The following is a 55530-nucleotide window of genomic DNA, read 5'->3' on the forward strand; positions in this document are numbered from 1 at the left end:
AGCCGCGGGTGGCGAGGTCGCCGAAGTCGCGGTTCTCGCCGAGCCGGGTGAGGATCGGGGCGATGGTGACCCCGTTCTCGTACAGCTCGATGATCCTGGGGTCGATGTAGGAGGCACGGGCGACGGCGGGAGTGTTGCCGAGATAGTCGGCGACCTCGCGGACGACACGGGCGACGGCGCGCTTCCGGGTGCCGTCCGCCGCGGCCGCCGGCTCGGACACCGCGAGGCCGACGGCGGCCAGGACGGTGGCGTGCCACGTGCGGAAGTCCTTGGCGGAGAACTCCCCGCCGGACAGCTCCCGCAGGTGGTCGTTGATGTCGGTGGACGTGACGTCGTGCCAGCGCGGCCCGCTGCGGTAGGCGAGGAGCTCCTCCCCTCCGCTCCGGCGTCGTTTCAGGCTGCGGACGACGGCGCAGACGTCGTCGTCGGCGACGGCCTGCTCGCGCTGCTTCGACCCCTTGGCGATGTAGTCGAAGATGATCTGGCCGCCGGTCAGGGTCACGTGCTCCTTGCGGATCGTCGCGAGGCCGTACGTGCCGTTCTCCGCCGCGTACTCCTCGCCGCCCGGCCGGAAGAACCCCAGGTCGATGAGGCGGACGGCGGCCGCGAGCACGCGGTCCCGGGTCAGCCCCTTCTCCCTGAGGCCGCGCTCGACCCGTTCGCGAACGCGGGGCAGCGCCCGGCCGAACTCCAGCATCCGGTCGTGTTTCTCCCGGTCCCGCTGCTCGCGCCACAGGTCGTGGTAGCGGTACTGGCGCCGCCCCGCCGTGTCGGTGCCCACCGCCTGGATGTGGCCGTCGGCGTAGGGGCAGATCCAGACGTTCTCCCAGGCGGGAGGGATCACCAGGGCCTTGACGCGGGCGAGGGTCTCCGGGTCGCGTACGGGCTTGCCGCCGGGGTCGACGTAGCGGAAGCCCCGCCCGCAGCGGATCCGCCGGATGCCCGCGCACCCCAGATCGCTGCGCGAGAGTTCCACGTCGGTCGTTGTCACGCCCCCCGTCTACCCCCGCATGGAGCAAGCATTCGGGCAGACGGGATTATCTCCCCCGTCCAGGGAAAGGGCCTTCTTCGCGACGGCAGCGGAGGAGAGTCAGGGGGACGCATCGTGAACGGTCTGCTCTCCGGGGCGTTGGCGGGCGCGGCGGGTACGGCGGCGCTCAACGCGGTCACGTACGCCGACATGGCCCTGCGCGGGCGTTCCGGCAGCCAGATCCCGGAACAGATGGTCGAGAAGACCACCGAGCGCGCCGGAGTGTCGCTCGGCGAGGACGAGACCGCGGAGAACCGCCGCCAGGCCCTCGGCGCCCTGCTCGGATTCGGCGTGGGCATCGGGGTCGGCGTCGCGTACGGCCTGATCCGCTCGCGGGCGCGGACCCTGCCCGACGCGCTGGCGCTCGGGGCGGCGGCGTCCGTGGCGAGCGAGGGACCGGCCGTCGCGATGGGGCTCACCGACCCGCGTACGTGGGGAGCCGCCGGATGGATCTCGGACGTCGTGCCGCACCTGGCGTACGGGATGGTCACGGCCGCCACCTACCGGCGTCTCAGCGCGAACGGTTGACCGGCCCCGAAGGGAGCAGACGATGAGCGGGAAGAAGCCGGAACGGGACGTGCCGCTCGACGAGGGCGTGGCGAACAGCCGCGACGTGGGCGGCGAACCCGACCCGGACCAGCCGGACCAGGGCACGACGACGGGGACCACGCCGAACGAGACGTTCGTCGGCCGCGTGCAGGGCCAGGACGTCGGCTACGCCGGCGAGACCGGCGCGGAGCGCCGCGCCGCCGAGGAGGACTGAGCGTCCCGTGGCGGCACGTTCCCTCTCGCCGGAGTGCCCGGTCGTGCTGGACGCTGTCCCGTCAGGAGGAACGAATTCCTCCTGAGAGGACACACGCTGAAGGCGGACCCGCCTGGACGCCCGATTCGGTGCGATTTCCCACACCGGCGGCGGGAGCGACCGTTCCCGGCCGCCGTGCGGGACCGTACGGCGGCCGGTGACGTGTGGTCGGGCGGTCAGGTCTTGGAGACGGCCTTGCTGACGCGGTTGGGGCCGTCGTACTCCTCCTCCGGGATCTTCTTCAGGTCGTCCAACACCTCCTTCGGCGCGCCCTTCTCCTTGGCGTGTTCCAGGAGCTGCTCCTTGGACGCCGGGTAGTCCACGCCGGACAGATACTTCTGCACTTCGATGAAGTCCTGAGCCATCGTCAAGGCCCCCCTCCTCGATGAGGTACGCCCTACCCACGCGGGTCCGGGAACTCACTGGAGCGAGTCGCGGCCCACCTCGAAGCGCTCGTGGTAGCGCTCCTCGGCCTCCTTCAACAGGTCATCGCTCAGGGCGGCGACGGGCTCGAAGTCGGCGATGAGAGGCTCGTGATCCGGGCCGAAGTCGCAGGGCTCGCCGGACAGGACCCACGCATGCCGGTCGTCCCCCTTCTCGGCCAGGTGCGCGTATTTCCGGATTTGGCGGGCGATCCAGTCCTCCAGCGGCCGGCTCCACCACCGGGGCGCCTGCAACGGGACGACCGACAGACCCGGCAGTTCCAGTCCGCTCTCGTAGTCACGGCTGGCCCCGTCGGCGTCCGACTCGGGGCCGCCCGAGTGCCGCAGGTACAGGTCCTGCCGGCCGTTCACCAGCTCCGTCAGTTCACTCAACTTCTCGATGCTGCGCATGGTGCCTTCCCTCCGTGCCGCAGACCACTACCCGGTGAAAGGGGGACCTCACGGCCGGTTCGCGGCTTTTACCTGCGGTCGGGCTCCACCACGGGTCAAGCCGCCTGATCCGGGTAGGCGGAGCAGACGTCCGTAGGAGGAGTGGATGAGGATGAAGCGACTTGTCGGGGCGGCGGCGGTGGCCGCCGGCGCGGGTCTGGTCGTGGCCCGCCGGATGACCGGGAAGGAGCGCGGCGCCGCCGATCTTCCGCTGGCGGTGACCGTGAACCGGTCGCCGGAGGACGTCGCGCCCGGCGGGCGGCTCCCGGAGCCGCTCCGGCGGGTCGGGGACCTCGCCGAGTTCGACGTACGGCCGGCGCCGGGCGACCGGGGCACGGAGATCGAGGCCCGGATGACGGCCCCCGTCCCCACCGGAGTGCGGGGCGCGGCGGCACGGGTCACCGGGGACGACCCCCGGCAGCCCGTACGGGAGGCGCTGCGGGAGGCCAAGTCGCTGCTCGAGACGGGGGAGGTGCTGCGGGCGGACACGCCGCCCTCGACGCATCCGACACCCGCGGGGAAGGTCCTGGACCTGGTCACCCGCCGGTCCGGAGGGGAGGGGCGGCTGTGAAGGCGGTCTGCTGGGAGGGCGTGAACCGGCTCTCCGTCGAGGACGTCCCCGACCCGAGGATCGAGAACGACCAGGACATCATCGTCAAGGTGCGGCTGACCACCACCTGCGGCTCCGACCTGCACCTGCTCGGCGGCTACATCCCCGCGATGCGCGCCGGCGACGTCCTCGGCCACGAGTTCCTCGGCGAGGTCGTCGAGGTCGGGCCGGGAGTACGCCGCCACAGGACCGGCGACCGGGTCGTCGTCTGCTCCTTCATCAGCTGCGGCCGTTGCTGGTACTGCGAGCACGAGATGTTCTCCCTGTGCGACAACAGCAACACCAACCCCGGCATCGGCCAGGCGCTGTTCGGCTATGAGACCGGCGCGGTCTTCGGGTACTCGCACGCGATGGGCGGGTTTAAGGGCAGTCACGCCGAGTACGTCTGGGTGCCGTTCGCCGACCAGGGCGCGTTCACCGTGCCCGACGCCGTGGACGACCTGACGGCGCTGTTCGCCTCGGACGCCGTGCCGACCGGGTGGATGGGTGCGGACCTCGGCGGCGTCGGTCCCGGTGACGTGGTGGCCGTCTGGGGGAGCGGCGGCGTGGGCCAGATGGCGGCGCGGGCGGCGACACTGCTGGGCGCCGAACGCGTGATCGTCATCGACCGCCTGCCCGAGCGCCTCGCCCAGGCCGAGGAGCATCTCGGGGTCGAGACGATCGACTACACGGCCACCGACGTGGGCGCCGAGCTGCGCGCCCGCACCGGCGGGCGCGGCCCCGACGTGTGCATCGAGGCCGTCGGCATGGAGGCGCACGACACGGGCGTACAGCACCTCTACGACCAGGCCAAGCAGCAGCTCCGGCTGCAGACCGACCGGCCGGCCGCGGTCCGCGAGGCGATCTACGCCTGCCGCAAGGGCGGATCGGTCTTCGTCCTCGGCGTCTTCGGCGGCGCGGTCGACAAGTTCCCGCTGGGAGCGATGATGAACAAGGGGCTGACGGTTCGCGGCGCCCAGCAGCACGGCCAGCGCTACATCCCCATGCTGCTGGACCGGATGGCGAAGGGCGAGATCAGCACCGCTCACCTGGCCACGCACGTCATGCCGCTCGATCAAGGTCCGGAGGGGTACGACCTGTTCAAGCACAAGAAGGACGGCTGCGTACGGGCGGTGTTCCGGCCGGGAGACTGACCCCGGAGAGCCCCGCCCCCGACCGGGGGACCGCGATGACCGAAGAGGACCTGATTCCGAAGTCCGGGGGGCTGTTCTTCGTCGGGAACGCCACCACCGTGATCCGGTACGGCGGGTTCACCCTGCTGACCGACCCCAATTTCATCCGCCGGGGACAGAAGGTCCACCTCGGCTGGGGCATCATGACCACACGGCTCCTGGATCCGGCGATCTCCGTGGACCGCCTGCCGCCGCTGGACGGCATCGTCCTGTCCCACCTGCACGGCGACCACTGGGACCGGGTGGCGCGGCGGAGCCTCGACAAGGAGCTGCCGATCGTCACCACGACCCACGCGGCACGGCGGCTGAAGCCCCAGGGCTTCGGGAACTCCTACGGCCTGCGCACCTGGGACGAGCACGAGTTCGTCAAGGGCGACCGGGTCGTGCGGATCACCTCGGCCCCCGGGCGGCACGCGCCGGGGCCGTTCCAGCTGATGCTCCCGCCGGTGATGGGCAGCATCCTGGAGTTCGGGTCGCGGGGCGGGCAGGTCGACCTCCGGATGTACATCAGCGGCGACACCCTGATGTACGACGATCTGGCCGAGATCCCGCGCCGCTACCCGGCCATCGACGTCGGCGTGGTGCACCTCGGCGGCACGAAGATCCTCGACACGCTGCTGGTCACCATGGACGGCAAGCAGGGCGCGGACTGGGTGGAACTGGTGAACGCCGCCCGCGTCGTCCCGATCCATCACAACGACTACACGGTGATGAAGTCCCCGCTGTCGGACTTCGACGGGGAGGTCCGCCGGCGCGGCCTCCAGGACAGGATCCAGGTCGTGCAGCGCGGAACGGTCATCGAGCTCTGACGAGGAAGCCCCGCCGGTGAGCGGCGCGGCCGCCGTTCACCGGCGCGGCCGCCGTTCACCGGCGTGATCGCCGTTCCCGGCGGGATCGGCCCGTTCACCGGCGGCGCCGGCCCGCTCAGCCCTCGCGCCAGTCCGCGGACTGCAGGGCCCCCGCTGCCTGCGGTCCCATCAGCCCCAGCGCGCCATCGACGAACAACGACGCCCCGGTGACGTACGAGGCCGAGGGGTCGGCGAGGAACGCGATCGCGGCGGCGACCTCCCGGGCGTGGCCCGGCCGGCCGAGCGGGTAGCCGGGCCGGCTGCCGGGCTCGGGCGGCTGGTCCGCCTGGCCGGTCATCGGCGTGGCGATCTCGCCCGGCGCGATCGTGTTGGCGGTGATCCCGTACGCCGACAGCTCCAGCGCCAGGACGCGGGTCAGCATCTTCAGCCCGCCCTTGGCGGCGCAGTACGGGCCGGAGCCCACGCGCGGGTACTCCTCGTGGACGCTCGTGACGTTGACGATCCGTCCGCCGCCGCCCTGGTCGATCATCCGGCGGGCGGCGCGCTGGGAGCACAGGAACGCCCCGTCGAGGTCCACCGAGACGACGGAGCGCCACTCGTCGTAGTCCATCTCCAGGACGGGGCGGCTGCTGCCGGTTCCGGCGTTGTTCACCAGCACCCCGACGCCGCCGAGCTCGTCGGCCAGTTCGTCCACCACCCGCGCGGCGGCGACCGGGTCGGTGAGGTCGTGGCGGCGTACGGCGCAGTTCCGGCCGAGGCCCCGTACCTCCTCGGCCGTGCCCTTCGCGCCGTCCTCGTCGGAGTGGAAGGTGATCCCGACGTCGTAGCCGCGCTCGGCCAGCGTGACCGCGGTCGCCTTGCCGATGCCGGAGTCGGCGCCGGTGATGAGGGCGATGCGCGGGTATTCGGTCATGGACACGGGTGCTTCTGGTCGGCTCATGCGCCGCCCCTACCCAGCGCCCCGGACGCCATTCCGGTCAGCCGCTCAGCGGAGCGAGCAGGCCCTCCTCCAGTACCGTCCCGGCCAGCAGCTCCTTGTAGCCGACCTCGTCGAACACCACGGTGAGACGGCCCTCCTTGGCGCCGAGGACGGTGCCGCGTCCCCAGTCCTGGTGCTCGACCCGGGCGCCGGGCGCGAACGCCGGGCGTTCGGAGTCGGCGGGAGTGGAGCTCCCCGACGCGCAGTTGTCGCAGTTCCCGCACGGGTCCTCGACCACCTCGCCGAAGTAGCGCAGCAGGAAGCGGCGGCGGCAGTCGGTCAGCTCGGCGTACCGGCGCATCATCTCGACGCGGGAGCGCTCCACCGTACGGTGCTTCTCGGCGATCTCGCGGGCGAGGGCGGCGGCCTCCGCCGGCGGCGGCGCGTCGGGGAGCGGCTCGACGCGGCGCCGCAGCCGCAGCGCGCCGGCCGTCTCCAGCAGGTTGAGCAGCGCGGTGACGCGCCGGTCCGACAGATCCACGCGGCGGGCCAGGTCGCGCCGGGAGACCGGGCCGTCGATCGCCGCGGCGACGCGGGCCAGCAGCTCCTCGTCGGGCAGGCCCCCGGCGAAGAAGCGGCGCAGTCCGAGGTCCTCGGCGCGGTAGAGGCAGATCGCCTCCGCGGGGTCGCCGTCCCGGCTGGCCCGGCCGATCTCCTGGTAGTACTCGTCCAGCGACCCCGGCACCGAGGCGTGGACGACGAAGCGCACGTCGGGCCGGTCGATGCCCATCCCGAAGGCGCTGGTCGCGACGATCGTCTCGCCGTCCATGAACGCCTGCTGGGTCTCGGCCCGCTCGGTCTTGCGCAGTCCGGCGTGGTACGCGCGGACCCCGAGCCGCTCGGCGTACTCCTCGGTCTCCCGGCGGGTCGCGGCGTACACGATGCCCGAGCCGGGCAGCCGACGGGCCAGGTCGACGACGGCGTCCTCCTTCTCGGCCGCGTCGTGGAACATCGTCACCGACAGGCGGATCTCGGGCCGGTCGAAGCCGCGGATGATCCGTGCCGGGTCGCGCAGCCGCAGCCGCTCGACGATCTCCTCCCGTACGGGCGGCGCCGCCGTCGCGGTGAGCGCGGCGACGACGGGCCGGTGCGGCAGTCCCTCGATGATGCCGCCGATGCGGAGGTAGTCCGGGCGGAAGTCGTGGCCCCAGGCGGAGACGCAGTGCGCCTCGTCGATCGCGATGAGGGCGGGCGGCGCCTCGGCCAGTACCGCGCGCACGTCGGGCCGGGCGAGCTGCTCCGGCGCGAGGAAGACGAAGCCCGTCGCCCTCTCGCGGAGCAGGGCGTACGCCTGGTCGCGGCGTTTCTCGCCGACGGCCGCGTTGACGCTGATCGCGGTGAGTCCCTGCTCCCGCAGCCCCTGCGCCTGGTCCCGCTGCAGGGACAGCAGGGGCGACACGACGACCGCCGGTCCGCCGAGGGCGACGGCCGCCAGCTGGTAGATCGCCGACTTCCCCGCGCCGCTCGGCATGACCACGAGGCAGTCGCGGCCCCCGACCAGCTCCTTGACCGCCTCCTCCTGCGCGGGCCGCAGCTCGTCGATGCCGAACCGCGTTCCGGCGATCTTCCGTAGATTCCGAATCCCCGTCATGCGGGCAGGGCTACCCCGGAACGACCTGGGAGAACGCGGCAGGGCCACCCGGTTCAGCCACCGATGGCCAGCAGGCCGGCGACGCCCAGGGCGTACAGCGCGAGCACCGTGCGGCTGTCCACGCCCATGCGGAGCCGGTCGCGCCGGGGCCGGAAGATCAGCCCCGCCATGTAGACCAGCGTGAGCAGGGAGCCGAGCGCGGTTAGGTAGATGTCCGACCGGTGCGCGTCGGGCAGCACCGGCCGGCCGGAGATCAGCGACGCGGCGAGGAACAGCACCGGCAGGAAGGCGTTCCCGCCGAAGATGTCGCTGATCGCCAGCTGGTGGTCGCCCATCCGGACGGAGGTCAGCCCGGTGCTGATCTCCGGGAGCGAGGTGGCGGCCGCGAGCACGGTGGCGCCGAAGGCGACGCCGCTCATGCCGAGCCGGCCGAAGAACTCCTCGCCGCTGCGCTCGATGACCACGCCCGCGACCAGGGTGGCGATCGCGGCGAGGCCGAAGATCACCGCGGCGCGCCGCGTTCCGATCCCCGAGGAGGTGGCCTGCGCCTCCTTCTTCGTCTTCGAGTGGCCCTTCCGTTCGGGCTGGGTGTCGGGGGCGTCACCGCCCTCGTGCCACGGCAGGCCCCGGCCGGCCCGCCTGAGCAGGAGCAGACCGGCCACCCAGACGACGGCGATCAGGACGGAGGCGGGGTCGAGCCGGGCGAAGTGGAGGCCGCCGGGCAGCTGGGTGCCCATGACGACCACCGCCAGCACCGCGACCACGAGCGCGCCCTCCAGGACGAGGCTGAGGCTGGCCGCGACGTACGTCAGCGGCGCGCCGGCGTCGGCGACGTCCAGGACGACCAGGACGACGGTCTGCGCCGCGATGCCGCCGAGGATGTTGCCGACCGCGACGTCGAGGTGGTGGGACAGCGCTGCGCTCACGGTGATCGCCGCCTCCGGGAGGTTGGTCGCGACCGCCAGGAGGATCAGGCCGCCGAGCGCGCTGCCCAGGTGCAGGCGTTCGGACAGGACGTCGGTCGTGTCGGACAGCCGTATCCCGGCGTACCAGATGACTCCGGCACTGAGCAGGAACAGGACGAGCAACACCAACGATGGCAGATCACCCATGAAGAGCGCTTTGCCCGAAGATTGCTGCTCCATGCAATGATCGCCGCGTCACGTGCCGATCGGGATGCCGCGAATTTCGGTGGCGAGGGTGGGAACAACGGCCCACCGGGTCGTGTTACATCTCTCGTGGCCGGTGTGCCTGGTGTCCCCGGGCCTCATCTATCGCCTTCGCGGACTACCGTTCGGCTGGAGCCGCGTTGTGCCTTTCGCCGAGAGGCGACCCGCACACCGGTACACACATCGAGGGCCCCGCCGGGCGACGTTCCGGCGGGGCCCTCGTCCTTTCCCGGTTCGGTGTCCGCGGTGATCCCGTCCGCGCGCAGCGGCCGCACGAGGTGCTCGATCTCGTTCGCCCGGCCGGCCTCCGCCTCCAGCCGCCACAGCCTGCGCAGCGCGATGCCCTCCCGCAGCGCCCAGGGACAGATCTCCAGGCGGCGCACCCCCAGGGCGGCCATGATCTCGTCGGCGACGACGGCGCCGGCCAGGATGTGGCGGGCGCGGGCGCGCGAGACCCCCTTGAGCCGTGCGCGCTCCTCGGTGGTCCGCACCGCCAGGCCGGCGATCCGCCGCCGCAGGGCCCGGCGCTCCAGCGTCCGGCGGCCGTCCGGCCTTCGCTCCCCGCAGAGCTTGGCGAGCTGGGTGAAGATCTTCGACGTCGCGACCGCGTGGTGGCCGGAGGACCCGTCGGTCAGCCGGTCGACGCCGTACGCGGCCAGCCGCTCCGCGACGTGGGCGCGGAGCCGTTCGAGCTGCCGCCCGTCCGGCGGGTCGCCGGACAGCAGCTCCCGGGTGAGCCGGCCCGCGCCGAGCGGCATCGACAGCGCCGCGTCGGCCTCGGCCCCGTCCCCGGTGGCGATCTCCATCGAGCCGCCGCCGATGTCGGCCAGCAGGATCGGCCCGACGGACCAGCCGTACCAGGCGCGCACGGCCAGGAAGGTCAGGCACGCCTCGTCGGGGCCGGTCAGGAACCCCAGCTCCACGCCCGTCTCCTCGGCGACCCGGTCGAGGACCTCATCCCGGTTGGGCGCGTCGCGGATCGCGGACGTCACGAAGGGGAGGAGCTCGGCGGCGCCGATCCTCGCCGCCGCGTCGGCGGCCGCGGCCACCGACGCCACCACCCGGTCGGCCTCCGCCCGGCCGAGCCGGCCGTCGGCCGGGATCGCCCCGCCCAGCCGTGTCGGCTTCTTGAGGGAGACGACGGTCCGTATGGGGCAGCCCGGGACGAGGTCGACGACCTTGAGATGGGCGGCATTGGACCCGACGTCCAAGATGGCGGTGCGCATGATCGCTTGAGTACCCGGCTGCCGCGGAGCGAAGCGCACTACCCGATTCATGCGCCGCCGAAACGGCGGTTACGGCACCGGCTGGACTAAGGTTCCTTCCATGGCGGCGGATCAGGAGACCGTACGGGTCGATGTGTGGATCTGGTCGGTGCGGCTCGTCAAGACCCGCTCGCTGGCCACGGCCGCCTGCCGGGCCGGCCACGTCCGGGTCAACGACGAGCGCGTCAAGCCCGCCGCCGCGGTGAAACCCGGAGACCAGGTGCGGGTGCGCCTGGCCGGGCGCGAACGCGTCGTCGTCGTGCGCCGCGTCGTACGCAAGCGCGTCGGCGCGCCCGTCGCCGTCGAGTGCTACACCGACCACAGCCCGCCGCCGCCCCCGCGCGCGGCGCTGCTCCCGATCGCGCGCCGCGAACGCGGCGCCGGCCGGCCCACCAAGCGGGACCGCCGGGAGATCGAGCGGCTGCTCGGCCGCAAGCCCGGCCGCGGCTGACCACGCCGCCGGCGCCCGAGGCCCGCGCTGCCGCCCCGAGCGGGCCCGCCCGGGGCCACGGCGCGTCCTCGTCACGGTGTGGGGCCGTGACGCGGACCCGACCAGGCTTCGTCAGCGCACGCTGACCGCGGTGACGCCGCGCATCGTGGGGACGAGGACGAGCGACCCGGCGAGGGTCGGCGAGGCGAACCGGCTGACCTCTCCGATCCGGCGCGAGGCCAGCGAATGCCCGTCGGACTCCGCCAGGGCGTGCAGGACGCCGGCGTCGGTGTCGAGGGTCCACACCGCGCCGCCGCCGACCACGGGTGAGCCTTTGACGTTCCCCGGCGCCCGCCAGACCCGGCGCAGAGCGTCGCCGCCGGTGACGTCCACGCGCTGCAGCCCCTGCTCGCAGGGCAGGAAGACCGAGGAGCCGTCCCGCGCCATGCCGCCGAAGGAGACGCAGCCGTGCAGGGAGGCACGCCCGCCGCCGACGCCGCCGAGGTCGTGGCCGTCGAGGAGGTAGATGTCGCCGGTCTTCCCGGCGATCATCACCCGGTCACCGGGCAGCAGGAGGGGGCCGGTCGAGCCGAGGTCCTGGTCCGCGCTGTTCTCCGAGCCCCAGTTCTTCGGCGCGAAGTACGACAGACGGCGGGACAGGTCGGCCGACAGCCGCAGCACGGAGTCGCTGCCGTCGTACGCGCCGCCCAGGCTCGCGCCGTTCCCGACGGCCACGTAGACGTCGCCGGACGCGCCGACGGCCGGGCCGGACGGCGCCCACATGCCGCCCATCCGGCGCGTCGGGACCGCGTAGGACGCGACGCGGCCGCCGCCGTCGGCGCGCGCGGCGGCGACGTAGCCGACGTAGTTCCCGCAGTCGCCGTCGAGCCCGCCGAACGGGACGTACACCCGGCCGCCGGCGACCGCCAGGGCACCGCGCTGCTGCTCGGACGTACGGTCCCGGCCGGGCACGACGTCGAGGTCGCGCCGCAGGCGCACCCGTCCGTCCGCGGCGTTCAGGCCGACGAGGGTGTGCCGCCCGCCGGTCGTCTCGGCGGCGACGAACACCGTGCGGGTGCCCGGGTCGTACGCCGAGGTCCCGGTGATGCCGAGCGGGTCGATGTTGCCGCACGGGAGCGCCGACCGGGGCACGGGCGTGCCGATGTGCCGCCGCCAGACCTGCCGCCCCGTCGCCAGGTCCAGCGCGTAGACGGTGTCGTTCTCCGTCCCGACGTACGCGGTGCCGCCCACGACGATCGGCTGTCCGTACACCGCCCCGTCGAGGCCCGCCGTCCACACGTCGCCGAGCGTGCGCGGCGCGGGGAACACGGCGGCGAACCCCGCCCGGTCGTTCGCGCCGTGGTACGTCGGCCAGGAGATCGCCGGGCGCACGGGCGCCGGGGCGGTCCCGGCGGGCGCCGGTGCGGTGCTGTCCGCACGGGACCCTCCACCGGAGCCGCACGCCGTCGCGGCGGTGAGGACGATCAGTGCGGCGCCGTACGCGAGCCTGCCCATGCGTCCCATTCTCACCGCGCGGGGCGGCGAGCACACGGCGATCGGCCGTACAAGAGCCTCCGACCGCCCGCGACCTGGTCGGACGCCGGCTCAGCGGGGTCCGGGCAGCGCGGCGCCGGGCCGCAGGTGGACCATGGTCGTCGTCCCGTCCTCGGCGACGATCCGGATGTCGGACTGGCCAGGCGCCGGCACGGCCGCGTCGACCTCGACCGGACGGTGGATCATGCGGCGGAGCAGGACCGGGGACCGCGCCGAGTTACCGCCGACCCCGATGACGATCACATCGTCCTTCCGGTCGTACGAGGCGTAGGTGAACGGCAGGCGCTCGGTCTCGTACTGGTCGCCGAAGTCCGTGTCGAACAGTTCGATGGCGGTGATGTCCCCCTGGTGGTCCGCGCTCAGCTGGTCGAAGAAACCGGCCCAGCCGTTCCGGTCGATCATCTTTGGCTCTGTCATCTCGATCACCTTCGTTCCTCCGCGGGAAAGAGGCCGTGGACGGCCAGGGCCACCGCGACGCCCGTGGCGGCGCCGGCCGCCACGTCCCCGGGGTAGTGCGCGCCGGTGTAGACGCGGGAGTAGGCGACCAGCGAGGCCAGCGCCGCGACCGGAACGCTCACCCGCCGCGGCGCCTCGCACACCAGCGTCGTGGCGAAGGCCGCCGCGCCCGCGCTGTGCCCCGACGGGAATCCCGGCGAGTCCGGGACCCGGCCCGGCCGCCGCCGGCTCAGCACCTCGGGCGGCCGCTCCCGGTGGAACACGTAGATCCGTACGCCGTTGGCGAGCGTTCCCGCGACGGACATCGCCAGTGCCGCACGCGCGGCGGCGCGCCGTGACCGCCGGCCGCCGCCGGCCCGCAGGGTGCCCGCGATCAGCCACCACACGAGGAGCTGGTCGGCGACGCGCGAGGCCCGCGGCATGACCTCGTCCAGCGCCGCACAGCCGGCGGAGGTCACCGCCCTCATCACGCGCTCGTCGACCCGGCGTACCCACCGCACCCGTCTCTCCTCCGTCCTGACGACCCGTACCTCCGCTGAGGGCCTACCCCGAGCGGCCGTCCGGATGCGGAGATCGCCCAGGTGAGGGGCGCGACACCCGGTTCCGGCCGATACATCGATGCACAGGTCAAAAATCCGTAAAGGGATCAGCGCGGTGTGTAAGGAGAGTCTCCTCGGGAAGCGAGGCGTGGGTAGACCGGCGACCGAAAGGGAGGCCAAGAGGCGGATGGGCGTGCGCACCTGGATCAAGGAGTGGCCGGTCTACCGGCAGTTCACCGACGGCGACCGGCTCAGCCGCGGCGCCGCCGCGATGTCCGCCACCACCCGGGGGCTGCGCCCGCGAACCGAGACCGCGGACAAGGTCGTCAAGTCGGTCTGCCCGTACTGCGCGGTCGGCTGCGCCCAGAACGTGTACGTCAAGGACGACAAGGTCGTGCAGATCGAGGGCGACCCGGACTCACCGGTCAGCCGGGGCCGGCTGTGCCCGAAGGGCTCGGCGTCACTGCAGCTGACCACCGGCGACGCCCGGCGCTACGAGGTCCTGTACCGGCGGCCGCACGGCACCGACTGGGAACGGCTCGACCTGGACACCGCCATGGACATGGTCGTCGACCGGATCCTCGAGACCCGGCGCCGTACGTGGGAGTGGGAGGCCGACGGCAAGCGCGTCAACCGGACCCTCGGGATCGCCAGCCTCGGCGGCGCCACGCTCGACAATGAGGAGAACTACCTCATCAAGAAGCTGTTCACGGCGCTGGGCATCATCCAGGTCGAGAACCAGGCGCGGGTCTGTCACAGCTCCACGGTGGCCGGGCTCGGCACGACGTTCGGGCGGGGCGGGGCGACGACCTTCCTGCAGGACCTGCAGAACGCCGACTGCATCATCATCGAGGGCTCCAACTTCGCCGAGTGCCATCCCGTCGGCTTCCAGTGGGTGATGGAGGCCAAGGCGCGCGGCGCGACGGTGATCCACGTCGACCCGCGGTTCACGCGCACGAGCGCGCTGGCCGACCTGCACGTGCCGATCCGCGCCGGCAGCGACATCGCGTTCCTCGGTGGGCTGATCAACTACGTCCTGAGCAACGAGGCCGACTTCCGGGAGTTCGTCCTGGAGTACACCAACGCCGCGGCCATCGTGAGCGAGGAGTTCGAGGACACCGAGGACCTCGACGGCGTGTTCTCCGGCCTGCAGGAGGACACCCGCCACTACGACGTCGAGACGTGGCAGTACGAGGGCACCGAGGTGCAGGCCGCCTCCGGGGAGCGCGACTCGCTGTACGAGGAGCGCACCGGCAACGGCCGGAGCGTCGCCGCCTCCGGCCGCTCGGAGTCGCACGGTTCCGGTGGCCCGGCGATCTCCGGCGAGGCGCGGCGGGACCCGACGCTGACACACCCGCGCTGCGTCTACCAGATCCTCAAGCGGCACTTCGCCCGCTACACCCCGGAGATGGTGGAGGAGACCTGCGGCATCCCGCGCGAGACGTTCCTGCGCGTGTGCCGGACCCTGGTGGAGAACTCCGGCCGCGACCGTACGAGCGAGTTCGTCTACGCGGTCGGCTGGACCCAGCACACCATGGGCGCGCAGTTCATCCGCGCCGCGAGCATCCTGCAGCTCCTGCTCGGCAACATGGGCCGGCCGGGCGGCGGCATCCAGGCGCTGCGCGGGCACGCGTCCATCCAGGGCTCCAGCGACATCCCGACCCTGTTCAACCTGCTGCCCGGCTACATCCCCATGCCGCACGCCCACGAGCACGAGGACCTGGACACCTTCGTCGAGGCGGTCCGCACCGACAAGGGCTACTGGTCGAACATGCGCGCCTACGTCGTCAGCCTGCTCAAGGCGTACTTCGGCGAGGCGGCGACGGCCGACAACGACTACTGCTTCGGCCACCTGCCGCGGCTGACCGGCTCGCACAGCACGTACGAGACGGTGCAGGCCCAGCTCGACGGCACCTGCAAGGGCTACTTCCTCCTCGGGGAGAACCCGGCGGTCGGCTCGGCCAACGGCCGGATGCAGCGCCTGGGCATGGCGAACCTCGACTGGCTCGTCGTCCGCGACTTCTCCCTGATCGAGTCGGCCACCTGGTGGAAGGACGGTCCGGAGATCGAGACCGGCGAGTTGCGGACCGAGGACATCGCCACCGAGGTGTTCTTCTTCCCCGCCGCCGCGCACACCGAGAAGGCCGGGTCGTTCACGAACACGAACCGGATGCTGCAGTGGCACTTCGCGGCCAAGGAGCCCGACGGCGACGCCCGCAGCGACCTGTGGTTCATGTACCACCTGGGCCGGCGCATCAAGGAGCGGCTGGCGGGCTCCGCCGACCCCATGGACCGGCCGCTCCTCGACCTGACCTGGGACTACCCGACCGAGGGCACCATCGCCGAACCCAACGCCGAGGCGATCCTCGCCGAGATCAGCGGCAGCCACGTCGGCGGCCGCCCGCTCGACGGGTACGACCAGCTCCGCGACGACGGGTCCACGTCCTGCGGCTGCTGGATCTACTGCGGCGTCCACGCCGACGGCGTCAACCAGGCGGCCCGGCGCAAACCGTACACCGAGCAGAACTGGATGGCCCTGGAGTGGGGCTGGGCCTGGCCCGCCAACCGGCGCATCCTCTACAACCGCTGCTCCGCCGACCCCGAGGGCAAGCCGTGGAGCGAGCGCAAGGCGCTCGTGTGGTGGGACGCCGAACAGGGCCGCTGGACCGGCCACGACATCCCCGACTACGTCGCGGACCGGCCGCCGTCCTACCGCCCGCCCGAAGGGGCGACCGGCGTCGAGGCGATCAGCGGCGTCGACCCGTTCATCATGCAGGCCGACGGCAAGGCCTGGCTGTACGCGCCCGCCGGCCTGACCGACGGCCCGCTGCCCACGCACTACGAGCCGCAGGACTCGCCGGTGCGCAACCCGCTGTACGAGGGGCAGCAGCGCAACCCGGTCCGGCAGGTCTTCTCCCGCCCGGAGAACCGCTTCCACCCCGGCCCCGGCGAGAAGGGCGCGGAGGTCTTCCCGTACGTCGTCACGACCTACCGGCTCACCGAGCACTTCACCGCGGGCGGCATGACCCGGTGGTCGCCGTACCTGGCGGAGCTGCAGCCCGCGTTCTTCTGCGAGGTGTCGCCGGAGCTCGCCGCCGAACGCGGCCTGGAGCACGGTGGCTGGGCGCACCTGGTCACCGCGCGCGGCGTCGTCGAGGCGCGCGTCCTGGTGACCGAGCGGATGACGCCGCTCACCGTCGGCGGCCGCACGGTGCACCAGATCGGGCTGCCGTACCACTGGGGGTCGAACGGCTACACGACCGGCGACTCCGCCAACGACCTGTCGGCCGTCGCCCTCGACCCGAACGCCCACATCCAGGAGGTGAAGGCGCTCAGCGGCGACATCCGGCCGGGCCGCCGCCCGCGCGGCCCCGCCGTGCCGCGCCTGCTCGCCGAGTACCACCGCCGCGCCGGCATCACGGAGGAGACCGGAATGGAGGTCCGCGGATGACCGAGTCCCTCATCGGACGCAACCTGCTGGCCGGGAACGAGCCCGACCCGGCCGGGGACGCCGGCCACCGCGACCACCCGCCGCGCGTCGGGTTCTTCACCGACACCTCGGTGTGCATCGGCTGCAAGGCGTGCGAGGTCGCCTGCAAGGAGTGGAACGCCATCCCCGAGGACGGCCTCGAGCTCACCGGCATGTCCTACGACAACACCCAGGGCCTGGGCGCCTCCACGTGGCGGCACGTCGCCTTCATCGAACAGCGCAAGCCCCTCGGGAACGCCGAGGCCGGCGTCGCGCGTGAAGACGGCGTCGCGCACGAGGAAGGCGACGGCACGGATCTGCGCTGGCTCATGGCCTCGGACGTGTGCAAGCACTGCACGCACGCCGCCTGCCTCGACGTCTGCCCGACCGGCGCGCTGTTCCGCACCGAGTTCGGCACCGTGGTCGTCCAGGAGGACGTCTGCAACGGCTGCGGGTACTGCGTGCCCGCCTGCCCGTACGGCGTGATCGACCAGCGGAAGGAGGACGGCCGGGTCTGGAAGTGCACGATGTGCTACGACCGGCTCGGCGCGGGCCAGGAGCCGGCCTGCGCCAAGGCCTGCCCGACCCAGTCGATCCAGTTCGGCCCGCTCGACGAGCTGCGGGCCCGCGCCGATGAGCGCGTGGCGCAGCTGCACGAGACCGGGGTCACCGACGCGCGGCTGTACGGCCGCGACCCGGAGGACGGGGTCGGCGGTGACGGCGCGTTCTTCCTGCTCCTCGACGAGCCCGAGGTGTACGGGCTGCCGCCGGACCCGGTCGTCACCACCCGCGACCTTCCCTCGATGTGGCGGCACGCCGGCGTCGCCGCACTGACCCTGCTCGGCGGGCTGGCCGCCGTGTTCGCCGCCCACGGCCGGCCGGAAGGGAAGCGATGAGCGAGTCGGACGTCACGAAGGACGGGATCCGCGGCGAGCGCCCGGACCGGGAGGCCCTGGTCGGCAAGGGCATGCCCCGCCGCCGCAAGGGCCGGCGGGGCGAGCGGGCCATGGTGCCGGAGGCGAAGTTCACCTCCTACTACGGCAAGCCCATCCTCAACCCCCCGACCTGGGCGCCGCTCGACATCGCCGGGTACTTCTTCCTCGGCGGCCTCGCGGGCGCCGGGTCGGTCCTCGCCGCGGGCGCTCAGCTCACCGGCCGCCGCAGCACGGCGCGGGCGCTGAAGATCTCCTCTCTCGTGGCGATCACCGGCTCGGCCGCCGCCCTGGTCCACGACCTCGGCAGGCCGGAGCGGTTCGCCAACATGCTGCGCGTCCTCAAGCCGACCTCGCCGATGAGCGTCGGCTCGTGGCTGCTGACCGCGTACGGCCCGGCGGCCGGCGCGGCGGCGGTCCTGGACGTCACCGGGCTGTTCCCGCGCCTGGGCCGCGCGGCGACCGCCGGAGCGGCGGCCCTCGGCCCGGCGGTGGCCGCCTACACCGCCGTGCTGGCCGCCGACACGGCCGTGCCCGCCTGGCACGGCGGCTACCGGGAGCTGCCCTTCGTCTTCGTCGGCTCCGCGGCCGCCGCCGCGTCGGGCATGGCGCTGATCACCTCTCCGGTGCGGGAGAACGCCCCCGCGCGCAGCGCCGCCGTCCTCGGCGTCGCGCTGGAGACCGCCGCCGCCAAGGTGATGGAACGCCGGCTCGGGCTGGTCGGCGAGACGTACCGGCAGGGCAGGGCCGGACGGCTGATGCGGGCCGCCGAGGCGCTGTCCGTGCTCGGCGCGGCCGGCGCGGCGCTCGGCGGACGCCGCCGTACGACGGCGGTCCTCAGCGGAGCCGCGCTCCTGGCCGCCTCGGCCTGCACGCGGTTCGGCGTCTTCCACGCCGGAACGCAGTCGGCGGAGGACCCCAAGTACACGGTCGTCCCACAGCGGCAGCGTCTCGAGGCCGCCCGTTGACCGGCTGTTTGGTCTCCCTTTGAGTGGATAGCAGGCTGGTACGGCCCCGGAGGGCCGGTCGGTCGCGGGTGGGCGGAGGGTACGCATGGCGACGGTCGAGGATCGGGTACGGACTCCCACCAGCGAGGTGCTGGCGGAGCATTCGCTGGGCAGCCGCATCGGGGAGGTCCTGGGGACGACGGACCACAAGGTCGTCGGCTACCTGTACCTGGCGACGTCGTTCGCGTTCTTCCTGGCCGGCGGGCTGATGGCGATGATGATGCGGGCGGAGCTGCTCCAGCCGGGCCTGCAGGTCATGAACGAGCAGATGTACGACCAGCTGTTCACGATCCACGGCACGGTGATGCTGCTGCTGTTCGCCACGCCGACCTTCGCGGGGTTCGCCAACGTCCTGGTGCCGTTGCAGATCGGCGCGCCCGACGTGGCCTTCCCCCGCCTCAACGCGCTCAGCTACTACTTCTTCCTGTTCGGCGGGCTGATGGTGCTGGGCGGCTTCCTGGCACCCGGGGGCGCGGCGTCGTTCGGATGGTTCGCCTACACTCCGCTGTCCGACTCCGTGCGGTCCCCGGGCGCCGGCGGTGACCTGTGGGCGATGGGGCTGATCCTGTCCGGCATGGGCACCATCCTGACCAGCGTCAACCTGATCACGACGATCATCTGCATGCGGGCGCCGGGCATGACGATGTTCCGGATGCCGATCTTCACCTGGAACAGCCTGTTCACCAGCATCCTGGTCCTGATGGCCTTCCCCGTCCTGACCGCGGCCCTGTTCGCGCTGGAGGCCGACCGCAAGCTCGGCGCGCACATCTACGATCCGGCGCACGGCGGGCCGCTCCTGTGGCAGCACCTCTTCTGGTTCTTCGGTCATCCGGAGGTCTACATCGTCGCGCTGCCCTTCTTCGGGATCATCACCGAGGTGATCCCGGTCTTCTCCCGCAAACCGGTCTTCGGCTACATCGGGATGGTGGCGGCGACGATCGCGATCACCGGGCTGTCGATGACGGTGTGGGCGCACCACATGTTCGCCACCGGCCAGGTGCTCCTGCCCTTCTTCTCCTTCATGTCCTTCCTCATCGCCATCCCGACCGGGATCAAGTTCTTCAACTGGATCGGGACGATGTGGAAGGGCCATCTGCGGATGCAGACCCCCATGCTCTTCTCGGTCGGGTTCCTGGTGACGTTCCTGTTCGGCGGCCTGACCGGGGTGATCCTGGCCTCCCCGGCCCTGGACTTCCACCTCACCGACTCCTACTTCGTCGTCGCGCACATGCACTACGTGCTGTTCGGCACCGTGGTGTTCGCGACCTTCGCCGGGTTCTACTTCTGGTGGCCGAAGATGACCGGCAAGATGCTCAACGAGACCTGGGGCAAAATCCACTTCTGGACGCTGTTCGTCGGCTTCCAGACGACCTTCCTCGTCCAGCACTGGCTCGGAGCAGAAGGCATGCCCCGCCGCTACGCCGACTACCCCCACCGCTTCGCCGCCCTCAACATGATCTCCTCGATCGGCGCGTTCCTCCTCGGCGCCTCCACCCTCGCGTTCCTGTGGAACCTCTACCGCACCCACCGCTCGGGGGAGCGCGTCAACGTCGACGACCCCTGGGAGTTCGGCGGCTCGCTGGAGTGGGCGACCTCCTGCCCGCCGCCCCGGCACAACTTCCGCGCCATCGCCAAGATCCGCTCCACCCGCCCGGCCATCGACCTGCACTACCCGCGCCTCGGCCGCGCGCAGCCGGTCGAGGCGCGGGGCCCCGAGGACTGAGCGGCGATCAGCCGGTGACGGACCGCGCCGGCGAGGCGTCCCGCTCCTCCAGCTCCCGGCGCTCCTCCGGGGTCGGCACCTCGGCGGCGTACTTGGTGTAGGCCCGGTTCAGCCGGGACCGTACCTGGGCGATGATCCGGCGGGGCGTCGGCAGCGGGATGATGTGGTCGGGGAGGGCCTCGACCAGGTCGTCGGGGTGCACGGTCCGCGCGACCACGGCCTGCTCGCGCTCCGGCCGGTCGTGGGCCTCGACGTACTCCCCGTTCGGCAGGCGCTTGATCGTGCCGCTCTCGACGCCCTCGGTGACCTTGCGGGCGTCGGACCGCTGAAGGGACAGGCACAGGCGCCGGGTGACGGCGAACGCGACCACGGGGAAGACGAAGAAGCCCACGCGGAAGAACCAGGTGGTGAACTCCAGCGGGACCTTGAACACCTCCGCGAGGACGTCGTTGCCGCCGGCCGCCCACAGATTGCCGTACCAGGTGATCGCAGCGACGCCGAGGGCCGTACGGGTCGGCGCGTTCCGCGGCCGGTCGCACAGGTGATGGGGCCGCGAGTCGCCGATCACCCAGCGCTCGAAGAACGGGTACAGCCCGATGAGCGTGAAGAAGCACAGGGGCAGGACGGCGGCGGGCAGGAAGACGTTCCAGGCGATCGAGTGCCCCGCGAAGTCCCAGTCGATCCGGGGCATGATGCGCAGGGCGCCTTCGAGGAACCCGACGTACCAGTCCGGCTGGGCGCCCGAGGTGTCGGCGTCGGGCCGGTAGGGGCCGTACATCCAGATCGGGTTGATCTGCGCGAACGTGCCGAGCAGCGCGAGCGCCCCCAGGACGTACAGGAAGAACGCGATGGTGTGCGCGAGGAACTTCGGGTACGTCGGCGCGCCGACGACGTTCTGCTCGGTCTGCCGCTCACCCGGCCACTGCGTGTGCTTCTGGTGCCAGACGATCATCAGGTGCGCGCTGATCAGCGCGAGCAGGATCCCCGGGATCAGCAGGACGTGCACGGTGAACAGCCGCGGGATGAAGTCGTGGCCGGGGAACTCCCCGCCGAAGACGAAGAAGCTCAGGTAGGTGCCGACGAGCGGGATCGACAGCACGATGCCCTGCATGATGCGCAGGCCGGTGCCCGACAGCAGGTCGTCCGGCAGTGAGTAGCCCGCGAAGCCCTCGGCGACGGCGAGCGCGAACAGCGTCGTGCCGATCACCCAGTTGATCTCCCGGGGCTTGCGGAACGCTCCGGTGAAGAAGATCCGCATCAGGTGGACGCAGATCGCGGCGACGAACAGCATCGCGGCCCAGTGGTGGATCTGCCGCACCAGCAGGCCGCCGCGCACGTCGAAGGAGATGTGGACGGTGGAGGCATAGGCCTCGCTCACCTTCTCGCCGTGCAGGAACGCGTAGGAGCCGGTGTAGACCGTCTCCGCCTGCGAGGGCTTGAAGAAAAGGGTGAGGAACACCCCGGTGAGGATGAGGGTGACGAAGCAGTAGAGCGCGATCTCGCCGAGCAGGAACGACCAGTGCTCGGGAAACGCCTTGCGGATGTTCCGCCGGAGGAACGCCGCGCTGCCGAGCCTCTCGTCCATCGCACGCTCGGTCCGCGCGACCGCGCTGGCCGCACGCCTGTTCACCGCCATGTGAGCTCCGTAGGGGGGTTGGATCTCCTGGCTGAGCGCCTACCCGTGAGGGGGGAGGCGTAACGCGATGCCGGCCACCCTCCGGCCGTGGTCGGAAACGCCCTCGTCGGCAGGTGTGGCGGCGTCCCTCGGGGTATGGCCGAAAGCGTCGGACCTTCAACGCGTAAGGAGCGAGGAATGCCCAAGACGACCAAGAAGGGAACGGCCAAGAAGAGCGAACTGCCCAGCACGATCGAGCGTTCGGACGAGAAGGCACAGCGCACGTTCGCCAAGGCCCACGACTCGGCGGTCAAGGAGTACGGCGAGGGCGAGCGGGCCCACCGGGTCGCGTACGGCGCGCTGAAGCACACGCACGAGAAGGTGGGCGACCACTGGGAGCCGAAGGACAAGGGTGCCAAGGGGCCCTCCGACCCGCAGTCCGAAGGCGGCCGTGACACGTCGCGCAAGAGCGCCGGCGGTGTCGACATGAACGCGTCCAAGGAGCACCTGTACGACCTGGCCAAGAGGATGGACATCTCCGGCCGCTCGAACATGACCAAGAAGGAACTCGTCGACGCCCTCCAGAAGGCCAACGACCGCAAGACGGCCAAGGCCCGCTCGAAGAGCTGACACGGAGACGGTTGAGAGGAGACGACGATGTCCGAGCACACCGAGGAACCCGAGCCCCGCCGGCCCAATCTCCGTACGGGCTCCGAGACGCCGATCGATCCGGAGGACCTGGCGATGGCCGAGGGCCAGGACCCCACCCCGGAGAACATCGAGCGCGCGCGGCGGCGCATCGAGAGGCTCGGCGCACGGGAGGCCGTCGACAGAGCCACCCCGTGACGACCGCGCGCCGCCGCCGTTCGTCCGTCGCGCACCGGCCGTTCCCTCGCGGGGGCGGCCGGTTTTCGTCGTCCCGCACGCGATGGTTCTTTGCGTGGTGCGGAAGCGCTTTTTCTCGTCTTCTCGCCGGGAGCGGGACGCCGCTCGCTTAACGTTCTGTCGTTGATCTGTTGGCGCAGGCTCGCCGGCCGGGTGAGAAATATGCGACGGGCCGGTTCTTCGGGGGAGACGGTATGAGCTTGCTCGGGAGGACGAGAGGGCAGGAATCCGAGCGTTCGCCGGCGAGCCGGGCCGGACGCCGAATGCGCTGGTGGCCGGTCGCGATGTGTGGCGGCTGGTTGGCGCAGGTGGTGGTCCGGGTCGTTCTGGCCGCTTTCCACGGATTTCCAATTCTGATCCCGGACGAATCCGGGTATCTGCTCGCGGCACGGCTGCTGGCCGGCGGCGCGTCGAGCGACCTGTCCGGGCGCGTGTTCTATCAAGCCGGTTATTCGCTGCTCATCTGCCCGGCGTTCTGGCTCAGCGGCGATCCGGTGACCGTTTACCGGATCGTCCTGGTCATCAACGCCGTGCTCGGCGCGTCGCTTCTGGTGCCCGCCCACGTGGCGCTACGACGGCTCGGCCTGTCACGGCGGCGGGCCTTCCCACTGGCGATGGTGACGGCGTCCCTGCCGTCGGTGGTCTACTACGGGCAGTACGCGATGAGCGACGCGGTGCTCCCGCTGGTGGTGCTCACCTGGCTGCTGTGCGTCCACTCCTGGGTCGCCCGGAGGGGGCCGGGATGGGGGATCGCCGCGAGCGCGCTGGCCGCCTACTGCTGCAGCGCGCACGTCCGCGGCCTGATCGTCGTCCTCGTGCACGGGGGGCTCCTGGTGGTCCTGCTGGTGCGCCGCCGGCTCTCCGGGCGCGACCTCGCGGCGTCCGCCGCGGTGCTGGCCGTCGGCGTGGTGGCCGGGTGGGCACTGAACTCCTGGGTCCGCGCGGAGATCTACCCCGGTGGTCCCATGGCGTTGGGGCCGTTGGTCGTCGAGCGGCTGACCACGTGGGACGGATGGGGCTGGACGCTCGGCCTGGCCGTGGGGAAGATCTGGTATCTCACCGTCTCGACCTGGGGGCTGGCCGGGGTCGGCCTGGTGGCCGCCGCGCGGGCCGTGCTCCGCCGGAGCACGCCGCTCCCGACGCGGGCGACGGCGGGTCTGGCCCTCGCGACCTTGGCCGGGATCGCGCTGGCGACCTCGGCCGCGACACCGGATGAGGGCACGGTCGCGAACTTCGCCTACGGCCGGTACGTGGCCTGTCTCGCTCCCGCGCTGTTCCTGGCCGGGGCCGCCTGCGTCGCACGCGCCACGCGGGTGACCGCGGCGAAGGCGGTGGCGGCCGCGGCCGTTCTGATGCCGGTGTGCGCCCTCGTGGTGTGGCTGCACGCGGGGGTCCGCCTCACCCGCTCCTTCTTCCTGTCCCTCGACTTCCCCGAGATGAGCGCGCTGACGTGGAGTTGGGATCGCCTGCGGCTCTGGTGGGTCACGGCGGCCGTCCTGGTGCTCCTCCCGGGCCTCGTCCTCGCCAAGGGCCGGAGGGCCGGACCCGTCCTGGCCGCCCTCGTCACCGCCGCGAACCTGGCCCTGGTCGCCGCGGTCGTCGGGCGGGACACCCGCTATTGGGCGGACACCCTCTCCAAGGCGAGCAGCCTGTCCGACGCCGGGCTCCGCCCTGAGGACCGCGTCGGAATCGACTACCGGGATATGCGCTGGCAGATCTGGGTCTCTCAGGCATTCCTGGTGCAAAGCCATCTGCAGCCGATCGACCGCTTCGACTCCCGGACGCTGCCCCGGGGACTGACGCTGGTCATCGTGCCCTGGGATCCTCAGCAGCCACCGAGAGGAACGTGGCCCGCCGCTCCACTGGAATTCGTTCCTATCTCGGCTCATTGGTCCGATTCTGGGAGCTGGGTCGCCTGGCGGCGCCGGTGACGAACAAGTGGTACGCGTCCCCTAAGCCGTGATTCGTACGGTCCTGGACCAAAGGTGACGGTCGCCTTTTCAGCGGGAATGAGTCTTGCTCGATCATTAACCGAGGCGCGCGTCGGGCGGCGAGCCACGGGGTATTCACATCGCGCAATCTTCGGTCAATCCGAAATCCAGCCTTCTCGACTTGTTATAGGTGTCCAAATTGACTGGTTACGGAAAACGAAGGGCGGCTCGCGGCAAGATGCGGTCGCGTGTCGTACCTCTGGCGACCGCCGCGGTGGTCAGCGGCCTCGGCGTCGCGATGGCACTGCCGGGGTCGGCCGACGCTCAGCGCATCATGCCCGGAGCGTCCTCTCTGCGGTCGGTGAATCTCCCGGCTTACGACTTCTGCGAAGAAAACGACATCAGCTGCTGGGAGAACCTCGGCGGCGGCGGCGACGGCGACGGCCTTCCCGGAGTCCCGTCGCTCGGGCACGGGGGAGCCAAGGCGATCGTCAAGGGCGGCGGACACGCGCTGCCCGGCATCGAGGGCGCGGAAGGCCCACAAGGCCCCGAGGGGCCGCGAGGAATCCGCGGCAGGAAGGGCCGCGAGGGTCGCGAGGGCCGCATGGGCCGCCGCGGCGCCACCGGCCCCACGGGTCCGACCGGCCCGACGGGTCCTCGCGGCAACACCGGTCCGACGGGCCCGACGGGTCCGCGCGGCGAGAACGGTCAGACCGGCCCGACGGGTCCCACCGGCCCGACGGGTCCGACCGGCCCGAGGGGCCGTCGCGGCAACACCGGTCCGACCGGCCCGACGGGCCCGACGGGTCCGACCGGACCTGGCGGTCAGCAGGGCCAGACGGGCCCCACCGGCCCGACGGGTCCGACCGGCCCCACGGGTCCGACCGGTCCGACCGGACCTTCGGGTCAGACGGCCTGCATCGACTCGACGGTTCAGGGCAACGATAAGTTCGTCGCACTGACCCAGAACGGGCAGGTCTTCATTCAGGATGTCAGGCTGACGCCGACACCCACGCCCGGCACCTTCCAGAACTTCACTTCGGTGTTCACCAACGCGTTCCCGGGATTCGTCCCGAACTGCGTCACCGTGACGACGATGGGCAATAACGTGCACGTCACCGTCCGCGGCACCAACAACCAGGTTCTGCAGTCCGCGTGCACCGTCAACCCGACGTTCACCTGCGGAACGCCGATCAACCTCGGCACGGCCGCCTTCCGCATGGCGCTCCTGCCGTCGCGGCAGCACAGGATCGCGGTCCTGGACCGATAGGTCGGCGAGCCGCCGGTCGTCGTCCATCACCGTGATCATGGGTCCCGGGCATCACAAGGCTCCCGATGCCCGGGACTCCGCACGTCGGTGCGGAGATCGGTCAGAGGCGGTTCCACACGTAGGTGGGCAGGCCGTGCGCAGAGGCGATGGGCTTCCACAGGGCGACCACCCTGCGCTTGGCGGGACCGGCCTTGTCGTTGGCGGCGATGGCGTCCTGGTACGGCGCCGTCAGCGGGGCGATCCTGCCGCCGCACCCGCGTGCCCGGACCTTCTTCGCCCACGCGAGGTACGCCTGGTCGGCCTCCAGGGAGTTCTGATAGGCCGTGATCATCGCCTGGCGGAGGCGGGAGCCGTTCGGTAGCCGGTCGACACTGAGCGCCTTCGTCCGGGACAGTTCCTGCTGCCGGTCCCGTACGACCCGCTGGAATCCGGCGACGCCCGCGGAGACGTCGTCGCACGTCCGCAGGCGGGCGGGCAGGTGCCCGCGCGCCGTCTGCCCGGTCTTGAGGACCTGGTCCACCGCGGAGGCCTGCTGCGCGGCGGTGTCGGCGGTCGTCTTCTGTGAGGTGGGCGTCCCGCCCCCGCCTCCCGAGGATCCCTGCGTCAGGGCGTAGGCGAGGCCGCCGACGACCACGACCGCCGCGGCGATCCCGCCGACCAGCAGAATCATCCGGTTGTTCCTCTTACCGCCGGTGTCCGGCGACTCCCCGGGCTGCCCGGCGGCCGGGAGAACGCCCTGGTCCCAGCCGTTCGGGTGGTAGCCGGGCGGCGCGGCGCCGTACCCCGGGCCGCCGAAGGGCTGCCCGGCGGGCGGGCCGACGGGCGGACCGAGGTACGGCGCCGGCTCGGTCTCCGGAGTGTTCCAGGGGGCGGGGGAGGGCTGGGACGGCGGCGGACCTCCCACCGGAGGGCCGGGGCTCCAGCCGGCCGGAGGCGGATCGGCCGCCATCGGCCCTCCGCCCGGCGGCAGATCGGGCGCGATCGGTCCCCCGGCCGAAGGGAGGTCGGGCGCCAGCGGCCCGCCGGCGGAGGGGAGGTCGGGCGCCATCGGCCCGCCGGCCGGAGGGCCCAGGATCTGCGTGGCGTTGCCGGGATCGGCCGGGCCGTCCTCCGCGCCGGCGGCCGGCCGGGGGTCCGGCGGCGCGGTCCAGGGGCGATCCTCGCTCGCGTCCCAGATCGACGGGAGGGGCTCGGTCCGCGGGTTGGGCGGTGCGGTCGGTGAGTCGCCCGGCATTCCCATGGGGGAGTGCGGGCCCGGGCCGGGGTGCTCTCCCGCCGACGGGAGCAGCGTGCCGCACCGCGGGCAGGCGGACCGGCCTGGGGGCACCTCGCTCCCGCACGCGGGGCAGTCCATGTGCGATCCCTTCTCCTCGACCGACGTGCTCAGACGGAACTCCGACGGAACATTGTGCCGTCCTGCGGTGAGAGACCGGCCTCGGGCCCGGGGGGAGGAGGACCGCCGGCGGAGACGCAGCGGGTGAGGGAGGGGCCTCAGAGCGTCCCAAGACGGGTTCCGTGAAGGCCCGGCACCGGCCCCGTATCGACCGAGGTAGGCAAAGCGCACATCATTACGCAATCCAGACGTGACCAAGTCGCCTGCCTGTCTTAATTGACCACCACGAGGATGCCTCGCGTCCGATCTTTCTCCTCCGAGAGGACCACGGTGTCTTCTGTCCCTCTTCGCCATGCGGGCGCGCTCGGCGCGGTGGCCGCCACGCTGGCACTCGGCGCCCTGGTCGTCCCCCGGGTCGCCGGCGCCGCTCCCTCGTCCGACGCGCTGATCGCCGAGGTGTACGGGGGCGGCGGCAACTCCGGCGCCACCCTCACACAGGACTTCGTCGAACTGGCCGACCGCGGCTCCCAGCCGGTGTCCGTGGACGGGTGGAGCGTGCAGTACCTGTCGGCCTCGCCCGGCCCGACCTCGAAGTGGCAGGTGACCAGGCTGACCGGCAGCATCCCCGCCGGCGGGCGTTACCTGGTCGCCGAGGCGAAGGGCAGCGGCGGCACGGTCGCCCTGCCCACGCCGGACGCCACGGGCTCGATCAGCATGTCCGCGACGGCGGGCACCGTCGCCCTGGTCACCGGCTCCGACGCGCTGACCTGCCTGACCGCCGCGGACTGCGCGGCCGACTCGCGCGTGCGCGACCTCGTCGGGTTCGGCGGCGCCGTGGTGCGCGAGGGCACCTCCGCCCCGGCGCCGAGCAACACGACCTCGGTGAACCGCGGGGCCGGCCTCGCGGACACCGACGACAACGGGACCGACTTCGCCACGGCGGCGCCGACGCCCGCGAACAGCGGCGGAGGGTCCGGCGACCCGTCGCCGACGCCGACGCCCACCCCGACCGATACGCCGACGCCGGGCAGCGTGCGGATCCACGACATCCAGGGCACGACGCGGATCTCCCCGGACAACGGGAAGCCCGTCACGAACGTTCCGGGGATCGTCACCGGGGTCCGGGCGACCGGCTCGTCGCGCGGGTTCTGGTTCCAGGACCCGCAGCCGGACGACGACCCCCGTACGAGCGAGGGTCTCTTCGTCTTCACCGGCTCCGGCACGCCGGCGGTGAAGCCGGGCGACTCGGTGCTGGTCTCTGGCACGATCTCCGAGTACTACCCCGGCGGGGCCTCCAGCGGCAACCAGTCGGTCACCGAGCTGAGCAAGCCGAAGTGGACGGTGCTCTCCTCCGGGAACCCGCTCCCGGCCGCGTTCGCCCTCGGCCCGGACACCGTCCCCGCGGCGTACACGCCGGACGCGGGCGGGGGCAGCATCGAGCCGCTCGCGCTTCAGCCGTCCACGTACGCGCTCGACCTGTTCGAGTCGCTGGAGGGCATGCGCGTACGGGTCGACGACGCGCCGGTGATCGCTCCGTCCAACGCGTACGACGAGCTGTGGGTCACCACGCGACCGGCGGACCACCGCAGCGCCCACGGCGGAGTCCTCTACTCCTCCTATGACGACCCGAACAGCGGGCGGCTGGAGGTCACCTCACTGCTCCCCGACGCGGAGCACCCCTTCCCGCAGGCGAACGTCGGCGACGCGCTGACCGGCACGACCGAGGGCCCGCTGGACTACGTCGGCTACGGCGGATACGAGCTGCAGGCCACGACCCTGGGCGCCCTGCACGACGGCGGTCTCACCCCCGAGGTGACGCGCAGGCAGGAGAACAAGGAGCTCGCGGTCGCGACGTACAACGTGGAGAACCTCGCGCCGAGCGACGCGCAGTCCAAGTTCGACCGGCTGGCCAAGGGCGTGGTGCACAACCTGGCGACGCCCGACGTCGTGGCCCTGGAGGAGATCCAGGACAACAGCGGCGCGGTCGACGACGGCACGGTCGCGGCGGACGTCACGCTCGGGAAGTTCGTCGACGCGATCGTCGCGGCGGGCGGCCCCCGGTACCAGTGGCGGGAGATCGACCCGGTCAACGACGCCGACGGCGGCCAGCCGGGGGGCAACATCCGGGTGGCCTTCCTGTTCAACCCGGACCGGGTGTCCTTCATCGACCGTCCCGGCGGCGACTCGACCACCGCGGTCCAGGTCGTCGGCGACCACGGCCAGGCCGGGCTGTCGGTGTCGCCCGGGCGCGTCGACCCGGGGAACGCGGCCTGGACCGACAGCCGCAAGCCGCTGGCCGGCATGTTCGAGTTCCACGGACACCGGGTGATCGTGGTCGCCGACCACTTCAACTCCAAGGGCGGAGACCAGAGCCTGCACAGCCGGTTCCAGCCGCCCACCCGGTCGTCGGAGGTCCAGCGGAGGCAGCAGGCCGCGGTCGTCCACGGGTTCGTCGAGGACCTGCTGAAGACGGACCGCAAGGCGAACGTGGTGGTCGTCGGCGACTTCAACGACTACCAGTTCTCCCCGGCCCTGCAGACGCTCACCGCCGGTGGCGTGCTGGAGGACCTGATCGGCGACCTGCCGCTTCCAGAGCGGTACAGCTACGTCTACGACGGCAACTCGCAGGTGCTGGACCACATCCTGACCAGCCCGCGGGTGAGCGGCGGCGCCGACTACGACGTCGTTCACATCAACGCCGAGTTCGCCGGCCAGACCAGCGACCACGACCCGCAGGTCGTCCGGCTCCGGCCGAAGGGCTGACCGGCGCTCGTCCGGCCTGAGCCGGATCGCGGTCCACGGCCGTGACCCACGCCTCCGCGCGGGTCACGGCCGTGCCGCGTTCCCCGAGATCCTCACCGGTGTCGAGGAGAACGGATCAGATCGGGTACGCGCGGCCGCGTACGTAGGTGCGGACCCGTTCGACCAGCCCCGTTCCGGTTTCGATGAGCGTGTTCAGCAGCGGACGGTCGGAGGAGCGCTGCCGGACCGACGCCTTCGCCTTCACCTCGGCCGCCTTCCGGCCGAGAGCGGAGAGCTCGTCCGCGCCGAGGTGCTCGGCGAGCGGCGGGAACAGCTTCTGCTCTTCGGACCGCATGTGGGCGCAGACGTCCCTTCTCAGCTGCGCCAGGAGGCTGGTGAGCTCCGCGCTCGGAAGATCGTGGCTCTCCAGCCGCTTCCCCAGGGCCTCGATGGTCTCGTGCTCGTCCATGTACGGCTCGAGCAACCGCGGTCCCTCGGGCAGGCGGTCGCGGGCCACCGGATACAGGTAGGCCTCCTCGGCGATCGAGTGCCGGATCATCTCGGCGATCAGCAGGTCGACCAGCGAACGCCACAGCGGTTCGGGCGCGGTGAGGTGATCCAGCTCATACAGGAGTTGCCGGAGTTCGTGGTGGTCCTCGGTCAGGACGCTGCACAGATCGTCCGATGGGCTCATTCCGGCACCTCGAAAGTCGCTTCCGCGACGGCCTACTGGAGGCCGTGCCCCGGTCGGGGGCGGTGAAACCCGGCGCACGGCGAATCCGCCGCCGCGGGCGACACGCCGGAGGAGGTCTGCTCGGCGAGCGGACACCCGGGGAAGCAGGTCGCAACCGGCATTACTCTGGCGGGCATGGTCCCCCGCCCCGACGCTCCGCCGAACACCGCAGAGGTCAAGCTCGCCCACATCCGGGCGATCACCGACGCGGCGCTCGCGCACATGGGCGTCGAGGACGTGCTGGACGAGCTGCTGGACCGGGTGAGAGAGATCCTCGAGGCCGACACCGCGGTCGTCCTCCTGCTCGACCACTCCGGCCGGCAACTCGTCGCGACCGCCGCCAAGGGCATCGAGGAGGAGGTCTACCAGGCCGTCAGAGTACCGGTCGGCAAAGGTTTCGCCGGGAGCGTCGCCGCACGGCGCGAGCCGGTGATCATCGATGACGTCCCTACGGCGGACATCGTCAACCCCCTCCTCATGAACAAGGGGCTGCACTCGCTGCTCGGCGTTCCGCTGGTGAGCGGCGGCATGCTGCTGGGCGTCATGCACGTGGGGACCATCCGGCCCCACCGGTTCACCGGCGAGCAGGTCGAGTTCATGAGGATGGCGGCCGACCGTGTCGCCCTGGCGGCGCGTTCGCTGCTGTCGGAGACCGCGCAGACGGCCGCCCGCGAACTTCAGCGGAGCCTGGTCCCGGCCGCGCTGCCGGAGCTGGACGGCGTCGAGATGGCCGCGCGGTACAGCCCGGGGCGGGCGAGCGTGGGCGGCGACTGGTACGACGTGTTCGATCTGCCCTCCGGGGAGCTGGGCATCGTGATGGGAGACGTCGCCGGGCACGGTCTGCAGGCGGCGGTCATCATGGGCCGCATGCGCAGCGCGCTGCGCTCCTACGCCCTCGAGACCGACGACCCGGCGAAGGTCCTGCACAAGCTCGACCGCAAGATGCAGCACTTCGAGCCCGGAGCCATGGCGACCGTCCTGTACGCGATCTGCGACCCGGGTTTGGAACGCGCCAGGGTGTCCTCGGCCGGCCACCTGCCCCCGGTCCTCGCCCGGCCGGGTGAGCCGACCGTGTCCCTCGAACCGCTGATCCCCTCCGGCCTGGTGATCGGCGCCGACACCACGGTGAAGCGCCACACGTCGACGATCGAGATCCCACCCGGCGGCCTGGTGTGCTTCTACACCGACGGGCTCGTCGAACGCCGCAACGCCTCCATCGACGACGGCATCCGCAGACTGTGCGACGCCGTGCGCCCCGACCGCCCCGAGGCGGTCTGCGCGGCGGTCATGGCGGCGCTCGTCGGCCGCGAGCCGATGCAGGACGACGTCGCGCTCCTCGCCGTACGGCGCGCCTCCGCCTGAGGCACGCCGTCGGGTCGCCGGCGCTCGGAGGGCCGCCCGCGGAAGAGGCGGGACCTTCGGCCGTGGCGGATCGAGCGGCCGGCCGTGTCTGCTGGAGCGGTCGGTACCGAGCCGGGCGCGCGCCCGCGGAGCGGGCCGTCCGGGCGAGCGTGAGGAGTGACTGATGCGGGTGGTCTCGGAGTCGCGGCTGGCGGCGGTGCTGGCGGGACTGCCACACCGGCCGCGCGTGGTGGCCGGCGGGAACTTCGCCACCCCCTGGCAGGCGCTGGCGGTGCTGGACGAGGCGGTCGCGGAGTACCGATTGTTCGTGCTCAACGGCCAGGCGGGCCTGCCGGATCGGGAGGGGGTCGTGCTGGAGACCCCGTTCGTCGGGCCGGGCCAGCGCGGGCGCGCCGGTCTGCGGTACTTCCCGTGCCGGCTGTCGCTGGTGCCACAGCTGCTGAACGAGGTGCTGGTGCCCGACCTCGTGATCGTGCAGACGTCCCCGCCGGTGGACGGGACCGTGTCCCTGGGCATCGAGGTGAACGTGCTGCCGGCGGCGATCGAGGCCGCGCGGGCGCGGGGCGGGCTGGTCGTCGCGCAGGTCAACCCGCAGATGCCGTACACGTACGGCGACGCGGTCCTGCCGGTCGGTGAGATCGACTATGCGATCGAGGCCGACCGCGCGCTGGCGGTGCCCGTACGGCGCGAACGGGGTCCGCTGGCACGGGTGATCGGCGAACGGGTCGCGGCGCTGGTGCCGGAGGAGGCGACGCTGCAACTGGGCATCGGGGCGGTGCCGGACGCGGTGCTGGAGTCGCTGCGAACCCGGCGCGGACTGGGCATCTGGTCGGAGATGTTCAGCGACGGAGTGCTCAGCCTGGAGAAGGCCGGAGCGCTGTCGTCGGCGCACCCGATCACCGCGTCCTTCGCGTTCGGGTCGCAGGAGCTCTATGACTGGCTGGACCGCAACCAGCGGGTACGGATGCTGCGCACGGAGAAGACCAACGACCCCGGCCTGATCGCCCGGCAACCGCGCCTGGTCTCGGTCAACTCGGCCCTGCAGGTCGACCTGTTCGCGCAGGCCAACGCCGCGCGGGTGCACGGGATGATCTACTCCGGTTTCGGCGGGCAGACCGACTTCGTGGTCGGCGCGATGCACTCTCCCGGCGGCCACGCGATCATCGCACTGCCGTCCTGGCATCCGAAGGCGGACGTCTCGACCGTGATCCCGCGGCTGTCCGGACCGGTCACCTCCTTCCAGCACAGCTTCATCGTCAGCGAGCAGGGCACCGCCGCGATCTGGGGCCGTGACGCGGTGTCCCAGGCGCAGCAGATCGTCGACCGGGTGGCGCACCCCGACGCCCGCGGGGAACTGCGCGAGGCGGCCCGAGACCTCGGCTTCCCGCTGCGCTGACCGAGGGCGGACGCGTCGTTGGACCGGCATGGCGGGCCGACGGCGGTACGGTCGTGGGCATGACCACCCCCATCAAGGTCTTTCTCCTCGATGACCATGAGGTCGTGCGGCGGGGTGTCGCCGCCCTGCTGGAGTCCGAGGACGACATCACCGTCGTGGGTGAGGCCGACACCGCCGAGCGTGCGCTGGCCCGGGTGCCGGCCCTCCAGCCGGACGTCGCGGTGCTGGACGTGCGGCTCCCCGACGGTGACGGCGTGACGGTGTGCCGGGAGCTGCGCTCGCGCATGCCGGAGCTGGCCTGCCTGATGCTCACCTCCTTCTCCGATGAGGAGGCGCTGTTCGACGCCGTCATGGCCGGCGCCTCGGGATACGTGCTCAAGCAGATCCACGGCTCGGATCTGGTGGGCGCGGTCCGCACGGTGGCGTCCGGCCAGTCGCTCCTCGACCCGAGCAGCACCGCGAAGATGCTGGAACGCCTGCGCCGCCCTGCCCGCCAGGACCCGCTCGCGGACCTCACCGAGCAGGAACGCAGGATCCTCGACCTCATCGGGGACGGCCTGACCAACCGCCAGATCGGCGAACGCCTGTTCCTGGCGGAGAAGACCGTCAAGAACTACGTCTCCGGGATCTTCACCAAGCTCGGCATGAACCGCCGTACGCAGGCGGCGGCCTTCATCACCCGCCTCCGTACGGACCGCCCCGATGATCGGCCGGGAGACGCTCGAAATAGCATCTGATCATGACGAACGAAGCAGGTAATGGACGCATCGTGGTCGGCGTGGACGGTTCTGAGCCGTCGAAGCGGGCCCTGGAGTGGGCGATCCGCCAGGCCCGCGTGACCGGTGGGAGCGTGGAGGCGATCACGAGCTGGCAGCTTCCCACCGCGTACGGATGGGTGCCGCCGGCGGACGTGGACTGGGAAGGCGACGCGGCCAAGGAGCTGACCGAGGCGGTGCGGGCCGTCGCCGGGGACGAGCCCTCCGTCCCGATCCGATCCACGGTGGTGGAGGGCAACCCCGCCGAGGTGCTCGTGAACGCCTCCCGTGACGCCGAGCTCCTGGTCGTCGGCAATCGCGGGCACGGCGGGTTCGCCGGACTGCTGCTCGGCTCGGTCAGCCAGCAGTGCGTGCATCACGCGCACTGCCCCGTCGTCGTGATCCACGGCGATGCCCCGGAGCACGGGGGCGCCTGAAGTACCCACGGCGGCGGGGACGAAGGTCCCGCCGGTGGCGCGGCTTTGGCCTCTGCGACGGGCCGAGCGGTTCGCGGTTGAGTAAAGGCAGCCGGAACCGCTCCGGCACCGCCTGAATGAGGTGAAGACGATGGCCGTCACCGACCGCCGCCCCGCGACCCACCGCCCGCACGCCCGTCCGTTCCACGCCGAGCCGGTGACCGAGCGGCCGGCCGCCCGCTACGTGTGGGCCCTGGCGCGCATCTCGCTGGGCTTCGTGTTCGTCTGGGCCTTCCTCGACAAGCTGTTCGGGCTGGGGCACGAGACCACGGCCAAGCAGGCCTGGATCCACGGCGGCCACCCGACCCTCGGATTCCTGAAGTTCTCGGCGGCCGGCCCGTTCAAGGGCTTCTACCAGAACATCGCGGGCGTGTCCTGGGCCGACTGGCTGTTCATGCTGGGCCTCGCCGGGATCGGGGCCGCGCTGATGCTGGGCATCGGCATGCGGATCGCGGCCGCGGCGGGCTCGGTCATGCTGGTCATGATGTGGAGTGTCGTCCTTCCGCCGCAGAACAACGTGTTCATGGACGACCACCTCATCTACGCCCTCCTGGCGATCGGCCTGGCCCTGGTCGGCGCCGGCGACACCATCGGCCTGGGCCGCTGGTGGGCGGGGACCCGCCTGGTCCGCCGCCTTCCCATCCTCAAGTGACGGTGACGGTCCCCGAGGGGAGAGCGCGTGGCGAAGGCCCGCGCTCTCCCCTCGCGCATTCACGGCGAGGACTCCGGAACGACGTAAGACCACGAACGGTGCGCGGGAGTCCTCCGGCCCCGAGCGGCCGTTCAGCCGGCCTGGCCGACACGGCGGCCGGTGATGCGGCTCGGCCGAATCCGCAGGTAGAGCTCCCGGACACCGCCCGCCCACGGCTCGACGCCCGCCTCACGGACCGACGCGCGCTCCTCCTCGGACTCCACGTGGTGCAGCGAACCCTGGATCAGGACGCTCCATCCCGCACGCGCCGCCGGGTCCAGCTCATCGATCTCGAACGCGACCTGGTACTCGGCGTTCGAGATCCCGGTGCGAAGGTCCTCATCGGTCGGGCTGTCCTGGGCGGTCCGGAAGACGATCGTGCCCTCGTGCAGCTTGTAGTTGACCGGGAGGATCGTCGGACCGTACCGGCCGACGTAGGCCAGCCGCCCGACACCGCCCGACGAGATCAACCGCAGGCACTCGTCCTCGTCCAGGGCCAGCGGGGGCGTTCCACCGTCCTGTCCCGGGCTCGCGGGCCGCGCCTCGGCCGAGCCGGCCGGCTCACCCGTCATGCCATCACCCACGTCGATCAGTCCCATCTGAGATCAGCCGGAGCCGTACCAACCGGGACGTTCCCCGATCCCCGCCACCGAACCAGCCCCGCCGGGGCCCGGCCGCGTGGGCGGGATGTGTCCCGGAGCTCCGCGGGGTACCGCCGGACGGCATCGATGGGGAGGCGCGGCGGGGGCCGGGGGCGAAGCGGGCCGCACGCAGCGAAGTAGCAGACCCGCTCCGCCAGGGGGAACCCCCGGCCGCAACACTACCTTTACGTGACGGTAGGGTGAAGCCCGGTCGAGAGCGGTCACCCTGCCCGGTCACCGGGTCGGGAGCGGTCGCCCCGTCCTGGTCATCGCGTCCGCTCATCGCGGCCGGCCGGACATCCTCCCTCTTTGCACCCGGCACGCCGTGCGGGGCCGCCGCCTGCCGCCCATCGCCCCATCACGGAGGATCATCGTGCCCACCTACCGCGTCCGAACGAACGACGGGGATCTGCGCACCGTCCAGGCGCTACGACTGTGCGCCGACCTTCACCATGTCCGCCTGGAGGAGCGCGCCGCCGGGGACTGGCGGACGGTGCTGGAGGTTCCGCTCGGGGAGGTCGAGCAGGTCCAGCGCCGGCTCAACGAGCCGAACGGCAGCTGGATCTGGATCACCGAGAAGCTGCCGGCCGCCCCGTCCGCATGAGGCGGTGGACCGCCGGCTCAGGACGCGGATTTCAGGGCGTCGGTGAGTTCGGTGGAGAAGCGTTCGGCGTCGGCGAGGCGGGTGCGGATCTCCTCGCAGCGCCGTAGGACCATGTCGCGGTAGCCGGTCAGTCGTCCGGTCAGTTCGGACCGGCGTTCGGCGCACGGGTCGGTCTGGAGTTCGTCCAGGACGCCGAGCAGGTCCCGCATCTGCTCGAGCGTGAAGTCGAGCGGCTTCATCCGCTTGATGACCATGAGCCGGGTGACGTCCGCCTCGGTGTAGAGGCGGAATCCGCCCTGGGAGCGCGCGGAGGGCGGGGCCAGTCCGACCTCCTCGTAATGCCGGATGGTGCGCAGGCTCAGCCCGGTGCGGTCGGCGACCTCACCGATCTGCATGTGCGTTGCGCCCATCCACGTCCTCCAGCGTCATCACCCACGTCGCCTGCCGTAATCGCTCAAGCTTGCCACTTCGCGCCGTCCGGCGCGATCTACGGCCGGGCCCGGCCATGGGCGCCGCCGGGCCGGTGCCTCAGTCGCCGATTCCGGCCGCGAGCAGCGGGGTGAGGGTGATGTCGGGGTGCTCGCGTTCGATGGTGCGCAGGCGCCACTTGTCGCTGAAGACGGCGAGGAGGGAGCCGTCCAGGACCCGGGTGAGGACCTCGACGCCCCGCCGGCCGGCGAGGGCCTCCACCGACGCCTGGTCGGTGACGCGGGCGGTGGTGTACTCCAGGCGGCTCAGCTCGATCGGCGCGCCGAACTCCTGCTCCATGCGATGCGCGACGACCTCGAACTGCAGCGGGCCGACGGCGGCCAGCACCGGGGCCTGGTCGCCGCGCACGTCGCTGCGCAGCACCTGGACCGCGCCCTCGGAACCGAGCTGGTCGATGCCGCGGCGGAACTGCTTGGCGCGGCCGTTGTCCCTGGCCCGGGCGACCATGAAGTGCTCGGGCGCGAACGCCGGGATCGGCGGGAAGACGATGGGGGTCTTGACGTAGAGCGTGTCGCCGACGGTCAGGCCGGCGGCGTTCGACAGGCCGATCACGTCACCGGGATAGGCGACGTCCACGGTGGAGCGGTCCCGGCCGAACACCGTCTGGGCGTACTTCGTGGCCAGCGGCCGACCCGTCGGCTCGTGGATCAGGGTCATGCCGCGCTCGAACCGGCCGGAGCAGACGCGGATGAAGGCGAGCCGGTCGCGGTGCGCCCGGTCCATTCCCGCCTGGACCTTGAAGACCTGTCCGGAGAAGGGCCCGTCGACCGGGCGTTCCCGCCCGTCGGCGCCGGCCCGGGGCGTCGGCGCGGGGGCGAGCGCGCGGATCGCCTCCAGCAGGTTCCGTACGCCGAAGTTGGGCAGCGCGGCGCCGAACAGCACCGGCGTGCAGATGCCGGCCCGGTACGCCTCCAGGTCCAGGTCGGCGCCGATCTCCGCGACGAGGGCGAGCTCCTCCTGCGCGGTGTGCCAGGCGTCGCCCTCCTCGGCCGCCGCCCGCCCGGCCGGCACGGTCTCCTCGATCGCCCGCCTGGCCCCGCCCGGCGTACGGCGGTAGCGGGTGTACGTCCCGCCGGCGCGGTCGATCAGGCCGCGGAAGTCACCGGCGACGCCGACCGGCCAGTTCAGCGGAGCCGGCTGCAGGCCGATGCGCTGCTCGACCTCGTCCAGCAGCTCGAGGGGCTCACGGCCGGGCCGGTCCCACTTGTTGACGAACGTGATGACCGGGATGCCCCGATGGCGGCACACGTCGAACAGCTTGAGGGTCTGGGCCTCCAGGCCCTTGGCGGAGTCCAGCAGCATGATCGCCGCGTCGACGGCGGCCAGCACCCGGTAGGTGTCCTCGGAGAAGTCGGCGTGGCCGGGGGTGTCCAGCAGGTTCAGGAGCGTGTCGCCGAACTCGAACCGCAGCACCGAGGAGGTGATCGAGATGCCGCGGTCGCGTTCCATCTCCATCCAGTCGGAGGCGACTCCGCGCCGTCCGGCCTTGCCGTGGACCGCGCCGGCCTGCTCGATGGCCGCCGCGTGCAGCGCCAGCGCCTCGGTCAGCGTGGACTTGCCCGCGTCCGGGTGACTGATCACCGCGAAGGTACGGCGCCGGGCGGCCTGCTCCACGACGTCCGTGACCCGTTCGGTCTCCTGCTCGACCGCTGTCACCCTGGCGTTCCCTCCCGTACGTGCCCGTCTTCTCCCACCCGGGCGCCTACCCTAACGTTAGGGTCGATTGAGGGTGGTCCGTCCTGGACGACCGCCGGACTAGACGGCGGTGCCGAGGAGGTAGCCGAGGGTCGCGGCCAGCAGCCCCAGTGCCAGGCTCCCGAAGGCGTTGAGGCCGGCCTCCAGGAGCGAGCCCTCCTCCAGGAGACGGGTGGTCTCGAAGCCGAAGGTGCTGAAGGTGGTCAGGGCGCCGCAGAACCCGGTGCCGGCCAGGGTGACGACCGGCTTCGGCAGGTCGTGGGCGGCGCCGGTGAGCAGGCCGAGGATCAGGCAGCCGATGAGGTTGACGGTGAAGGTGCCCCAGGGGAGGACGCCGTTGCCGCGCTGCTGGACGAACCGGTCGATCAGGTAACGGCTGGGCGCTCCGAGGGCACCGCCGAGCAGCACCAACAGGACGGTCACCGCTCCTCCTTCCCCTTGTCGCGGCCGACGTAGCGGTAGACCTCGACCGGCTCGAGGGTGACCAGCCCCTCGTCGATGAGCTCGTCGAGTTCGAGGAGAAAGTCGACGATCTTGTCTTCGGCGTCGACGATCACGATGGCCAGCGGCAGATCGTCGCTCAAGGACAGGATCCGGCTGGTGTGGATCCGGGACGAGGCGCCGAATCCCTCGATGCCGCGGAACACGCTCGCGCCGGCCAGCCCGCGCTCGCGGGCGCGGTGCACGATCTCGGCGTAGAGCGGCTTGTGGTGGTACTGGTCGGTCTCGCCGATGAGGATCGTCACGCGGCAGGCGGTGCCGTGGAGTCTCATGCCCGCTCACTCCCTCGGTTCCGGCGTACGGGCAGCCCGGCGATCAGGCGGGCCAGCGCCATTCCGCACCAGACCGCGACCAGACCGCCCACCAGGCTATTGACCACGTACGCGTCGGCGAGCGTCCACGCGCCGTGTCCCGCCAGATTCCTGATCTCTACGGCGAAGGTCGAGAAAGTGGTGTAACCGCCGAGGAAACCGACGCCGAGGAAGGGACGGACGTACCGGTTCGGCGGCCACACGTCGAGGACGAGCACCATGAGCAGCCCGAGGGCGAAGCAGCCGGTGAGGTTGATCGAGAACGTGGCCCACGGGAAGTGACCGGGCTTGACCGGCATCGCCGCGGAGATGAGGTAGCGGGCGACGCTGCCGAGCGCGCCGCCGAGCGAGATCACCGCCAGGACGCTCCACTGCCGGTCGCGGCGCGGCGATCGCCGGGGCGCGAAGACGTCGCGGTCAGGGTCGTTGCTCAGGTCGACGTCGGGGTCGATGGGCAGGTCGGCGGGCTCCTCGACGGGGTGGCCGACCGGGCCGTCGGGGGACGGGGAGGTCACGGCATCCTCTCGTTCGGCTGCATGCCACCTCCCTGACCTCGAGCCAGGGACCGTCAGCGGCGGCGCCGCGGTTCAGGTGAGCCCCATCACCTCTGCCGTCTTCCATTCTGCCCTATGTCCCGAGACGCCATCACTTCGACCACGCGGCCCTGAGATCGAGAGCGGTCACCAGTGGTCGTGGTGGAGCACGGTCTCCAGGGGGCGCCGGCGGCGCCAGCCGTGCCGTTCGAGGTCCGGCACGGTCTCCAGGTGAGTGACCGGGCCCAGGCACAGCCAGGCGACCGGACGGATTCCGGCCGGGACGCCGAGCAACTGACGCAGGTACGGCTCCCGGTAGAAGGACACCCAGCCGACGCCCAGTTTCTCGGCGGTGGCGGCCAGCCACAGGTTCTGGATGGCCAGGCAGACCGAGTAAAGTCCCGCGTCGGCGATGGCGTGCCTCCCCAGCACCGCCGGGCCGCCTCGTTCGGGATCGTAGGTGACCACGACCGACAGGCTGCTCTCCAGCACACCGTCGATCTTGATCCGGGCGAAGCGGTCGGCGTCGGCGCCCTTGAGCGTGGCCGCGAACTCGGCGCGCTCGTGCTGGACGTGGTCGTGGAAGGCGCGCCGGACGGCCGGGTCCCGCACGAGGATGAAGTCCCAGGGCTGGGACAGCCCGACGCTGGGCGCGGCGTGCGCCGCGGTGAGGATGCGGTGCAGGACCTCTTCGGGTATCGGCGCGCCGGTGAACTCGGCACGCACGTCGCGGCGGCGATGGATCAGGTCGTAGATATCGGCGTTCAAGAGCATGCTCCCGTTGCGTACGAGGACTCGTCCGGACGTCGACCCGGTCCGGGATCGACGGCGATCACGATCTTCCAGTGTCGAGCGGCTCATGGCGCACGCCCGCAGGGCATGCCGAGGTGCCGCTTGCGGGGTTTGCTTGGACGAGCTAATTTTTGCTCATGCGAGCAAGAACCTTCACCGAGTCGGGCAGGCGCGCGCAGATCGTGACGGCGGCGATCGAGGTGATCGCCGAGGTGGGGTACGCCAAGGCGTCCTTCAGCCGGATCGCCAAGCGCGCCGGCCTGTCGAGCACCGGCATGATCAGCTACCACTTCGCCGGCAAGGACGACCTGATCGCGGCGTGCGTCGCCGAGATCGAGCAGGTCACCGAGGCGTTCATGCAACCGCACATCGACGCCGCCGACGGCCACGTCGCGCAGCTGCGCGCCTACGTCGAGTCGAACCTCGCGCTCGTCGGCGAGCACCCCGCCGCCGTCCGGGCGCTCATCGACATCGTGCGGAACTCCGGCTCGCAGAGCGCCGCCGTCAACGGACGCCTCGCCATGGTCGAGGAGCACTTCCGCACCGGGCAGGAGGCGGGCGTCTTCCGTCCCTTCGACACGCGGACCGTGGCGATCGCGCTCATCACCGGCCTCGACGCGGTCGTCGTCACCGCATCCGCCGCCGTACCCGAACCCGCCGAGCTCGCCCGCCTGGGCCGCGAGCTCGCCGATCTCTACGTGCGGGCGACCGCAGCCGATCCCGAGGGAGAGACCGCATGATGATCGACGAGAGGCCCGTGCCCGACGCGGGCCTGCGCCGGGTGGTCCGCGCGAACGTGATGACCGTCGTGTTCGAGGTGGTCGTGCCGATGGCACTGTTCTACGGCCTGCGCGCCGTGGGCGTGAGCCAGTGGTGGGCGCTGATGGCCGGCGTCCTGGTGGCCGCGCCGTACGTGGTGTGGACCGTGGTGCGCGACCGCCGGGTCGACCTCCTCGCCCTGGTCGCCGTGAGCGTCATGGTGCTGTCCGTCGTGCTCGGCCTGCTGTCGGACGACCCGCGCGCCCTCGCGATCCGGGAGGGGTGGACCGCCGCGCTGGGCGGCCTGTTCGGCGCGTGGATGCTGGTCACCGTCTTCATCGGCAGACCCGCCCAGCTCACGTTGGGCCGCGCGATCGCCGAGATCAAGCGCGGCGCCGAGGGCGCGGCCGCGTGGGCGGACCGCTGGAACACCGACGCCCGCTTCCGGCGCGGGCTGCGCATCGACACGGCCGCCTGGGGCGCCGTGCTGCTGGCCAACGCGATCGTGCACATCGTGCTCGTCTACACGCTGCCGATCGACCTGATCTCCCTGGTCACCACCGTGGCGTGGTTCGCCGCCATGGCCGGTCTGATCGCCTGGCACGTCTGGTACATCCGCAGGGAGAACCTCGAGGCCTGACAGCGATGATCGAGCGCCTCCTCGCCCGGGCCCGACCGGACGCCGGGCGCGGCGCTCAGGAGAGGTCCGTCCGCTTCAACCGCCGAAGAGCCGCAGGCGGTGCGCCGTGGCCGCGGCCTCCCCGCGCGAGGTGACGCCGAGCTTGGCGAGGATCCGGGAGACGTGGACGCTGGCCGTCTTCTCCGTGATGAAGAGCCTCGCACCGATCTCCCGGTTGGAGTGACCGTCCGTCAGCAGCCGGAGTACCTCGGCCTCGCGCGGGGTGAGTCCGAGCATGTCGATCTTCCGGGTCTCCTCCGCCGCCTCGGAGGCATCGGAGGCCGGAAGGCGTACGCTCCGGGCCAGGGCGTCGATCTCCTCCTGGAGGAATCCGGCGCCGAGAGCACCGGCCTCCTCCGCGGCGGACGCGAGCAGCGCCCGCGCGGTGCGGTTGTCGCGTAGTGCGATGGCCGCCTCGGCGGCGCGTACCCGCGCGTGACAGGCGAGATGGGGATTGCCCGCCTTCTCCCACGCGGTGACGACCTCGTGCCAGGCCGGGCTGGTCGTCTCGAGGGAATCCATCTCGGCGGCGAACTGCGCGGCGTAGGCGTGCCATGGCGGAGTGTCGGCCGGGAGGCGGGCCGCCACCGCGGAGAGGACCTCGGTGAGGCTGCCGGCCGCGTGAGACTCCGCGAACGCGCGCAGCCGCGTCCGCGCCCGTACCTCGACCATCGCGCCGGTGGTGACCAGCGCCCACGTGTGGACCACGAGCTGGCCGCGCTCCGGCGCCGCGTCGAGGGCCCGCGCCAGCACCTGCCGGGCGTGATCGATCCGGTCCTCCCGCAGAGCGATCTCCGCGTCGAGGCGCGCCATCGGCAGGAGACCGTCCTCATGACCGAAATCCGGGCCGAATTCGCCGGCGGCCAGCCCGAGGTACCGCTTGGCGGCCGCCAGGTCACCGCGTGCGAGCGCGAGGTCACCGCGCAGCAGGTGCAGATAGGCCACGAAGACACCGCTGACGTTCTCTTCCGACGCCTCCATCGCCGCCGCGGCGTCGGCCCAGCGCCCCATCGAGAAGAGGGCCATGCCGAGGTTCGCGGTCAGGAAGGCGCCGAGAGTGGCGGAAAGGCCGCTCTTGTGCGCCGCGTCCAGCCCCTCACGGGTGACGGTCACCGCCTCCGCGTAGAGGCCGACGGCCCAGAGCTGGACGGAGAGGTTGACACACGCGCGTGTCAGCCCGGGCAGGTCGTTGCGGCTCTTGGCGAGCACCCGCGCCGCCTCGAACACGGTCACCGCGTCCTCGTGGCGGCCGTCGTAGGCGAGCGCCGTGCCCTGCGTCGTCAGGGCGGCCACCTGGAGCTCGTCGTCTCCCAGGGCGCGAGCGATCCGCACGGCCTCCCCGCTCACCCGGCTCCCGGCGGCGGCGTCTCCCCGAGTGGTCAGCGCGGAGCCCAGGATCTCCAGCACGGTGCCACGGGTGACGGACGTTCCCGTCGGGACCAGCCGCACGGCCTCCTCGAGAGCGGGCACGGCGTCCGCATGACCGAGGCGGAGCAGGAGCCTGCCACGGCGTGCGAGCAACAGCGCCGCTCTCTCGGGTTGCCGAGCGCGGTCGACATTGGCCAGGGCCTGCTCCGTCAGGACGAGACCCTCCTCATGTTCGCCGGCGAGCCACGCCGCGTGCGCCGCCTCGTACTCGAGTTCGTGCCGGTCGGCCGCCTCCGGCACGTGAGCCGACAGGTCCAGCGCGCGCCGGAGCAACTGGTACTGCTCGACGTGCGCGCTCAGCCCCTTGGCGACGGCCGCGGCCCGCAACAGGGCCGGCAGCTCGCGGGTCGGCTCACCCGCTCCCGCCCAGTGGTACGCGAGGCTGCTCGGCAGATGTTCCGGCGGCAGGAGCTCCGGCCGGCCCTCGAGCGCGAGGGCGTACGCGCGGTGCAGCCGGATGCGTTCGCCCGGCAGGAACTCGTCGAAGACCGCCTCCCGTACGAGAGCGTGCCGGAAGTCGTAGCCATCACCGTCCGCCGCGAGCACGTACGCGTCGATGGCCGAGCGCAGGGCGTCGAGCAACGCCTCGTCCGGCATGGCGGCCACCGCCGCCACGACCTGATGGGACACCCGGGACCGCTCGATCGCGACGAGCCGGATCACCCGTTGCGCCGGTTCGGGGAGGCGCTCGACCCGGCTGACCAGAAGGTCGCGCAGAGAGTCGTCCAGGCTGGACATCCCGCTGCGCCATACCCGGACCAGCTCCTCGACGAAGAACGCGTTCCCGCCGGAGCGCTCGAAGATCCGATCGACGAGCGCGGGTGGCGGCTCCGTGCCGAGCGCGCTCGTCATCAGCTCGGCGGTCTCCGCATGGGTGAAGCGTCCGAGTTCGATGCGCTGGACGCCCTCCACGCGATTCAACTCGGCCAGGAACGGCCGGAGCGGATGGCCCCGGAAGAGGTTGTCGGTGCGATACGTCGCGACGATGAGAGCGCGAGTGCCCCGGAGGCTGCGCGCCAGGACGTCGAGGAGCGCCCGCGTCGACCGGTCCGCCCAGTGCAGGTCCTCGATGAGGAGCACCACGGGCCGCTCGGCCCCGAGCCGTTCGACGAACACGGCGAACTGGTGGAAGAGCCGGGCCTGACCGGCGGGCGTCTCTCCGGTGGGGCCCGGCAGCAACAGCTCGGGGAACAGCTGAGCGAGCTCCGGCAGGGAGGGCAGCAAGGAGACCAGCCGGTCCACACCGAGCCCGCGGACGAGCCCGCGGAGCGCCGTGATGATCGGCGCGAGCGGGAGGCCCTCCAATCCGGACTCCACACACGCCCCGGACAGGACCAGCGCGCCGGAGTCCTCGGCCGCGTCGGTGAACCGCTCGACCAGCCGGGTCTTGCCGACGCCCGCCTCGCCACCGACCAGCACGACCTGTGGTCTGCCCCCGGCGGTCTGGTCGAGTGCCGTGGCGAGCCTCTCGTACTCTCGCCGTCTGCCGATGAACGACCGGGCGGGCGTCCTGTCCATGCTTCCTCCCGATGTGGCGGTGGGCGGCCGACGGGGCCGGCGACCGCCTCGCGTGGACGACGCGGGGTCCGGTATTCCAACGATGCGTGACCTTAACCGGTGCCCGTGGTCGGGAAGAAGCTCGAACCGCGGAGGGCCCCGGCGAAACCGCCGGGGCCCTCCGCAGTCGCGTCAGCTGGATCGGCCGGTCAGGGCCACGGGTTGAGGCGAACGGAATTGATCGGCGTAAAGTCGTAGTTCACGCCGATCGCCTGAGCGGCGATATGGCCGTTGGGCACGGTGCAGTTCGTGCCGTTATAGCCATAGCACAGATCGAGACTAGCGCCGCCCGTCTGGTTATTCGCGATCTGGTGCAACCCGTACTCGTTGCTGAGGTTGTGGTATCCGTAGCTCCAGAAGACGGCTTCTGGGTTACTGGTGCTATTGTCCTGATTCTGCGGGTAGATGCAGACCGCGCCGTCCGGGCATCCCTCCCATGTCGAGGCCTGCGCGAGGGTGACCGGGCCGAGCGCCATCGCGCCGGTCGCGGCGATCGCGAGCGCCGCGACCTTCCCGGCCGTGCTCCGCCAGGCGCGCGCGGACCTGCTGAACGTGCGCTTCATGGTTGCTCCTTGGGTTTCGCGGAGAGAGGAAGAATCCGCGAGTGAGCCAATCACGGGCGGTGGGCGTCACGCCATTACACTTTCGTGGCAGTTCGTTCGACCACCACCGGAATCCGCTTGGCCCCGATCATCGTCCACTGGTCATGAGGTTCGACCTCCGAAGGCGAGGCGACGCGGATTTCCCGATAGCGGCTCAGCAGCATCTCGAGCGCGATTCTGGTCTCCAGGCGGGCGAGCGGTGCGCCCAGGCAGAAGTGGATTCCGTGCCCGAAGGAGAGGTGCCTGTTCGATGGCCGGTGGACATCGAAGTGATCCGGCGCGTCGAACAGGTGCTCATCGCGGTTGGCCGACGCCAGCCACACGTTGACGAAACGCCCGGCCGGTATTCGCCGCCCGGCGAGTTCGGTCTCCCGGGTCGTACGGCGGGCCGTGCTGGTGAAGGGAGGGCGGCTCCGGAGCACCTCCTCCACGGTCGCGGGGATGAGCCCGGGATCCCGGCGCAGTCCGGCGGCGACGCCGGGATTCTCGTCGAGGCACAGCACGGCGTTGCCGAGAGTGACCGTCGTGGTGATGTGCCCGGCGATCAGGAGCGCGCCCGTGAACCCGACGATCTCGTCGTTCGAGAGCCGGCGCCCCTCGACCTCCGCCCGGACCAGGCCGCTGATCAGGTCCGGACCCGGCACCGCCCTCCTCCGTTCGATGTGCTCGAGCAGGTAGGGCTCCATGTCCGCCAAGTGGAGATCATCCTCTCCGGTGCCGGGCGCGGTGCCGCCCCCGGCCAGCAGGATGTCCGCCCACCGGCGGAAGAGCACCCGGTCCTCGGCCGGGACACCGAGCATCTCGGCGATGATGACGACCGGTAGGGGATGCGCCAGATCGTCGATGAGCTCGAACGCGCCCCCGCCGTCGGCCTTGTCGAGCAGCTCGGCGACGACGGCCGCGACGCGCGGCGCGAGCCCTTCGATCATGCGAGGGGTGAACACGCGCGACACCAGGCCGCGGAGCCGCCCGTGCCGCGGCGGGTCCATCCAGGAGAAGTTCCCGCTGTAGAACAGCTCCAGGCCGTCCGGGGTCCGGATGCCGTCCATCATCGCGACGGAGAAGGTGGACCAGTCCGAGAGGACGGTCAGCGCCTCCGCGTGGGAGAAGACGTGCCAGACGTCGCGCCGGTGATCGTGCCAGACGGGATGATCACGGCGCATCCGGTCGAGCCAGTCGAAGAGCCGGGACGGCCGGTAGACGCGGCCGGCCGTATCGGAGCCCGCCGTACCGGAGCCGGCCGGCGCACGTCCCTCGCCGGTCTCCTGGGACGGGGTGTCGGGTGCGCGCACGGCTCAGGCCCTTCCGTCTTCCCGGATACGCGAACGGAGCCGCTCCAGCCGGTCGAGCACGGCGGGCAGCGGCGGCGCGGCGTTTCCCCCGCCGCGCGCGGACGACGCGCTCCGCCCTGGTACGGGCGGCACGACCTCGATGTTCGGCCGGTCTCCGAGGTCCTTCAGATGGCGCTGCGTCACCGGGTTGTTCTCGCCTCCGGGCGGCAGGGTCGGCGCGACGGCGATCGCGGCGGTCGTGCACTGGAGCGCGGCGAGCATCGGGGTGTCGGCGAATCCCAGCGCGAACCGGGCGATGAAGTGCATGGTCGCCGGGTAGACGACGATCGCGTCCGGCCACTCGGCGTACCGGACGTGCGGGACGTCGGCGCCCGGGTGCTCGGGCCAGGTGTCCAGCGGGACGTCACGGCCGATGAGCGGTGCCAGCGCGCCGCGCGACACGAAGCGCTCGGCGCTGCGGGTGATGACGATCCGCAGGTCAGGCTCGGGATAGAAGTTCCTGAACCAGTTGATCCAGAACGGCAGCAGCGCCGCGGCGAGGGAGCCGGTGCCGAAGAGCAGCAGGCGGTCCGCGGTGAACGGCGGTGGCGGCCCCAGGGCCGGCATGCCGGGAGAGGTCTGGTCGTGGTCGTCCATGACGGTGTTCGTCGCCTTCCTGGGCGGGGGATCATCTGGTGGGAGCCGGGGTCCCGCCGGCCGCCGGGCCCGGTGACGTGTCACGAGAGCAGCAGGATCCGGTCCCACGCCGCCACGTCCCCGCCGGCGCCGCGCCGTCCGGATCCGAGCAGGTGGCCGGGGGTGACCGTCAGCAGCGCCGCGGCACAGCCCGCCGCGCCCTCGTACATCCCGGCCGCGTCCACGCCGGTCCAGCGCGTGACCCTGCCGGCCTCGATGTCCGGGACCGAGTGCCGGAAGACGAAGGGGGCGTCCTCGTCCGCCTCGTCCATCATGCGGAGGGCCATCCGCCGGGCTCCGGCCAGCAGCGCCGGGTCCCGGGCGGCCGTGCCGACGCGATGCAGCGCCTGGATCAGTCCGGCGTGGCCGTGGCACACGGTCGGGCCGACGAGTCGCCGTTCCTCCTCGGACCGCTGCATGACGGCCCGCAACGCCTCGACGGCGAGGCTTCGCCGGCCGGCGTCGTCCAGGGCCACGCCCGCCAGGTGCAGGGCTGCGGCCACTCCGGCCGTACCCGTGCACCACGCCGCCGTGGACCGGGAACCGCCCTCGCCCGGCTCCTGCTCGTCGCCGGTCCGGGCGGGCCAGTACGGCCCGTGAGCGTCGCGGCGGGCCTGGGCGACCAGCCATTCGGCCATGGCCTCGATCGCATCGGCCTGTCCGCGCACCGCGTGGCCGCGGGACAGGCCGAGGGAGAGCAGGGCCAGCGGTCCCGCGACGCCGTGCGCCACGCCGACCTCGAAGACGTCGCCCGAGCCCTCGGCCGGGAGGGGCGTCCCCTTCGACGCCGCCGTCCACCAGCCCGGCCGGGTCCGGCCGTTCACCTCGATCGGCTCGGTCAGCCGTACGAGACGCCGCAGCGTCGCCCGGAGGGCCGGGACCGTGTCGGGGTGGGCGGCGGTTCCGTCGTCCACCGCGTCCAGCAGCAGCCGCCCGACTCCGGTGCAGCCGCTGATGAGGTCGTGTTCGCGCCCCGACACGCCGGCCGTGCCGGGGGCGCCGGCGGGGGCGTTCAGCCGTTCCCGCAGCCTGCCCGCGACCGCGCCGAGCAGGTTCCGGCGCAACGCGCCATAGTCGCCCTCGCGCGCACCGCAGGTCTGAACGGCCGACAGCACCGCGGCCGGTCCGAGCGCGAGCCCGGCCGAAGGCTCCGATGAGATCGCGTCCACCGCCCTCCGGAGGTGCGCGTGTGCCGTGGCGGCCCAGCGTGAGTCGCTCCAGGCGAGGGTTCCGTAGAACGCCGCGACGCCGGGGTGGCCGCGGGCGAGCCCGGTCGCCGCCCAGCCGCCGTGTGCGGGCGTGCGGTCCGCGGCCGAGACCGCGGCGACGGTCACCGGGTCGGCGAGGCGCTCCGCGATGAGCCGGATGAGTTCGGCCGCGCGCTCGGCGTGCGCGCCGCTCAGCAGTCCCGGATCCGGCGCCGGTCGCCCGGGTGCGGCGCTCATTCGCCGGCCTCCGGGTCCGGGCGCCGGGCCGGCCAGGACGATCGGAGCCCGGCCGGAGGTCCGGCCAACGCCTCGGGGTCGCACTCGACGACCCCGGTGAACCGCTCCGGCCGGAACAGCTCCCCGATCATGCGGATGACGTCGTCGGCCGGCGTGTCGGCCAGTGACGCCGGCAGACGTTCGAGGCGGGTGGTGTCGTGGCCGCACCGGAGCATGTGCGAGAGCCAGGTCGCGAGGGACGCCTGGGAGTCGCAGGCACGGTACAGCTCACCGACCGCGTACCGGCGCGCTTCGGCGATCTCGCCCGCGGCCGGAGGTTCGGCGACGGCCCGCTCCAGCAGTTCCCGGATGGCGTGGAGCGTCTCGGCGGTCGTCGCGGTGGCGGTGGCGGCCTGGATCTGGACGATGGGCCGCCCGAGGACCACGTCGACGGCGGTCGACACGTGATAGGCGAGTCCCCGGCGCTCGCGGACGGCGGTGGCCAGGGGCGCCGAGGGACGGCCGCCGACCAGGAGGTCGGCGAGCCGGCCGGCCGGCCCGCCGGGGTCCGTGAGGCCGACGCCCGCGGCGAGGAGGGCGATGTGGCTCTGTTCGGCGCCCGTGCGACCGGCGGCGATCTCGATGCCGGGCTCCGCGGGCGGCCGGCCGTCCGGGGGCGCCGTGGCCGGCCGAGGTGACGGCGCCCAGCCCGCCAAGGCCGTCTCGGCCGCGGCGACCATGCGGCCGGGCGGAAGATCACCGACCATCACCAGGGTCGCCGACTGCGGCCGGATGACGGACCGGTGGTAGCGCAGCACGTCATCGGTCGTGACCGTGCGGAGGTCGGCGGGTCTCGGCGGCGCGAGCAGCAGCGCCCGCTCGCCGAAGAACCGCTCGTAGAGGAGGGCCTGGCCGACTCGTCCGGGCATGGTCTGCCCGGCCTCCGCCAGCGCGGCCACGCGGCCGCGCTCGGCGGCGACCCGCCCGTATCGATCGCCGTCGGGGTCCGCCACCGCCTCCGCCAGCACCCGGAGCAGCGTGGTCAGGTGATCCGAGCGGGCATGGCCCGAGAAGACGATCCACTCCCGTTCCCGGCGGGCCCGCAGCGCACCTCCGCTGTCACCGAAGGCCGTCTCCGCGGCCTGGGCGACCGGCCCACCGGCGCCGCCGAGGACCGTACGGCAGAGGAGTTCGGCGCGCGCGGCGTCGGCGGGGCCGGCGATCTCGTTCGGGAGGTGAAGCCGGAGCTCGACCAGCGGGGCCGAGCGGTCCGGTACGGCCACGACGCGCAGGCCGCCGGGCAGCCTGCGGTCGACCGGCTCGCGCCAGAGCGGCACGTCGTGTCGCCTGCTCGGCCGAGGTGATCCCTGACGTGTCGGCCCGTGGGTGAGCACCGCCCGTGGCGCGCGCCGCAGCGACTCGGCCGCGGCGGCGACCTGTTCGGCGCTCACCTCGCCGAAGCTCTTCGGCAGTCGATCGAGCAGCGTTCCGTCGCCGAAGAGGATCTCCAGCCTGCCGACGGCCCGGGCCTGCGCCGCCACGGGATCGTGGTCGCGATGAACGCCCGCCGCCCGTACGGTGATCGCGCGGGCGAGCTCCGCGTCCGACGGACCGCGGTCCGCGAGGTCGAGCAGCTCCGCGTCGAGCGCGTCGATGACCCGGTCCGCCTCGACGGCCGGCTCGTGGACGGCCGTGAGGAGAAGGGTGTCGGGGTGACGGGCGTCGAGGGGCCCGAAGAAGCCGCAGCCGGAATCGAGCGCGTGGACCCACGCCCCCTGGTCGTCGAGCCGTCGCCGCAGCCGCGCGACCGGGCCCCGGGTGAGCAGGTCCTGGAGGACGACGTGGGCGAGGTAGCGCTCGAGGTGCCGGCCCGGATCCGGTGCCCGGTAACCGATCGCCACGGCCGGCGCCGCCGGAATCCGCGCCTCGTGGTGCGCCCGGATGGCGGCCTCCGGCGGCGGCTCGTCGAGCGGGCCGGCCGGCACCGCGTCCCGGGGCGGGAGATCCCCGAAGTGACGGTGGACGAGATCGGCGGCCTGACCGGGGTCGAACCGCCCCGCCAGGGTCAGCACCGCGTTGCCCGGGGTGTAGTAGGCGTCGAAGAAGTCCGAGGCGTCCTGAGGAGTGACCTTCTCGAGGTCCTCGAAACAGCCGTAGCCGTCATGGGCGTTGGGGAACGTCCGGTACAGGACGGCGGGGAGCAACGGCCAGGGGAATCCGCCGTAGGGCCGGTTGAGGACCCTGAGGCGGATCTCCTCCTTCACGACGTCCACCTGACCGCGGAGGACGGTCTCGGTGATGCGCGGCCCGCGCATCCGGTCCGCCTCCAGCCGCAGGACGAGGTCCAGGGCCTCGGGTGGCACGTGCTGGTGGTATTCGGTGTGGTCCTGATGCGTCGAGCCGTCGGCCGTGCCCCCGGCCCGCTCGATCTCCCCGACATGGGACGTGGTCTCGGCGTCCTCGCCACGGTGGAACATCAGGTGTTCGAAGAGGTGCGCGAAGCCGGCTCGTCCGGGCGGCTCGGTCCGGAAGCCGACGCCGTAGTGCACGCCGACGCCGAGCGTCGCCCGGCCGGGGTGGGGTCGCAGCAGCACGCGCAGGCCGTTGGCCAGCGTGATCCGCCTGGTGGTGGTCTCCCGGGCGGGGGAGTTCGAGTCCGTGGTCATCGGCCTTACCAGGTGAGGGCGGCGGCACCGTCGGAGTCGACGAGATCCGCGACGAGCGTCAGCGATCGGCGCAGGGACTCCTCGTGCCATCCCGCGAAGGCGGCGAAGTCGTACGCGTGCGTGAGGATCCGGACGGCGGCGGCTCGCCCGGCGGGCGGCACCGGCGACCGTCCGTAGCCCGCGAAGAGCGCCTGGGCGAGGTCGCCGGGGGGTGGAGTGCCGGGCCGGACCGCCCGGAGCCCGACGCCCAGCTCCAGGATCTCGCCGAGCAGCCAGCCGAGGTCGAACGTCCACGGCCCCGGCGTCACGTCCTCACCGGTGAAGAGGACCCCGCGGCCCGGATCCGCGCGATCGGGAACCAGGGTCCCGAGGCTCGGGCCGCCGTGCAGCAGCACCGGCGCGCCCTCCGTCCGCATGAGTCCTTCGCACCAGGTGGACACCCGGCACAGGCGATCCGCGCCGAGCACCTCGTCGATCAGCGTCCGCAGCCGCGCCGTACGCCCCACCTCGCTCCTCGCGGAGAGCCGCTCGGCGAGACGGGCGGGCCCGCGGGGCGGGCGCGCGGCGACGTCGGCCGGCACGGGCGACTCGTGGACGCGCCGGAGCGTCCGGCCGACGCCCCTCAGCAGCGGCCCGGCGCCGGTGCGCGCCGGGTCGTCGCCCGCGAGGAGGGCACCGGCCAGCGACACCGGACCCGGCGCCTCGTACCGAACACCGTCCTGGACGCGCTCGGGCAGGACCGGCCGCACGGCGTCCCGGGACAACCGCGAGATCAGGTCGCGGACGCTCGCCGGGGGCGTCGCGAGAGGCGTGGCCATGGCCGGCCCCGGGCTCCGGACCCAGGCGAACCGGTCGTCTCCCAGGTCGAGGACGGAGGTGCGCATGAGGTCGGTCCCGTAGGCGGCGATCACCGGGTGGGGGTGGTCGTACGTCCTGGATCTCATGACAGCGCCGCCTTCAGGATCGCCGCGCACTCGTCCCAGGCCACGTCGAGCCCTTCGGTGAGCGCGACCCCCGCGGTGTTGAGGACGACCTCGTCGACGCCGAGGTCCGTGTAGCGGTCGAGAGCACCGGCGATCGTCTCCGGCGAGCCGGTGATGAAGAGGTCGTGGTGGATGAGCGCGGCGCCCACGTCGAGGGGGCTCCTGCCGTGGAGGTCGACCCCGGCGCGGCGGAGCATGTCCGCGTAGTGCGGCCCCGCGACGTGCGCGCGGGTCGCGACCTCGGCGAGCGCGCGCGGGTCGCGCGCGGCGGCGGCCGACGCGACCTGGACGACGGCGATGACTCGTGGTGCCCGTCGTCCCGCCTCCTCGGCGCCCTCACGCAGGGCCGGGATGAGCTTTTCGCGCAGGTAGTCCGGCGGCGTCAGCCAAGTGATCGCGACGTCGGCGACCTGGCCCGCCAGTCGCGCCATCGCCGGACGCAGGACTCCGAGTCCGAGTTCGACCGGCGGATGATCGAGGGGCGGCAGCCCGGTGTGGAGGTGGACGTACGTGCCGGGCAACCGGGGCCGCCGCCCGTCGATCAGGGCGCGCAGCGCCGTCATGTACTCCCGCGTCGCGGTGAGCGGGCTCTCGTAGGGAGCGCCGCGGAGCGCCTCCACCAGGCGGGCCGCGCCCGGCCCGAAGCCGGCGACCACCGGCCGCCCGGTCAGAGCCGCGATCGAACGGATCTCGATCGCGGCCTTGTACGGATGCCGCAGTGGCATCAGCGACACGCTGGTTCCGACGGGCGGACGCAGCCCCCGCCCCGCCAGGTACGCGAACGCCTGGTGACTCTCCAGAAGCAGGGATTCCCCCATCCAGAGACGGTCGGCCCCGGCATCTCGCGTGAGGGCGGCGAACGGCGCGATCTGCTCTGGATGATGCGCCATGAATGGCAGGAGAATTCCGTATTTCACAGCAGACATCCCTTCAAGGCGGCCCACCGGAGCTCCGATGGGCCGGGCCGCGTGACCGGCACGCGGCCCGGCCGGGCGGAGACGAGGTCACCACTGCTCCGGGTGCGTCCGGCGGCTGCGCGTTCCTAGGCCTCGGAGGGCCGCACGCAGCAGTCGGTGCAGAAGACGTACCAGGTGGAGGGGGTGAACGAGTCGGCGGCGACCTCGGCGGCGGCCGCCCTCCCCAGTTCGTCGGCGTCGGTGTGCAGGTCGTAACCCGCGACCAGGTCCGTTGCGATCATGTAATCCTCCGTGCGGCTCGGATCAGTGGCCGTCCAGGATCCCCGCGGCCGTGAACGAGGGGAAGGGACAGCAGGGCCAGGTGACGAGGGTGAAGGTGTCGGCGGCCATCTCGGTGGCGGCCGCCGTTCCGAGTTCGTCGGCGTCGGTGTGCAGGTCGTACCCTGCGACCAGGTCGGTTGCGGTCATGAGGTCCTCCGCGGAGGCGATGGCGGGTCGGTGCTCCGGCGGGCGGAGGTGCGGCATCGGCCCGCCCGCCGGAGCGAGGTGCGGGACCGGGTGATCCGATGGAGCGGGAGACCCTCTCCCGGCGTCATCCCGGCCCCGCACAAGGCGATTCACCGTCAGCAGCTGACGTCGATCGTGACGGTGACCGAAACGCAGATGATCGTGATCGCGGTGAACGTCGCCGGAGCTTCGGTGGCGGCCGCCGTACCGAGCTCGTTGGCGTCGGTGTGCAGGTCGTAACCTGCGACCAGGTCGGTCGGGCTCATGAGACACCTCCTTTCGCGGTGCTGGTTCCTTCATCCCGGCCGGTTCGGCCGGAAGCTCTTCGGGCGTGGCGGTCCGGTGCCGGCCGCCCTCGCCTCACCCGCCGACCGGGGTCTCGGCGCGCGAGGTCACCCGGGGGAAGGGGGGCGAGTCGAGGTTGCGGGCGGGAGTGAGCGGGTCGATGTTCGCCGCGCGCATGGCCGCCGCAACCGCGGTGGCCGGGTCGGCCGCGTCGGGCGAGACCGCGTGCGCCAGCAGACCGGCGGCCACCACGCGGGCGCGATGCTCGCCGAGGCTCAGCGACGTGAAGCCCCGTCGGGCGTCCGACGGCTCCCAGGCCATGGCCACGCCGTCGCCGAGCGGCTCGGCGAAGAGGGAGGTGGCCGTACCGACGTCTGCCGTACGGCCCGCCAGCCGGAGGAGATCCGTGACGACCGACTGAGCGGCGCCGGCGTCGAGGTAGAGGACCAGGCCGTCGCTGCGGGCGAACATCGGAGAGGCCGAGACGATCTTCGCGCGGTAGCGGACGTCCGCGTCTTCCAGCAGCTCCAGGGCTGACGTCCACAGCGCGGGCACCATCGCCGGGCCGCTCACGTGGACGTAGATCCGGAGG

The 55530-nt window shown here is 72.2% G+C and carries 55 protein-coding genes (2 of these 55 only partly in view); 23 read left to right on the forward strand and 32 right to left on the reverse strand.

Annotated elements, in window-relative coordinates; all coding sequences use genetic code 11:
• Nucleotides 1–991 carry the 5' portion of a DNA topoisomerase IB gene (locus NE234_RS31070; RefSeq protein ID WP_252784416.1) on the reverse strand. 44 nt of this gene lie to the left of the window's left edge, so the window shows 991 of its 1035 coding nt (coding positions 1–991); the start codon lies at nucleotides 989–991; the stop codon falls past the left edge of the window.
• A 114-nt stretch (nucleotides 992–1105) separates the two neighbouring features.
• On the opposite strand from NE234_RS31070, the gene NE234_RS31075 reads away from it, so the two are divergent.
• Together NE234_RS31075 and NE234_RS31080 are read left to right on the forward strand one after the other, a co-directional pair.
• Entirely contained in the window at nucleotides 1106–1558 is a 453-nt protein-coding gene (locus NE234_RS31075; RefSeq protein ID WP_252784417.1) for a hypothetical protein, read from the forward strand.
• 22 nt (nucleotides 1559–1580) lie between these two features.
• Nucleotides 1581–1793, forward strand: a complete 213-nt coding sequence (locus NE234_RS31080; RefSeq protein ID WP_252784418.1) for a hypothetical protein — start codon at nucleotides 1581–1583, stop codon at nucleotides 1791–1793.
• 215 nt (nucleotides 1794–2008) lie between these two features.
• Here the strand turns inward: NE234_RS31080 and NE234_RS31085 are convergent, their stop codons facing one another.
• A complete protein-coding gene (locus NE234_RS31085; protein WP_252784497.1) occupies nucleotides 2009–2197 on the reverse strand; it encodes a DUF2795 domain-containing protein in 189 nt (62 codons plus the stop codon).
• A 54-nt stretch (nucleotides 2198–2251) separates the two neighbouring features.
• On the reverse strand, nucleotides 2252–2665 hold the full coding sequence (locus NE234_RS31090) for a DUF6098 family protein (protein ID WP_256529677.1): 414 nt from the start codon (nucleotides 2663–2665) through the stop codon (nucleotides 2252–2254).
• A 151-nt stretch (nucleotides 2666–2816) separates the two neighbouring features.
• On the opposite strand from NE234_RS31090, the gene NE234_RS31095 reads away from it, so the two are divergent.
• From NE234_RS31095 to NE234_RS31105, 3 genes are read left to right on the forward strand one after another with little or no spacing between them, the layout of a single operon-like run.
• A complete protein-coding gene (locus NE234_RS31095; protein WP_252784420.1) occupies nucleotides 2817–3275 on the forward strand; it encodes an SRPBCC family protein in 459 nt (152 codons plus the stop codon).
• A complete protein-coding gene (locus tag NE234_RS45520) occupies nucleotides 3272–4447 on the forward strand; it encodes a zinc-dependent alcohol dehydrogenase (protein WP_252784421.1) in 1176 nt (391 codons plus the stop codon). The genes NE234_RS31095 and NE234_RS45520 overlap by 4 nt, the downstream gene beginning before the upstream one ends.
• A 35-nt stretch (nucleotides 4448–4482) precedes the next feature.
• On the forward strand, nucleotides 4483–5295 hold the full coding sequence (locus NE234_RS31105; RefSeq protein WP_252784422.1) for an MBL fold metallo-hydrolase: 813 nt from the start codon (nucleotides 4483–4485) through the stop codon (nucleotides 5293–5295).
• Nucleotides 5296–5410: 115 nt separating this feature from the next.
• Here the strand turns inward: NE234_RS31105 and NE234_RS31110 are convergent, their stop codons facing one another.
• From NE234_RS31110 to NE234_RS31125, 4 genes are all read right to left on the reverse strand, one after another.
• Nucleotides 5411–6208 carry an SDR family oxidoreductase gene (locus NE234_RS31110; RefSeq protein WP_252784498.1) on the reverse strand — a complete coding sequence of 266 codons (798 nt, stop codon included), beginning with the start codon at nucleotides 6206–6208 and terminating at the stop codon, nucleotides 5411–5413.
• A gap of 64 nt (nucleotides 6209–6272) precedes the next feature.
• Entirely contained in the window at nucleotides 6273–7865 is a 1593-nt protein-coding gene (locus tag NE234_RS31115) for a RecQ family ATP-dependent DNA helicase (RefSeq protein ID WP_252784423.1), read from the reverse strand.
• 53 nt (nucleotides 7866–7918) lie between these two features.
• Entirely contained in the window at nucleotides 7919–8977 is a 1059-nt protein-coding gene (locus NE234_RS31120) for a sodium:calcium antiporter (protein ID WP_252784424.1), read from the reverse strand.
• 155 nt (nucleotides 8978–9132) lie between these two features.
• Entirely contained in the window at nucleotides 9133–10260 is a 1128-nt protein-coding gene (locus NE234_RS31125) for a Ppx/GppA phosphatase family protein (RefSeq protein WP_252784425.1), read from the reverse strand.
• A 100-nt stretch (nucleotides 10261–10360) separates the two neighbouring features.
• Here NE234_RS31125 and NE234_RS31130 point away from each other — a divergent pair, with 100 nt between their 5' ends.
• Complete coding sequence (locus NE234_RS31130) at nucleotides 10361–10750, forward strand: RNA-binding S4 domain-containing protein (protein WP_252784426.1); 390 nt, start codon at nucleotides 10361–10363, stop codon at nucleotides 10748–10750.
• Nucleotides 10751–10861: 111 nt separating this feature from the next.
• Here the strand turns inward: NE234_RS31130 and NE234_RS31135 are convergent, their stop codons facing one another.
• From NE234_RS31135 to NE234_RS45525, 3 genes are all read right to left on the reverse strand, one after another.
• On the reverse strand, nucleotides 10862–12244 hold the full coding sequence (locus NE234_RS31135) for an outer membrane protein assembly factor BamB family protein (protein ID WP_252784427.1): 1383 nt from the start codon (nucleotides 12242–12244) through the stop codon (nucleotides 10862–10864).
• 90 nt (nucleotides 12245–12334) lie between these two features.
• Nucleotides 12335–12700 (reverse strand): DUF5335 family protein, encoded by a 366-nt coding sequence (locus NE234_RS31140; protein WP_252784428.1) that lies wholly within the window; start codon nucleotides 12698–12700, stop codon nucleotides 12335–12337.
• Between the two features lie 5 nt (nucleotides 12701–12705).
• Nucleotides 12706–13239, reverse strand: a complete 534-nt coding sequence (locus tag NE234_RS45525) for a phosphatase PAP2 family protein (RefSeq protein ID WP_252784429.1) — start codon at nucleotides 13237–13239, stop codon at nucleotides 12706–12708.
• A 226-nt stretch (nucleotides 13240–13465) separates the two neighbouring features.
• Here NE234_RS45525 and fdh point away from each other — a divergent pair, with 226 nt between their 5' ends.
• The 4 genes from fdh (at nucleotide 13466) to ctaD (ending at nucleotide 20409) form a co-directional block, all read left to right on the forward strand.
• Complete coding sequence (gene fdh, locus NE234_RS31150) at nucleotides 13466–16729, forward strand: formate dehydrogenase (protein WP_252784430.1); 3264 nt, start codon at nucleotides 13466–13468, stop codon at nucleotides 16727–16729.
• Nucleotides 16726–17643, forward strand: coding sequence for a 4Fe-4S dicluster domain-containing protein (locus NE234_RS31155; protein ID WP_252784431.1), 918 nt, complete (start codon nucleotides 16726–16728; stop codon nucleotides 17641–17643). The genes fdh and NE234_RS31155 overlap by 4 nt, the downstream gene beginning before the upstream one ends.
• Nucleotides 17640–18647: an NrfD/PsrC family molybdoenzyme membrane anchor subunit gene (nrfD, locus tag NE234_RS31160; RefSeq protein WP_252784432.1), complete on the forward strand. Its 1008-nt coding sequence runs from the start codon at nucleotides 17640–17642 to the stop codon at nucleotides 18645–18647. The genes NE234_RS31155 and nrfD overlap by 4 nt, the downstream gene beginning before the upstream one ends.
• Nucleotides 18648–18732: 85 nt before the next feature.
• Entirely contained in the window at nucleotides 18733–20409 is a 1677-nt protein-coding gene (ctaD, locus tag NE234_RS31165) for an aa3-type cytochrome oxidase subunit I (RefSeq protein WP_252784433.1), read from the forward strand.
• 7 nt (nucleotides 20410–20416) lie between these two features.
• On the opposite strand, the gene qcrB is transcribed toward ctaD, so the two are convergent.
• The gene (gene qcrB, locus NE234_RS31170) at nucleotides 20417–22045 is read right to left on the reverse strand and encodes a cytochrome bc1 complex cytochrome b subunit (protein WP_252784434.1); all 1629 of its coding nucleotides are present in this window, start codon (nucleotides 22043–22045) and stop codon (nucleotides 20417–20419) included.
• 177 nt (nucleotides 22046–22222) lie between these two features.
• Between qcrB and NE234_RS31175 the strand changes: the two genes are divergently transcribed.
• The 4 genes from NE234_RS31175 to NE234_RS45105 all read left to right on the forward strand — a co-directional run bounded on the left by NE234_RS31175 (nucleotide 22223) and on the right by NE234_RS45105 (nucleotide 26110).
• On the forward strand, nucleotides 22223–22654 hold the full coding sequence (locus NE234_RS31175) for a ChaB family protein (protein ID WP_252784435.1): 432 nt from the start codon (nucleotides 22223–22225) through the stop codon (nucleotides 22652–22654).
• Nucleotides 22655–22681: 27 nt separating this feature from the next.
• Nucleotides 22682–22870 (forward strand): hypothetical protein, encoded by a 189-nt coding sequence (locus NE234_RS31180; protein ID WP_252784436.1) that lies wholly within the window; start codon nucleotides 22682–22684, stop codon nucleotides 22868–22870.
• Between the two features lie 338 nt (nucleotides 22871–23208).
• The gene (locus NE234_RS31185; protein ID WP_252784437.1) at nucleotides 23209–24840 is read left to right on the forward strand and encodes a hypothetical protein; all 1632 of its coding nucleotides are present in this window, start codon (nucleotides 23209–23211) and stop codon (nucleotides 24838–24840) included.
• Nucleotides 24841–25078: 238 nt separating this feature from the next.
• Entirely contained in the window at nucleotides 25079–26110 is a 1032-nt protein-coding gene (locus NE234_RS45105; RefSeq protein ID WP_305886728.1) for a hypothetical protein, read from the forward strand.
• Between the two features lie 100 nt (nucleotides 26111–26210).
• Here the strand turns inward: NE234_RS45105 and NE234_RS31195 are convergent, their stop codons facing one another.
• Nucleotides 26211–27464 (reverse strand): zinc ribbon domain-containing protein, encoded by a 1254-nt coding sequence (locus NE234_RS31195; RefSeq protein WP_252784438.1) that lies wholly within the window; start codon nucleotides 27462–27464, stop codon nucleotides 26211–26213.
• 309 nt (nucleotides 27465–27773) lie between these two features.
• Between NE234_RS31195 and NE234_RS31200 the strand changes: the two genes are divergently transcribed.
• Nucleotides 27774–30206: an endonuclease/exonuclease/phosphatase family protein gene (locus NE234_RS31200; RefSeq protein WP_252784439.1), complete on the forward strand. Its 2433-nt coding sequence runs from the start codon at nucleotides 27774–27776 to the stop codon at nucleotides 30204–30206.
• 115 nt (nucleotides 30207–30321) lie between these two features.
• Here the strand turns inward: NE234_RS31200 and NE234_RS31205 are convergent, their stop codons facing one another.
• Complete coding sequence (locus NE234_RS31205) at nucleotides 30322–30879, reverse strand: hemerythrin domain-containing protein (protein WP_252784440.1); 558 nt, start codon at nucleotides 30877–30879, stop codon at nucleotides 30322–30324.
• A 174-nt stretch (nucleotides 30880–31053) separates the two neighbouring features.
• Here NE234_RS31205 and NE234_RS31210 point away from each other — a divergent pair, with 174 nt between their 5' ends.
• The 5 genes from NE234_RS31210 to NE234_RS31230 all read left to right on the forward strand — a co-directional run bounded on the left by NE234_RS31210 (nucleotide 31054) and on the right by NE234_RS31230 (nucleotide 35559).
• The gene (locus NE234_RS31210) at nucleotides 31054–32280 is read left to right on the forward strand and encodes a PP2C family protein-serine/threonine phosphatase (RefSeq protein ID WP_252784441.1); all 1227 of its coding nucleotides are present in this window, start codon (nucleotides 31054–31056) and stop codon (nucleotides 32278–32280) included.
• A gap of 163 nt (nucleotides 32281–32443) precedes the next feature.
• Entirely contained in the window at nucleotides 32444–33676 is a 1233-nt protein-coding gene (locus NE234_RS31215; protein ID WP_252784442.1) for an acetyl-CoA hydrolase/transferase family protein, read from the forward strand.
• 59 nt (nucleotides 33677–33735) lie between these two features.
• Nucleotides 33736–34413 (forward strand): response regulator, encoded by a 678-nt coding sequence (locus tag NE234_RS31220; protein WP_252784443.1) that lies wholly within the window; start codon nucleotides 33736–33738, stop codon nucleotides 34411–34413.
• A 2-nt stretch (nucleotides 34414–34415) separates the two neighbouring features.
• Nucleotides 34416–34868 carry a universal stress protein gene (locus NE234_RS31225; RefSeq protein WP_252784444.1) on the forward strand — a complete coding sequence of 151 codons (453 nt, stop codon included), beginning with the start codon at nucleotides 34416–34418 and terminating at the stop codon, nucleotides 34866–34868.
• Nucleotides 34869–34998: 130 nt separating this feature from the next.
• The gene (locus tag NE234_RS31230) at nucleotides 34999–35559 is read left to right on the forward strand and encodes a hypothetical protein (protein ID WP_252784445.1); all 561 of its coding nucleotides are present in this window, start codon (nucleotides 34999–35001) and stop codon (nucleotides 35557–35559) included.
• Nucleotides 35560–35690: 131 nt separating this feature from the next.
• On the opposite strand, the gene NE234_RS31235 is transcribed toward NE234_RS31230, so the two are convergent.
• Nucleotides 35691–36170, reverse strand: a complete 480-nt coding sequence (locus tag NE234_RS31235; RefSeq protein ID WP_252784446.1) for a pyridoxamine 5'-phosphate oxidase family protein — start codon at nucleotides 36168–36170, stop codon at nucleotides 35691–35693.
• 442 nt (nucleotides 36171–36612) lie between these two features.
• On the opposite strand from NE234_RS31235, the gene NE234_RS31240 reads away from it, so the two are divergent.
• The gene (locus NE234_RS31240; protein ID WP_252784447.1) at nucleotides 36613–36843 is read left to right on the forward strand and encodes a hypothetical protein; all 231 of its coding nucleotides are present in this window, start codon (nucleotides 36613–36615) and stop codon (nucleotides 36841–36843) included.
• Between the two features lie 17 nt (nucleotides 36844–36860).
• Here the strand turns inward: NE234_RS31240 and NE234_RS31245 are convergent, their stop codons facing one another.
• The 6 genes from NE234_RS31245 to bluB form a co-directional block, all read right to left on the reverse strand.
• Nucleotides 36861–37253: a MerR family transcriptional regulator gene (locus tag NE234_RS31245; RefSeq protein ID WP_252784448.1), complete on the reverse strand. Its 393-nt coding sequence runs from the start codon at nucleotides 37251–37253 to the stop codon at nucleotides 36861–36863.
• A 118-nt stretch (nucleotides 37254–37371) separates the two neighbouring features.
• Nucleotides 37372–38988 (reverse strand): peptide chain release factor 3, encoded by a 1617-nt coding sequence (locus NE234_RS31250; protein ID WP_252784449.1) that lies wholly within the window; start codon nucleotides 38986–38988, stop codon nucleotides 37372–37374.
• 99 nt (nucleotides 38989–39087) lie between these two features.
• Nucleotides 39088–39450, reverse strand: coding sequence for a fluoride efflux transporter CrcB (crcB, locus tag NE234_RS31255; protein WP_252784450.1), 363 nt, complete (start codon nucleotides 39448–39450; stop codon nucleotides 39088–39090).
• Nucleotides 39447–39800 (reverse strand): DUF190 domain-containing protein, encoded by a 354-nt coding sequence (locus NE234_RS31260; RefSeq protein ID WP_252784451.1) that lies wholly within the window; start codon nucleotides 39798–39800, stop codon nucleotides 39447–39449. The genes crcB (NE234_RS31255) and NE234_RS31260 overlap by 4 nt, the downstream gene beginning before the upstream one ends.
• Complete coding sequence (gene crcB, locus NE234_RS31265; protein ID WP_252784452.1) at nucleotides 39797–40354, reverse strand: fluoride efflux transporter CrcB; 558 nt, start codon at nucleotides 40352–40354, stop codon at nucleotides 39797–39799. Before crcB (NE234_RS31265) ends, NE234_RS31260 begins: the two co-directional genes overlap by 4 nt.
• Nucleotides 40355–40519: 165 nt before the next feature.
• The gene (gene bluB / locus NE234_RS31270; protein WP_252784453.1) at nucleotides 40520–41140 is read right to left on the reverse strand and encodes a 5,6-dimethylbenzimidazole synthase; all 621 of its coding nucleotides are present in this window, start codon (nucleotides 41138–41140) and stop codon (nucleotides 40520–40522) included.
• Nucleotides 41141–41301: 161 nt separating this feature from the next.
• Here bluB and NE234_RS31275 point away from each other — a divergent pair, with 161 nt between their 5' ends.
• Complete coding sequence (locus tag NE234_RS31275) at nucleotides 41302–41904, forward strand: TetR/AcrR family transcriptional regulator (protein ID WP_252784454.1); 603 nt, start codon at nucleotides 41302–41304, stop codon at nucleotides 41902–41904.
• Nucleotides 41901–42563 carry a VC0807 family protein gene (locus NE234_RS31280; protein WP_252784455.1) on the forward strand — a complete coding sequence of 221 codons (663 nt, stop codon included), beginning with the start codon at nucleotides 41901–41903 and terminating at the stop codon, nucleotides 42561–42563. The genes NE234_RS31275 and NE234_RS31280 overlap by 4 nt, the downstream gene beginning before the upstream one ends.
• Before the next feature lie 75 nt (nucleotides 42564–42638).
• Here NE234_RS31280 and NE234_RS31285 read toward each other — a convergent pair whose 3' ends face one another.
• From NE234_RS31285 to NE234_RS31340, 12 genes are all read right to left on the reverse strand, one after another.
• The gene (locus NE234_RS31285; RefSeq protein WP_252784456.1) at nucleotides 42639–45548 is read right to left on the reverse strand and encodes a helix-turn-helix transcriptional regulator; all 2910 of its coding nucleotides are present in this window, start codon (nucleotides 45546–45548) and stop codon (nucleotides 42639–42641) included.
• Nucleotides 45549–45736: 188 nt separating this feature from the next.
• On the reverse strand, nucleotides 45737–46150 hold the full coding sequence (locus NE234_RS31290; RefSeq protein WP_252784457.1) for a hypothetical protein: 414 nt from the start codon (nucleotides 46148–46150) through the stop codon (nucleotides 45737–45739).
• Nucleotides 46151–46224: 74 nt separating this feature from the next.
• The gene (locus tag NE234_RS45530) at nucleotides 46225–47481 is read right to left on the reverse strand and encodes a cytochrome P450 (RefSeq protein ID WP_252784458.1); all 1257 of its coding nucleotides are present in this window, start codon (nucleotides 47479–47481) and stop codon (nucleotides 46225–46227) included.
• A 3-nt stretch (nucleotides 47482–47484) separates the two neighbouring features.
• The gene (locus NE234_RS31300; RefSeq protein ID WP_252784459.1) at nucleotides 47485–48117 is read right to left on the reverse strand and encodes a flavoprotein; all 633 of its coding nucleotides are present in this window, start codon (nucleotides 48115–48117) and stop codon (nucleotides 47485–47487) included.
• An 80-nt stretch (nucleotides 48118–48197) separates the two neighbouring features.
• Nucleotides 48198–49601, reverse strand: a complete 1404-nt coding sequence (locus NE234_RS31305) for a lanthionine synthetase C family protein (RefSeq protein ID WP_252784460.1) — start codon at nucleotides 49599–49601, stop codon at nucleotides 48198–48200.
• Nucleotides 49598–52246, reverse strand: a complete 2649-nt coding sequence (locus NE234_RS31310) for a M16 family metallopeptidase (protein ID WP_252784461.1) — start codon at nucleotides 52244–52246, stop codon at nucleotides 49598–49600. Before NE234_RS31310 ends, NE234_RS31305 begins: the two co-directional genes overlap by 4 nt.
• A 5-nt stretch (nucleotides 52247–52251) precedes the next feature.
• Nucleotides 52252–53190 carry a phosphotransferase gene (locus tag NE234_RS31315; RefSeq protein WP_252784462.1) on the reverse strand — a complete coding sequence of 313 codons (939 nt, stop codon included), beginning with the start codon at nucleotides 53188–53190 and terminating at the stop codon, nucleotides 52252–52254.
• Complete coding sequence (locus tag NE234_RS31320; protein WP_252784463.1) at nucleotides 53187–54119, reverse strand: LLM class flavin-dependent oxidoreductase; 933 nt, start codon at nucleotides 54117–54119, stop codon at nucleotides 53187–53189. The genes NE234_RS31315 and NE234_RS31320 overlap by 4 nt, the downstream gene beginning before the upstream one ends.
• Before the next feature lie 152 nt (nucleotides 54120–54271).
• The gene (locus NE234_RS31325) at nucleotides 54272–54427 is read right to left on the reverse strand and encodes an LxmA leader domain family RiPP (RefSeq protein ID WP_252784464.1); all 156 of its coding nucleotides are present in this window, start codon (nucleotides 54425–54427) and stop codon (nucleotides 54272–54274) included.
• 22 nt (nucleotides 54428–54449) lie between these two features.
• Nucleotides 54450–54614, reverse strand: coding sequence for an LxmA leader domain family RiPP (locus NE234_RS31330; RefSeq protein WP_252784465.1), 165 nt, complete (start codon nucleotides 54612–54614; stop codon nucleotides 54450–54452).
• Nucleotides 54615–54769: 155 nt separating this feature from the next.
• A complete protein-coding gene (locus NE234_RS31335; protein WP_252784466.1) occupies nucleotides 54770–54919 on the reverse strand; it encodes an LxmA leader domain family RiPP in 150 nt (49 codons plus the stop codon).
• Between the two features lie 94 nt (nucleotides 54920–55013).
• Nucleotides 55014–55530: the 3' portion of a T3SS effector HopA1 family protein gene (locus NE234_RS31340; RefSeq protein ID WP_252784467.1), read on the reverse strand. It continues 476 nt past the right edge of the window; only the last 517 of its 993 coding nucleotides appear in the window; its start codon lies off the right edge, out of view — the gene reads right to left on this strand; it ends in the stop codon at nucleotides 55014–55016.

The organism is Actinoallomurus rhizosphaericola, assembly GCF_024055675.1.
Lineage (GTDB): Bacteria > Actinomycetota > Actinomycetes > Streptosporangiales > Streptosporangiaceae > Actinoallomurus > Actinoallomurus soli.

Excerpts from the sequence above, each read along its gene's own strand:
- NE234_RS31220 (WP_252784443.1), top strand. The coding sequence starts at position 33,736 with ATGACCACCCCCATCAAGGTCTTTCTCCTCGATGACCATGAGGTCGTG.
- NE234_RS31130 (WP_252784426.1), top strand. The coding sequence starts at position 10,361 with ATGGCGGCGGATCAGGAGACCGTACGGGTCGATGTGTGGATCTGGTCG.
- NE234_RS31140 (WP_252784428.1), bottom strand. The coding sequence starts at position 12,700 with ATGACAGAGCCAAAGATGATCGACCGGAACGGCTGGGCCGGTTTCTTC.
- NE234_RS31090 (WP_256529677.1), bottom strand. The coding sequence starts at position 2,665 with ATGCGCAGCATCGAGAAGTTGAGTGAACTGACGGAGCTGGTGAACGGC.
- nrfD (WP_252784432.1), top strand. The coding sequence starts at position 17,640 with ATGAGCGAGTCGGACGTCACGAAGGACGGGATCCGCGGCGAGCGCCCG.
- NE234_RS31155 (WP_252784431.1), top strand. The coding sequence starts at position 16,726 with ATGACCGAGTCCCTCATCGGACGCAACCTGCTGGCCGGGAACGAGCCC.
- NE234_RS31210 (WP_252784441.1), top strand. The coding sequence starts at position 31,054 with ATGGTCCCCCGCCCCGACGCTCCGCCGAACACCGCAGAGGTCAAGCTC.
- NE234_RS31195 (WP_252784438.1), bottom strand. The coding sequence starts at position 27,464 with ATGGACTGCCCCGCGTGCGGGAGCGAGGTGCCCCCAGGCCGGTCCGCC.
- qcrB (WP_252784434.1), bottom strand. The coding sequence starts at position 22,045 with ATGGCGGTGAACAGGCGTGCGGCCAGCGCGGTCGCGCGGACCGAGCGT.
- NE234_RS31280 (WP_252784455.1), top strand. The coding sequence starts at position 41,901 with ATGATGATCGACGAGAGGCCCGTGCCCGACGCGGGCCTGCGCCGGGTG.
- NE234_RS45105 (WP_305886728.1), top strand. The coding sequence starts at position 25,079 with ATGCGGTCGCGTGTCGTACCTCTGGCGACCGCCGCGGTGGTCAGCGGC.
- NE234_RS31225 (WP_252784444.1), top strand. The coding sequence starts at position 34,416 with ATGACGAACGAAGCAGGTAATGGACGCATCGTGGTCGGCGTGGACGGT.
- NE234_RS31245 (WP_252784448.1), bottom strand. The coding sequence starts at position 37,253 with ATGGGCGCAACGCACATGCAGATCGGTGAGGTCGCCGACCGCACCGGG.
- NE234_RS31230 (WP_252784445.1), top strand. The coding sequence starts at position 34,999 with ATGGCCGTCACCGACCGCCGCCCCGCGACCCACCGCCCGCACGCCCGT.
- NE234_RS31120 (WP_252784424.1), bottom strand. The coding sequence starts at position 8,977 with ATGGGTGATCTGCCATCGTTGGTGTTGCTCGTCCTGTTCCTGCTCAGT.
- NE234_RS31135 (WP_252784427.1), bottom strand. The coding sequence starts at position 12,244 with ATGGGCAGGCTCGCGTACGGCGCCGCACTGATCGTCCTCACCGCCGCG.
- NE234_RS31115 (WP_252784423.1), bottom strand. The coding sequence starts at position 7,865 with ATGACGGGGATTCGGAATCTACGGAAGATCGCCGGAACGCGGTTCGGC.
- NE234_RS31330 (WP_252784465.1), bottom strand. The coding sequence starts at position 54,614 with ATGACCGCAACCGACCTGGTCGCAGGGTACGACCTGCACACCGACGCC.
- NE234_RS31325 (WP_252784464.1), bottom strand. The coding sequence starts at position 54,427 with ATGATCGCAACGGACCTGGTCGCGGGTTACGACCTGCACACCGACGCC.
- NE234_RS31175 (WP_252784435.1), top strand. The coding sequence starts at position 22,223 with ATGCCCAAGACGACCAAGAAGGGAACGGCCAAGAAGAGCGAACTGCCC.
- NE234_RS31215 (WP_252784442.1), top strand. The coding sequence starts at position 32,444 with ATGCGGGTGGTCTCGGAGTCGCGGCTGGCGGCGGTGCTGGCGGGACTG.
- NE234_RS31290 (WP_252784457.1), bottom strand. The coding sequence starts at position 46,150 with ATGAAGCGCACGTTCAGCAGGTCCGCGCGCGCCTGGCGGAGCACGGCC.
- NE234_RS31320 (WP_252784463.1), bottom strand. The coding sequence starts at position 54,119 with ATGGCGCATCATCCAGAGCAGATCGCGCCGTTCGCCGCCCTCACGCGA.
- NE234_RS31205 (WP_252784440.1), bottom strand. The coding sequence starts at position 30,879 with ATGAGCCCATCGGACGATCTGTGCAGCGTCCTGACCGAGGACCACCAC.
- NE234_RS31305 (WP_252784460.1), bottom strand. The coding sequence starts at position 49,601 with ATGAGCGCCGCACCCGGGCGACCGGCGCCGGATCCGGGACTGCTGAGC.
- NE234_RS31080 (WP_252784418.1), top strand. The coding sequence starts at position 1,581 with ATGAGCGGGAAGAAGCCGGAACGGGACGTGCCGCTCGACGAGGGCGTG.
- NE234_RS31300 (WP_252784459.1), bottom strand. The coding sequence starts at position 48,117 with ATGGACGACCACGACCAGACCTCTCCCGGCATGCCGGCCCTGGGGCCG.
- NE234_RS31235 (WP_252784446.1), bottom strand. The coding sequence starts at position 36,170 with ATGACGGGTGAGCCGGCCGGCTCGGCCGAGGCGCGGCCCGCGAGCCCG.
- NE234_RS31285 (WP_252784456.1), bottom strand. The coding sequence starts at position 45,548 with ATGGACAGGACGCCCGCCCGGTCGTTCATCGGCAGACGGCGAGAGTAC.
- NE234_RS31085 (WP_252784497.1), bottom strand. The coding sequence starts at position 2,197 with ATGGCTCAGGACTTCATCGAAGTGCAGAAGTATCTGTCCGGCGTGGAC.
- ctaD (WP_252784433.1), top strand. The coding sequence starts at position 18,733 with ATGGCGACGGTCGAGGATCGGGTACGGACTCCCACCAGCGAGGTGCTG.
- NE234_RS31110 (WP_252784498.1), bottom strand. The coding sequence starts at position 6,208 with ATGACCGAATACCCGCGCATCGCCCTCATCACCGGCGCCGACTCCGGC.
- NE234_RS31105 (WP_252784422.1), top strand. The coding sequence starts at position 4,483 with ATGACCGAAGAGGACCTGATTCCGAAGTCCGGGGGGCTGTTCTTCGTC.
- NE234_RS31335 (WP_252784466.1), bottom strand. The coding sequence starts at position 54,919 with ATGAGCCCGACCGACCTGGTCGCAGGTTACGACCTGCACACCGACGCC.
- fdh (WP_252784430.1), top strand. The coding sequence starts at position 13,466 with ATGGGCGTGCGCACCTGGATCAAGGAGTGGCCGGTCTACCGGCAGTTC.
- NE234_RS31315 (WP_252784462.1), bottom strand. The coding sequence starts at position 53,190 with ATGAGATCCAGGACGTACGACCACCCCCACCCGGTGATCGCCGCCTAC.
- NE234_RS31310 (WP_252784461.1), bottom strand. The coding sequence starts at position 52,246 with ATGACCACGGACTCGAACTCCCCCGCCCGGGAGACCACCACCAGGCGG.
- NE234_RS31180 (WP_252784436.1), top strand. The coding sequence starts at position 22,682 with ATGTCCGAGCACACCGAGGAACCCGAGCCCCGCCGGCCCAATCTCCGT.
- NE234_RS31275 (WP_252784454.1), top strand. The coding sequence starts at position 41,302 with ATGCGAGCAAGAACCTTCACCGAGTCGGGCAGGCGCGCGCAGATCGTG.
- NE234_RS31125 (WP_252784425.1), bottom strand. The coding sequence starts at position 10,260 with ATGCGCACCGCCATCTTGGACGTCGGGTCCAATGCCGCCCATCTCAAG.
- NE234_RS31095 (WP_252784420.1), top strand. The coding sequence starts at position 2,817 with ATGAAGCGACTTGTCGGGGCGGCGGCGGTGGCCGCCGGCGCGGGTCTG.
- NE234_RS31260 (WP_252784451.1), bottom strand. The coding sequence starts at position 39,800 with ATGAGACTCCACGGCACCGCCTGCCGCGTGACGATCCTCATCGGCGAG.